Source organism: Sulfuricaulis sp., assembly GCF_041499725.1.
Classification (GTDB): domain Bacteria; phylum Pseudomonadota; class Gammaproteobacteria; order Acidiferrobacterales; family Sulfurifustaceae; genus Sulfuricaulis.
This window is the reverse complement of sequence record NZ_JBGQKW010000002.1, coordinates 57,672-110,143: the sequence shown is the minus strand read 5'-3', so window position 1 is coordinate 110,143 and position 52,472 is coordinate 57,672. Positions and strand designations below refer to the sequence as shown.

At 60.2% G+C, this 52,472-nt stretch carries 51 protein-coding genes (1 of these 51 only partly in view); 36 read left to right on the top strand and 15 right to left on the bottom strand.

Annotation, left to right across the window (positions count from 1 at the left end; translation table 11 throughout):
* From ACC569_RS01010 to ACC569_RS00940, 15 genes are all read left to right on the top strand, one after another.
* Nucleotides 1–318 (top strand): geranylgeranylglyceryl/heptaprenylglyceryl phosphate synthase (locus ACC569_RS01010; RefSeq protein ID WP_372521620.1); only part of this gene is annotated, 318 nt, incomplete at its 5' end.
* Complete coding sequence (gene accD / locus ACC569_RS01005; protein WP_372521619.1) at nt 315–1,223, top strand: acetyl-CoA carboxylase, carboxyltransferase subunit beta; 909 nt, start codon at nt 315–317, stop codon at nt 1,221–1,223. The genes ACC569_RS01010 and accD, both read left to right, overlap by 4 nt.
* A complete protein-coding gene (gene folC / locus ACC569_RS01000; protein ID WP_372521624.1) occupies nt 1,220–2,512 on the top strand; it encodes a bifunctional tetrahydrofolate synthase/dihydrofolate synthase in 1,293 nt (430 codons plus the stop codon). Before accD ends, folC begins: the two co-directional genes overlap by 4 nt.
* Nucleotides 2,513–2,517: 5 nt before the next feature.
* Complete coding sequence (locus tag ACC569_RS00995) at nt 2,518–3,096, top strand: SPOR domain-containing protein (RefSeq protein WP_372521618.1); 579 nt, start codon at nt 2,518–2,520, stop codon at nt 3,094–3,096.
* 6 nt (nt 3,097–3,102) lie between these two features.
* Complete coding sequence (locus ACC569_RS00990) at nt 3,103–3,597, top strand: CvpA family protein (RefSeq protein ID WP_372521617.1); 495 nt, start codon at nt 3,103–3,105, stop codon at nt 3,595–3,597.
* A gap of 33 nt (nt 3,598–3,630) precedes the next feature.
* Nucleotides 3,631–5,163 carry an amidophosphoribosyltransferase gene (gene purF / locus ACC569_RS00985; protein ID WP_372521616.1) on the top strand — a complete coding sequence of 511 codons (1,533 nt, stop codon included), beginning with the start codon at nt 3,631–3,633 and terminating at the stop codon, nt 5,161–5,163.
* A 507-nt stretch (nt 5,164–5,670) separates the two neighbouring features.
* Nucleotides 5,671–6,111: a hypothetical protein gene (locus tag ACC569_RS00980; RefSeq protein WP_372521615.1), complete on the top strand. Its 441-nt coding sequence runs from the start codon at nt 5,671–5,673 to the stop codon at nt 6,109–6,111.
* A gap of 272 nt (nt 6,112–6,383) precedes the next feature.
* Nucleotides 6,384–7,565 carry an O-succinylhomoserine sulfhydrylase gene (locus tag ACC569_RS00975; RefSeq protein WP_372521614.1) on the top strand — a complete coding sequence of 394 codons (1,182 nt, stop codon included), beginning with the start codon at nt 6,384–6,386 and terminating at the stop codon, nt 7,563–7,565.
* Between the two features lie 55 nt (nt 7,566–7,620).
* On the top strand, nt 7,621–8,355 hold the full coding sequence (locus tag ACC569_RS00970) for a (Fe-S)-binding protein (protein WP_372521613.1): 735 nt from the start codon (nt 7,621–7,623) through the stop codon (nt 8,353–8,355).
* Entirely contained in the window at nt 8,346–9,752 is a 1,407-nt protein-coding gene (locus tag ACC569_RS00965) for a LutB/LldF family L-lactate oxidation iron-sulfur protein (protein ID WP_372521612.1), read from the top strand. The genes ACC569_RS00970 and ACC569_RS00965 overlap by 10 nt, the downstream gene beginning before the upstream one ends.
* Nucleotides 9,749–10,378 (top strand): lactate utilization protein C, encoded by a 630-nt coding sequence (locus ACC569_RS00960; RefSeq protein ID WP_372521611.1) that lies wholly within the window; start codon nt 9,749–9,751, stop codon nt 10,376–10,378. The genes ACC569_RS00965 and ACC569_RS00960 overlap by 4 nt, the downstream gene beginning before the upstream one ends.
* An 18-nt stretch (nt 10,379–10,396) precedes the next feature.
* Complete coding sequence (locus tag ACC569_RS00955) at nt 10,397–11,899, top strand: CoA-acylating methylmalonate-semialdehyde dehydrogenase (protein WP_372521610.1); 1,503 nt, start codon at nt 10,397–10,399, stop codon at nt 11,897–11,899.
* Nucleotides 11,900–11,907: 8 nt separating this feature from the next.
* Complete coding sequence (locus ACC569_RS00950; protein ID WP_372521609.1) at nt 11,908–12,357, top strand: protein tyrosine phosphatase family protein; 450 nt, start codon at nt 11,908–11,910, stop codon at nt 12,355–12,357.
* Between the two features lie 74 nt (nt 12,358–12,431).
* Entirely contained in the window at nt 12,432–13,676 is a 1,245-nt protein-coding gene (locus tag ACC569_RS00945; RefSeq protein ID WP_372521608.1) for a glycerate kinase, read from the top strand.
* A gap of 6 nt (nt 13,677–13,682) precedes the next feature.
* A complete protein-coding gene (locus ACC569_RS00940; RefSeq protein WP_372521607.1) occupies nt 13,683–14,390 on the top strand; it encodes a hypothetical protein in 708 nt (235 codons plus the stop codon).
* A 36-nt stretch (nt 14,391–14,426) separates the two neighbouring features.
* Here ACC569_RS00940 and ACC569_RS00935 read toward each other — a convergent pair whose 3' ends face one another.
* Together ACC569_RS00935 and ACC569_RS00930 are read right to left on the bottom strand one after the other, a co-directional pair.
* A complete protein-coding gene (locus ACC569_RS00935; protein ID WP_372521606.1) occupies nt 14,427–15,197 on the bottom strand; it encodes a UDP-2,3-diacylglucosamine diphosphatase in 771 nt (256 codons plus the stop codon).
* A gap of 17 nt (nt 15,198–15,214) precedes the next feature.
* Nucleotides 15,215–15,715, bottom strand: a complete 501-nt coding sequence (locus tag ACC569_RS00930; protein WP_372521605.1) for a peptidylprolyl isomerase — start codon at nt 15,713–15,715, stop codon at nt 15,215–15,217.
* Between the two features lie 145 nt (nt 15,716–15,860).
* Between ACC569_RS00930 and gltX the strand changes: the two genes are divergently transcribed.
* The 11 genes from gltX (at nt 15,861) to rimI (ending at nt 28,178) form a co-directional block, all read left to right on the top strand.
* Nucleotides 15,861–17,273, top strand: coding sequence for a glutamate--tRNA ligase (gene gltX, locus ACC569_RS00925; protein WP_372521604.1), 1,413 nt, complete (start codon nt 15,861–15,863; stop codon nt 17,271–17,273).
* A 6-nt stretch (nt 17,274–17,279) separates the two neighbouring features.
* The gene (gene cysS, locus ACC569_RS00920) at nt 17,280–18,707 is read left to right on the top strand and encodes a cysteine--tRNA ligase (protein WP_372521603.1); all 1,428 of its coding nucleotides are present in this window, start codon (nt 17,280–17,282) and stop codon (nt 18,705–18,707) included.
* Between the two features lie 240 nt (nt 18,708–18,947).
* A complete protein-coding gene (locus tag ACC569_RS00915; RefSeq protein WP_372521602.1) occupies nt 18,948–20,681 on the top strand; it encodes an acetolactate synthase 3 large subunit in 1,734 nt (577 codons plus the stop codon).
* Nucleotides 20,678–21,172, top strand: a complete 495-nt coding sequence (gene ilvN, locus ACC569_RS00910; RefSeq protein ID WP_372521601.1) for an acetolactate synthase small subunit — start codon at nt 20,678–20,680, stop codon at nt 21,170–21,172. Before ACC569_RS00915 ends, ilvN begins: the two co-directional genes overlap by 4 nt.
* A 26-nt stretch (nt 21,173–21,198) precedes the next feature.
* The gene (gene ilvC, locus ACC569_RS00905) at nt 21,199–22,215 is read left to right on the top strand and encodes a ketol-acid reductoisomerase (protein WP_372521600.1); all 1,017 of its coding nucleotides are present in this window, start codon (nt 21,199–21,201) and stop codon (nt 22,213–22,215) included.
* 112 nt (nt 22,216–22,327) lie between these two features.
* Nucleotides 22,328–22,975 (top strand): phosphatidylserine decarboxylase, encoded by a 648-nt coding sequence (locus ACC569_RS00900; protein ID WP_372521599.1) that lies wholly within the window; start codon nt 22,328–22,330, stop codon nt 22,973–22,975.
* A 15-nt stretch (nt 22,976–22,990) separates the two neighbouring features.
* Nucleotides 22,991–23,773, top strand: a complete 783-nt coding sequence (pssA, locus tag ACC569_RS00895; protein ID WP_372521598.1) for a CDP-diacylglycerol--serine O-phosphatidyltransferase — start codon at nt 22,991–22,993, stop codon at nt 23,771–23,773.
* 368 nt (nt 23,774–24,141) lie between these two features.
* Entirely contained in the window at nt 24,142–25,689 is a 1,548-nt protein-coding gene (locus ACC569_RS00890) for a 2-isopropylmalate synthase (RefSeq protein WP_372521597.1), read from the top strand.
* Between the two features lie 294 nt (nt 25,690–25,983).
* Nucleotides 25,984–26,847 (top strand): hypothetical protein, encoded by an 864-nt coding sequence (locus ACC569_RS00885; RefSeq protein WP_372521596.1) that lies wholly within the window; start codon nt 25,984–25,986, stop codon nt 26,845–26,847.
* 48 nt (nt 26,848–26,895) lie between these two features.
* Complete coding sequence (locus ACC569_RS00880; protein WP_372521595.1) at nt 26,896–27,702, top strand: uracil-DNA glycosylase family protein; 807 nt, start codon at nt 26,896–26,898, stop codon at nt 27,700–27,702.
* Nucleotides 27,699–28,178 carry a ribosomal protein S18-alanine N-acetyltransferase gene (rimI, locus tag ACC569_RS00875; protein WP_372521594.1) on the top strand — a complete coding sequence of 160 codons (480 nt, stop codon included), beginning with the start codon at nt 27,699–27,701 and terminating at the stop codon, nt 28,176–28,178. Before ACC569_RS00880 ends, rimI begins: the two co-directional genes overlap by 4 nt.
* A 66-nt stretch (nt 28,179–28,244) precedes the next feature.
* Here rimI and ACC569_RS00870 read toward each other — a convergent pair whose 3' ends face one another.
* The 3 genes from ACC569_RS00870 to ACC569_RS00860 form a co-directional block, all read right to left on the bottom strand.
* Nucleotides 28,245–28,469 carry a hypothetical protein gene (locus tag ACC569_RS00870; protein ID WP_372521593.1) on the bottom strand — a complete coding sequence of 75 codons (225 nt, stop codon included), beginning with the start codon at nt 28,467–28,469 and terminating at the stop codon, nt 28,245–28,247.
* 107 nt (nt 28,470–28,576) lie between these two features.
* Nucleotides 28,577–29,086, bottom strand: a complete 510-nt coding sequence (locus ACC569_RS00865; protein WP_372521592.1) for a hypothetical protein — start codon at nt 29,084–29,086, stop codon at nt 28,577–28,579.
* A gap of 188 nt (nt 29,087–29,274) precedes the next feature.
* Entirely contained in the window at nt 29,275–30,048 is a 774-nt protein-coding gene (locus ACC569_RS00860; protein WP_372521591.1) for a M48 family metallopeptidase, read from the bottom strand.
* Between the two features lie 196 nt (nt 30,049–30,244).
* Here ACC569_RS00860 and ACC569_RS00855 point away from each other — a divergent pair, with 196 nt between their 5' ends.
* Nucleotides 30,245–30,769 (top strand): NUDIX hydrolase, encoded by a 525-nt coding sequence (locus ACC569_RS00855; RefSeq protein WP_372521590.1) that lies wholly within the window; start codon nt 30,245–30,247, stop codon nt 30,767–30,769.
* Nucleotides 30,770–30,777: 8 nt separating this feature from the next.
* Here the strand turns inward: ACC569_RS00855 and ACC569_RS00850 are convergent, their stop codons facing one another.
* Nucleotides 30,778–31,746 carry a hypothetical protein gene (locus ACC569_RS00850; protein ID WP_372521589.1) on the bottom strand — a complete coding sequence of 323 codons (969 nt, stop codon included), beginning with the start codon at nt 31,744–31,746 and terminating at the stop codon, nt 30,778–30,780.
* 117 nt (nt 31,747–31,863) lie between these two features.
* On the opposite strand from ACC569_RS00850, the gene ACC569_RS00845 reads away from it, so the two are divergent.
* Nucleotides 31,864–32,460: a malonic semialdehyde reductase gene (locus ACC569_RS00845; RefSeq protein WP_372521588.1), complete on the top strand. Its 597-nt coding sequence runs from the start codon at nt 31,864–31,866 to the stop codon at nt 32,458–32,460.
* 371 nt (nt 32,461–32,831) lie between these two features.
* Nucleotides 32,832–34,028 carry a hypothetical protein gene (locus tag ACC569_RS00840; protein WP_372521587.1) on the top strand — a complete coding sequence of 399 codons (1,197 nt, stop codon included), beginning with the start codon at nt 32,832–32,834 and terminating at the stop codon, nt 34,026–34,028.
* Nucleotides 34,029–34,131: 103 nt separating this feature from the next.
* On the opposite strand, the gene ACC569_RS00835 is transcribed toward ACC569_RS00840, so the two are convergent.
* Both ACC569_RS00835 and ACC569_RS00830 read right to left on the bottom strand, forming a co-directional pair.
* On the bottom strand, nt 34,132–34,632 hold the full coding sequence (locus ACC569_RS00835) for a tetratricopeptide repeat protein (RefSeq protein ID WP_372521586.1): 501 nt from the start codon (nt 34,630–34,632) through the stop codon (nt 34,132–34,134).
* 188 nt (nt 34,633–34,820) lie between these two features.
* Nucleotides 34,821–35,684 (bottom strand): tetratricopeptide repeat protein, encoded by an 864-nt coding sequence (locus tag ACC569_RS00830; protein ID WP_372521623.1) that lies wholly within the window; start codon nt 35,682–35,684, stop codon nt 34,821–34,823.
* A 149-nt stretch (nt 35,685–35,833) separates the two neighbouring features.
* Between ACC569_RS00830 and ACC569_RS00825 the strand changes: the two genes are divergently transcribed.
* The 5 genes from ACC569_RS00825 to ACC569_RS00805 all read left to right on the top strand — a co-directional run bounded on the left by ACC569_RS00825 (nt 35,834) and on the right by ACC569_RS00805 (nt 39,188).
* Nucleotides 35,834–36,091, top strand: a complete 258-nt coding sequence (locus ACC569_RS00825; RefSeq protein ID WP_372521585.1) for a hypothetical protein — start codon at nt 35,834–35,836, stop codon at nt 36,089–36,091.
* 185 nt (nt 36,092–36,276) lie between these two features.
* Nucleotides 36,277–36,483, top strand: a complete 207-nt coding sequence (locus ACC569_RS00820) for a cold-shock protein (RefSeq protein WP_372521584.1) — start codon at nt 36,277–36,279, stop codon at nt 36,481–36,483.
* Between the two features lie 138 nt (nt 36,484–36,621).
* A complete protein-coding gene (locus tag ACC569_RS00815) occupies nt 36,622–38,202 on the top strand; it encodes a peptide chain release factor 3 (protein ID WP_372521583.1) in 1,581 nt (526 codons plus the stop codon).
* Between the two features lie 139 nt (nt 38,203–38,341).
* Nucleotides 38,342–38,752 (top strand): DUF2384 domain-containing protein, encoded by a 411-nt coding sequence (locus ACC569_RS00810; RefSeq protein ID WP_372521581.1) that lies wholly within the window; start codon nt 38,342–38,344, stop codon nt 38,750–38,752.
* A 25-nt stretch (nt 38,753–38,777) separates the two neighbouring features.
* The gene (locus ACC569_RS00805; RefSeq protein WP_372521580.1) at nt 38,778–39,188 is read left to right on the top strand and encodes a hypothetical protein; all 411 of its coding nucleotides are present in this window, start codon (nt 38,778–38,780) and stop codon (nt 39,186–39,188) included.
* A gap of 22 nt (nt 39,189–39,210) precedes the next feature.
* On the opposite strand, the gene ACC569_RS00800 is transcribed toward ACC569_RS00805, so the two are convergent.
* The 5 genes from ACC569_RS00800 to ACC569_RS00780 form a co-directional block, all read right to left on the bottom strand.
* Nucleotides 39,211–39,924: an FKBP-type peptidyl-prolyl cis-trans isomerase gene (locus ACC569_RS00800; protein ID WP_372521579.1), complete on the bottom strand. Its 714-nt coding sequence runs from the start codon at nt 39,922–39,924 to the stop codon at nt 39,211–39,213.
* Between the two features lie 46 nt (nt 39,925–39,970).
* A complete protein-coding gene (locus tag ACC569_RS00795) occupies nt 39,971–42,829 on the bottom strand; it encodes a valine--tRNA ligase (RefSeq protein WP_372521622.1) in 2,859 nt (952 codons plus the stop codon).
* A 113-nt stretch (nt 42,830–42,942) separates the two neighbouring features.
* Nucleotides 42,943–44,523, bottom strand: coding sequence for a hypothetical protein (locus ACC569_RS00790; RefSeq protein ID WP_372521578.1), 1,581 nt, complete (start codon nt 44,521–44,523; stop codon nt 42,943–42,945).
* A gap of 3 nt (nt 44,524–44,526) precedes the next feature.
* Nucleotides 44,527–44,973 carry a DNA polymerase III subunit chi gene (locus tag ACC569_RS00785; protein WP_372521577.1) on the bottom strand — a complete coding sequence of 149 codons (447 nt, stop codon included), beginning with the start codon at nt 44,971–44,973 and terminating at the stop codon, nt 44,527–44,529.
* Nucleotides 44,970–46,481: a leucyl aminopeptidase gene (locus ACC569_RS00780; protein WP_372521576.1), complete on the bottom strand. Its 1,512-nt coding sequence runs from the start codon at nt 46,479–46,481 to the stop codon at nt 44,970–44,972. The genes ACC569_RS00785 and ACC569_RS00780 overlap by 4 nt, the downstream gene beginning before the upstream one ends.
* Nucleotides 46,482–46,696: 215 nt before the next feature.
* On the opposite strand from ACC569_RS00780, the gene lptF reads away from it, so the two are divergent.
* Both lptF and lptG read left to right on the top strand, forming a co-directional pair.
* The gene (gene lptF, locus ACC569_RS00775; protein ID WP_372521575.1) at nt 46,697–47,815 is read left to right on the top strand and encodes an LPS export ABC transporter permease LptF; all 1,119 of its coding nucleotides are present in this window, start codon (nt 46,697–46,699) and stop codon (nt 47,813–47,815) included.
* Nucleotides 47,812–48,891 carry an LPS export ABC transporter permease LptG gene (gene lptG / locus ACC569_RS00770; protein WP_372521574.1) on the top strand — a complete coding sequence of 360 codons (1,080 nt, stop codon included), beginning with the start codon at nt 47,812–47,814 and terminating at the stop codon, nt 48,889–48,891. Before lptF ends, lptG begins: the two co-directional genes overlap by 4 nt.
* 100 nt (nt 48,892–48,991) lie before the next feature.
* On the opposite strand, the gene ACC569_RS00765 is transcribed toward lptG, so the two are convergent.
* Nucleotides 48,992–49,252, bottom strand: a complete 261-nt coding sequence (locus ACC569_RS00765) for a hypothetical protein (protein ID WP_372521573.1) — start codon at nt 49,250–49,252, stop codon at nt 48,992–48,994.
* 26 nt (nt 49,253–49,278) lie between these two features.
* Nucleotides 49,279–52,472, bottom strand: the 3' portion of a protein-coding gene (locus ACC569_RS00760; RefSeq protein ID WP_372521572.1) for an RHS repeat-associated core domain-containing protein. It continues 517 nt past the right edge of the window; only the last 3,194 of its 3,711 coding nucleotides appear in the window; its start codon lies off the right edge, out of view; the stop codon is at nt 49,279–49,281.

Below are 52,472 nucleotides of genomic sequence, written 5' to 3'. Positions count from 1 at the left end.
TATGTCTCGCTGCGCGGCGTGACCGGCGCCGCGAACCTGGATGTGCGCGAGGTGGCGGCCAAACTCAAGGAAATCCGCGCCCACACGAAGCTGCCGCTCGGCGTCGGCTTCGGCATCGGCAGCCCCGAGGCGGCCGCGCAGGTCGCTGAATTCGCCGACGCAGTCATCGTCGGCAGCGCCGTGGTCAAACGCATGGAGGAAATGGCGGCAAATCCGGATAAAATCCTGACCGAGGTCCCGGCCTTCATCGCCCGCCTGCGCGAGGCGATGGACCAGACCACCCAGACGCCGACATCCGCAACCGGAGCAAGACGATGAGCTGGTTCGACAAGCTGGTCCCGCCCAAGATCAAGAGCCAGGGCGTCAAGAAGGCCTCGGTGCCCGAGGGCCTGTGGAAGAAATGCCCCGCCTGCGGCACGGTACTGTACAACGCCGAGATCGAGAGCAACCTCGACGTCTGCCCCAAGTGCGCGCATCACATGCGCATCGGCGCGCGCCGGCGGCTGGATATTTTCCTCGACCCGCAGCCGCGCGACGAGATCGGGGCGACGCTGTTCCCGGTGGACCCGCTCAAGTTCAAGGACACCAAGAAATACCGCGATCGTTTGCTTGAGGCACAGCAGACCACCGGCGAACGCGACGCGCTGGTGGTTATGGAAGGCGCGCTCAAGGGCATGCCGCTGGTCGCCGGGGCCTTCGAGTTCGCCTTCATGGGCGGCTCCATGGGCGCGGTCGTCGGCGAGCGTTTTGTGCGCGGGGTCAATGTCTGCCTCGAGAAGAAAATTCCGCTGGTGTGTTTCTCCGCGAGCGGTGGCGCGCGCATGCAGGAGGCGCTGCTGTCGCTGATGCAAATGGCCAAAACCAGCGCCGCGCTCACGCACCTGACCGACGCCGGTATTCCGTATATCTCCGTGCTGACGGACCCGACCATGGGCGGCGTGTCGGCGAGTTTTGCCATGCTCGGCGACATCAATGTAGCTGAGCCGCGCGCGCTCATCGGCTTTGCCGGCCCGCGCGTGATCGAGCAGACGGTGCGTGAAAAGCTGCCCGAGGGTTTCCAGCGCTCCGAGTTCCTCGTCGAGCACGGCGCGATCGACCTGATCGTCGACCGGCGCGAGATGCGCGACAAACTCGCTAACCTGCTGGCGCTGCTCACGCGTCAGGCCAGCCCCGGCCTCCAGCCGCGCGAGTCGCCGGAAACCGAATCCGGCATCGCTGAATAACCCTGAAACCCATTAACCGCCTGAAGACGCGAACGCTTTCCGACTGGCTCGCGTGGATCGAGACGCTGCATCCGCGCACGATCGATCTCGGGCTCGAGCGGGTGCACGCCGTGCTCGACACCATGGGCCTGCGCCGTCCTACGTTTACCGCGATCACCATCACCGGCACCAACGGCAAGGGTTCGACCACAGTGATGTGCGAGACCATCCTGCGCCGCGCGGGATACAAGGTTGGCGCCTATACCTCGCCGCACCTGATCGCCTATAACGAGCGGATTCGTATCGACGGACGGAACGTTTCCGATGATGATCTTTGCGCCGCCTTCGAGCGTATCGAGGCCGCGCGCGGCACGGTGCCGCTGACCTATTTCGAATTCGGCACCCTCGCCGCCTTCGATCTGTTCCAGGCCGCGAAAATCGACATCGCGGTGCTGGAAGTGGGCATGGGCGGGCGTCTCGACGCGGTGAACGCCATCGACGGCGACGCGGCGATCGTGACTGCGGTGGACATCGACCACACGGCCTGGCTGGGCCATACCCGCGAGGCCATCGGTTACGAGAAGGCCGGGATTTTCCGCGAGGGCCGGCCGGCAATCTGCGGCGACCCGAATCCGCCGGCGATCATTACCGCCGAGGCGGCGCGGATCGGGGCGAAGCTGCTGCAATTCAACCGCGATTTTTTTGTGGAACGTTCCGGCACGGAATGGGCCTGGCGCCACGGCGAGCGTCTGCGCGCCGGCCTGCCGTACCCCTCGTTGCGCGGCGACTACCAGTTGTTCAACGCGGCCTGCGCGCTCACGGCGCTTGAAATGCTCACCGACCGTTTTCCGGTGACCCAGGCCGACGTGCGCGAGGGTCTCATTTCCGGCGTGATCCCGGGCCGGTTTCAGGTGTTGCCCGGCCGGCCGGTGCGCGTGCTCGACGTGGCGCACAACGCGCAGGCGGCGCGCTCGCTGGCGGCGACGCTGAAGCAGCAGCGTATCGAAGGGCGGACGCTGGCCGTCATCGGCATGCTCAAGGACAAGGACATCGTGTCGGTGATCGGTCCCCTCGCCGAGGTGGTGGATCGCTGGTATCCGGCGACGCTGCATACGCCGCGCGGGGCCACCGCGGCGCAGCTGATCGAATCGCTCATCGCCGCCGGTGTGCCGGCACCGGCGCAGGGATACGATGACGTGCATCAGGCCCATGCCGCGGCGCAGCGCGAGGCGACCGAGGCCGACCGCGTCGTCGTCTTTGGTTCCTTTCACACGGTCGGTGATATACTAGCCGGCCTCGGCAAGGTGTGATGACCATGGCGGACAGAAACGAAGCCCGTCCCGATTTCAATCCCAAACACCGCATCGTTGGCGCGATCATTCTCGTCGCGCTGGTGGTGATCTTTGTTCCCATGCTGCTCAATGAAAACGAGCCGCCACCGGAGTTCAAGGGCGGTCGCGAAATGCCACCGCGTGGTACCACCGAGACCAAGGTTATCGTGACGCCGGTCGCGGGTGAAGAAGCCAAACCCAGGCAAAATCCCGAGGCGGTGACGAAGACGGAAACAACGCCCGCGATTACCGAAAGCGCCCCCAAGCCGGAAACGAAAACCGCGCCGGTGGAAAAACCCGCAAAGGTTCCCGCGGCGGACAAGATCACGCAAGCCTGGGTGGTGCAGGTGGGTACGTTCTCCAACACCGACAATGCCAACCATCTGCGCGACAAGCTCAAGAGCCGCGGGCACACGGTGCATACGGAGTCAGTGACGCTGGCGGGCAAGAAGGCGCTGCGGCTCCGCGTCGGGCCGTTCAGCGACAAGGAACAGGCGGTCAAGGCGCAGGCGCAGATCCGCAAGGAATTGCGCGTGCAGGGCGTGGTGCAGTCTTATCCGTGACGACTTATGAATAAATTCGATCTGATCATCCTCGCGATCTTGCTGGTATTCACCGCGATCGGCGCGTGGCGCGGTTTGGTGCGCGAAGTTATCAGCGCACTAACCTGGGTGCTGTCCGGCGTGCTTGCCTGGTTTTTCGCGGACAGGTTTTCGGCTATTTTCAAGGGCATGGTGAACGATCCGGCGCTGCGCCAGTTGCTGGCTTTCGTGCTGATTTTTATCGTGGTCTTTGTGCTTGGCATCGTGGCGTCGTGGTTTATCCATAAACATCTTCCCGGCAAACGCGGTTTCCGCATCGCTAATCGCGCGCTGGGCGGCGTGATCGGCGCGGCGCGCGGCGGCGTGATCGTGATCGCGGTTTACCTCGTCGCCGGATTGACGCCTTTTCCGCAGCGTTCGTGGTGGCGCGAGGCGAGTTTCACGCCGTATTTCGAGCGCGCCGCGGTATATGTGGCCAGCTATATGCCGCGCGATATTGCCCGGCATGTCCGCTACGGGTAGAATTACACTTTAAGCACAGGAGGTTTTCCCTGCATGTGCGGCATTATCGGCATTCTTTCCCAAGCTCCGGTTAACCAGGCCATTTACGATGGCCTGCTGGTTCTGCAGCATCGTGGTCAGGATGCCGCGGGAATCCTCACCTGCGACGACAAGCGCGTCCATCTGCGTAAGGACAATGGCCAGGTGCGTGACGTGTTCCAGGAGCGCCACATGCTCGGCCTCAAGGGCAACATGGGCATCGGCCACGTGCGCTATCCCACCGCGGGCTGCGATTCCCCGGCCGAGGCCCAGCCGTTTTACGTGAACTCCCCGTATGGCCTGGCGCTGGCGCATAACGGCAATCTCACGAATGCCGATCAACTCAAGGACGAGCTGTACCGCGAGGACCTGCGCCACATCAACACCGATTCGGACTCCGAGATCCTGCTCAACGTTTTCGCGCACGAGCTGCAGGCGGTCGCCAAGCTGCGCCTCGCGCCGGATCACCTGTTCCGCGCCGTGTCCGCCGTGCACCGGCGCTGCCGCGGCGCCTACGCCGTCACCATGCTGGTGACGGGCTTCGGCATTCTCGCCTTCCGCGACCCGTACGGCATCCGCCCGCTGGTATTCGGCAAGCGCGAAACCGACCAGGGGACGGAGTACATGTTCGCCTCGGAGTCCGTCGCCCTCGATGTCGTGGGCTTCTCTTACGTGCGCGACGTCGCGCCGGGCGAGTGCATCATGGTGGACCTGAACGGTCAGGTGCACAGCCAGCAATGCGCCGAGAAGCCGATGCACGCGCCGTGCATCTTCGAATTCGTGTATTTCGCGCGTCCCGACTCGATGATGGACGGTATCTACGTGCACAAGACGCGGCTGCGCATGGGCGAGCGCCTGGCCAACAAGATCAAGCGCGCCTGGCCTGACATCGATATCGACGTCGTGATTCCGATCCCGGATACCTCGCGCACCGCGGCCTTGCAGATGGCCTATGAGCTCGACCTGCCGTACCGCGAGGGTTTCATCAAGAACCGCTACATCGGCCGCACCTTCATCATGCCCGGCCAGGCCGAGCGCAAGCGGTCGGTGCGCCAGAAGCTGAACGCCATCGACGTCGAGTTCCGGCGCAAGAACGTGCTGCTGGTGGACGATTCCATCGTGCGCGGCACGACCAGCAAACAGATCATCCAGATGGCGCGCGACGCCGGTGCGCGCAAGGTGTATTTTGCCTCGGCCGCGCCGCCGGTGCGCTTCCCCAACGTGTACGGCATCGACATGCCGTCGCGCGATGAGCTGATCGGCAACGGCCGCACCGAAGACGAGATCGCGGCAGTCATCGGCGCCGACAAGCTCATCTATCAGGACCTCGACGACCTGATCGAAGCCGCGCGCGAGGGTAATCCCAAGATCCAGCGCTTCGATTGTTCCTGCTTCAACGGCGAGTACATCACCGGCGACGTGACCCGCGAATACCTCGACCGCATCGAGCGTCATCGCAACGATTCCGCCAAGACCAGCCGCAGTACCGGTGGGCAGGGGGGCGGTAACGATCTCGTTAGCGCGGAAGTGCTGAGCTTCCCAAGGTAATTTTTCCTTTTTCTTAAATGTAGGGCGGGTTAGGCGATTTTTGCCGTAACCCGCCGATCGACATTTTAGTCGAGCGGCCTACGGCCGCGTGATTTGAATCTGGGATGCTCCGCCCCCGACCCAGGGTGACTTCTCTTTGCTCGTGCAAAGAGAAGTCACCAAGAGAAAGCACGCCCCGGAGCGCGCGACCCCTTCCTCCGTTCCTCGCCCCACCGGGCGCTCGCCAACTCGCCGGGCGCAAACAACGCGCCTCGGGCTCAAACACGGGCTTGCTTAACTACTCCCGGTGGGGCTGCGGTACTCGGCGCGCGCTACGGGAACCCTAAAACACCAACCGCCATAGACCTCTGCTTGACTCAAGGGGCGAGTAGCACAAATATGTACGGCAAAACTGAAATTAGTTGAGGAATTACATTGAAGGTTTATAGCTTAGTTATATTGACCTCACTAGTCCTGATCGGTTGTGTATTTGTTGATCAGTATCCGGTTGAATGGGACTCGATAAAATTGTCTACCGACAAAACATGTCCCGATGTGTCAGGAAAATTTCGCGACCGTGGCGAAAGGGAAAATTCGAGCTTCGAACCGTCACTTAGCTATCTGCTTTTGCAGTTGCATAACCAGAAAACTGCTGACACGGTGGAGATCAAATTCGTCGAGCCAACTCAGTTACTCTTCCGTGTTTTCAGCGAGCAACAGTTGCAAGCGGAATCGCTACTATCCAGTAGTAAAGGTGAATTTCAGTGCTCGGATGGATTTGTGATTATCAAGCGAGGAGAGTTCATTAATCGCGAAGGTGTGTTCGCAGGAGAAAGGTGGACGTTTTCGCTCGCGCCATCGAAAAATGGCTTAGTTATTAAAGAGAAAGACAGCGCGGTAGGAATGATGTTCATTGTCCCGGTTGTCGGCACGAGCACGACTTGGTCACGGTATCCTCGCGCTAATTGATGTCCCTAACATTTTGCTAAACCGGGCATGTACCAGCGATGCTTGCTGGATAAATGATTATTGGCTGGTCGCGAACCAACGTTTTCATATTGACACGGCAGGGTTGATGGTATAATTTTTGTGCTGATTGGCGCCGATTTGAGCTTCAGCTTGCGGGCGCGATACAAATGCCGCTAAAGCGAGAGTATCCCGCTCTAGCCGCATTCGCGGCTTTTTTCATTTAGGCCACCCGCAAGCCTGTGCCATAACCTTGAATTGAAGGAGCAGCAGGCATGTCTGACGATATCGATCAATGGGGCTTCGACACCCGCGCGGTGCGGGCGGGGCAGCACCGCACCAACGAGGGCGAGAATTCCGAGCCGATCTTTCTCACCTCCAGCTACGTCTTCAAAAACGCGGCGGAGGCGGCGGCGCGGTTTTCCGGCGCGGAGCCGGGGAATATCTACTCGCGCTTCACCAATCCCACCGTGCGCGCGTTCGAGGAGCGCCTCGCGGCGCTGGAAGGCGGCGAGAAATGCGTGGCCACGGCCTCCGGCATGGTGGCGATCCTCTCGACCTGCCTGGCGCTGCTCAAGAGCGGCGATCACATCGTTTCCTCGCGCAACATCTTCGGGGCCTCGGTGCTGTTGTTCAACAACTATCTCGCCAAGTTCGGGATCGAGACGAGCTACGTGTCGCTCACGGATTATGGCGCATGGGAAAAGGCGATCAAGCCGAACACGAAGCTGTTGTTCGTGGAGACACCATCCAATCCTCTGACAGAGATCGCCGATATTGCGCGGCTGGCGAAAATTGCACATACCAAAGGCTGCCTGCTGGTGGTGGACAATGTTTTCTGCACACCGGTGTTGCAACAACCTCTGAAGCTCGGCGCTGATATCGTGATTCATTCCGCGACTAAATACATTGATGGGCAGGGCCGTTGCGTCGGCGGCGCGGTGGTGGGTAACCAGGAACTCGTGGGTGAGAAGGTCTATGGCTTTATGCGCACCTGCGGGCCTTCCTTGAGCCCATTCAACGCCTGGGTGTTCCTCAAGGGGCTGGAAACGCTGAGCCTGCGCGTGAAGGCGCATAGCGCGAATGCGTTGGAACTGGCGAAGTGGTTGGAAAAGCAGAAGCGTGTGAAGCGCGTTTACTATCCGGGGCTGGCCTCGCACCCGCAGCACGAACTGGCCAGGAAGCAGCAGTCCGGTTTCGGCGGTATCGTGTCGTTCGAGCTGGACGGCGGCAAGGACGCGGCCTGGAAGCTGATCGACAGCACGCGTGTCATTTCCATCACCGCGAATCTGGGCGATACCAAATCCACGATCACGCACCCAGCCACGACCACGCACGGCCGCCTGACGCCCGAGCAGCGTCTTGATGCCGGCATCAGCGACGGCCTGATCCGGATTTCGGTAGGGCTGGAAGACCTGGAGGATATCAAGAAGGATCTCGCGCACGGCCTTTCATAATGCGAAGCAGAGTGTGCTGAACAAACCGGCGCTACACGATGTAGAATGAGCCAGCATGCGCGTCGGCCTGTTCGTTACCTGCCTCGTGGACCTGATGCGACCGAGCATCGGATTCGCGGCGTTGCGTTTGCTGGAGGCGGCCGGTTGTGAAGTGGTCGTACCGCCGGCCCAGACCTGCTGCGGTCAGCCGGGTTACAACTCGGGTGACCAGAAGGCCGCGAAAGCGCTGGCGCTCAAAGTCATCGAAGAATTCGAAGGCTGCGATTACGTCGTTCTGCCATCCGGTTCCTGCGCCGGCATGATACGGGTGCATTACCCGGCGCTATTCAAGGACAACCCGGCCGTCATCGAATCAATCAAGCGCCTGTCCACCCGCACTTATGAACTGACCGATTTCCTGGTCAATGTCGCCAAGCTCCAGAACATTCCCGGCAACTATTCCGGTTCGCTGACCTACCACGATTCCTGCTCCGGTCTGCGCGAGATGGGCGTGCAGGCGCAGCCGCGCGCGCTGCTGGCGAGAATGCCGGGCGTGAAGCTGACCGAGATGCGCGAATCTACCACCTGCTGCGGTTTCGGCGGTACCTTTTCGGTCAAGTTCGGCGAAATCTCCACGCGCATGGCCGACAACAAATGTGAGCACATCGACCAGACCGGCGCCGGCGCCATCGTCGCCGGCGATCTGGGTTGCCTGATGAACATCGAGGGCCGCCTGCGCCGACGTGGCGATCTTGATACGTGCGTTTTGCATATCGCAGAAGTCTTGGCTGGAGAAGATATATGCAAGTAACCGCGATGCATTTCAAGCGCAAGGCGGGCGAGAACCTGCGCAATGAAAAGCTGCAAAAGGCGCTGGAAAGGCTCCAGACCAAGTTTGTCGACGGCCGCGTGGCGGCGATCGCGGAGTTGCCGAACTTCGAGGAAATCCGCGATGCCGCCACGGACATCCGCGACAAGGTCATCTGCAACCTCGACCGTTACCTGCTGCGCTTCGAGCAGGAAGCGACCGCGCGCGGAGCGGTGGTGCATTGGGCCGAGACCGGCGACGAGGTGAACCGCATCGTGACTGAGATCGCACACCAGCATGGCCTGAACAGAATTGTGAAATCGAAGTCCATGGTTTCGGAGGAGTGCGGTCTCAACGATGCACTCGAAAGCCAGGGTCTGGACGTGCTTGAGACCGATCTCGGCGAATACATTCTGCAACTGGCTCACGAACCGCCGTCGCACATCGTGGCGCCGGTGGTGCACAAGAGCAAGGAAGAGATTGCCGATCTGTTCGAGGAAATGCACCACCGCCCACGCACCACGCAGATCGCCGAGCTGTGCCGCGAGGCGCGCGAGGTGTTGCGTCCGGGATTCCTGTCTGCCGATCTCGGGATTTCCGGCGCGAATTTTATTATCGCCGAGACTGGCTCGGTCCTGATCGTCACCAACGAGGGCAACGGCCGGCTTGCCACCACGCTCCCGCGCGTGCACGTGGCCATCACCGGCATCGAGAAGGTGGTGCCGACGCTCGAGGACGTGGCCACGCTGTTGCGGCTGTTGCCGCGTTCCGCCACCGGCCAGTCCATCACGAATTACGTCTCGGTCCTGACTGGCACCAAGGAAAAGGGTGAATCGGACGGGCCGGAGCACTTTCATATTATTTTGCTCGATAACGGCCGCAGTAAATTGCTCGGCACCGAACTGCAACCGATGCTGCGCTGTATCCGCTGTGGCGCGTGCATGAACCACTGCCCGGTGTATCAGAACATCGGTGGCCATGCCTACGGCTGGGTGTATCCGGGCCCGATGGGCTCGGTGCTGACACCATCCTTCGTGGGCCTCGAGAACGCGCTCGATCTGCCGAATGCCTCGACGTTCTGCGGCGAATGCGCGGTGGTGTGTCCGGTAAAAATTCCGCTCCCCGACCTGCTGCGACACCTGCGCACCCGGCAAGTGGAACAGCGGCTGCGACCATGGCAGGAGCGCGCTGCGCTCCGATTGTGGTCGTGGATGGCGCAACGCCCGGCGGTTTATGCCCTGGGCACCCGGCTGGTCGCACGTTTGTTACGGGTGTTTTCAGGCAGCGCGAAACGGTATCGTTATCTTCCAGGCGTGACCGGCTGGACGAACGGGCGTGACATGCCCGCGCCGGCGGGCCGGACTTTCCGCGATTTGTACAGATCACGGAGGCCAGCATGAGTGCGCGCGAGAATATCCTGGCGCGGATCGGCAAGGTGCGCGGTCCGGCCGCGGCCGTGGATGTCGACCTGGCGATACGCCGTCATCAACGTGGGCCGATACCAACGCTGGATAATGAGTTGGTAAAGCTGTTCAGCGAACGCGCCGTAAAGCTCGCCAGTGACGTTACCCAGGCTGGAACCGTTACGGAAGTTCCAGGCTTGGTCGCGAGCTACCTGCGCGAACGCGATTTGCCGATGAAGGGAGTAAGCTGGCCGGCCCTGGCGTCGCTCGACTGGCGGGATGCCGGTATCGAGATCGAACCACGCGCCGCGCGCGGCGACGATCTGGTCGGCATCACCGGTGCGTTTCTCGGTATCGCCGAGACCGGCACGCTGATGCTGCTTTCCGGCGCGCAGACGCCGGCCACGGTCAGCCTGTTGCCGGAGACGCACATCGCCGTGGTCGAGGCCGGACGCATCGTCGCGACGATGGAGCAGGCGTGGGACCGGCTGCGCGTTGAACGGGGCGCGTTGCCGCGCGCGGTAAATTTCATTTCCGGCCCCTCGCGCACGGCGGACATCGAGCAGACCGTGACGCTCGGTGCGCATGGGCCCTATCGCGTATTGATTATCATCGTTGGCTGATATTCGAAGAGGTGCACCATGACGCAACCGGTCTTATCCCTGTGGATCAATGGCAAGGCGCAGGCGAGCACGAGTTCGCGCACGGCCGACATTTATAACCCGGCGACCGGCCAAGTCATTCGGCGCGCGCCGCTGGCCAGCAAGCAGGATGTGAGTTTGGCGGTGGCGGCGGCTCGCGCGGCGTTTCCCGGCTGGCGCGATACCACGCCGCTGCGGCGCGCGCGTATCCTCATGCGGTTTCGCGAGTTGATGCAGCAGCATCGCGATGAACTCGTTCACCTGACCTGCGAGGAGCACGGCAAGACGCGCGAGGACGCCGCTGGTTCGCTGCAGCGCGGCATCGAGGTGATCGAGTTCGCCATGGGCGTGCCGCATCTGCTCAAGGGCGAAAAGGCCGAAGACGTGGGCCGCGGCGTGGACTGTCATTCGCTGCTGCAGCCGGTGGGCGTATGCGCCGGCATCACGCCGTTCAACTTTCCGGTGATGGTGCCGCTGTGGATGTTCCCGGTTTCCATCGCTTGCGGTAACACATTTATTTTGAAGCCTTCCGAGAAGGTGCCTTCGGCGAGCTTGCGCATGGCCGAGCTGTTTCACGAGGCCGGCCTGCCGGCGGGCGTGTTCAACGTGATTCCCGGCGACAAGGAGGCGGTGGATGCGCTGCTCACGCATCCCGACGTGCGCGCGGTGTCCTTCGTCGGTTCGACACCCGTGGCCAAATATATCTACGAAACCGCGGCGCGCCACGGCAAACGCGTGCAGGCCCTGGGCGGGGCGAAGAATCACGCGGTGGTGATGCCGGATGCCGATCTCGACTTCGCCGCGGACGCGCTGACCGGCGCGGCCTACGGTTCGGCGGGCGAGCGTTGCATGGCCATCTCGACGGTCGTGGCCGTGGGTGCGGTCGGCGACGCGCTGGTCGGCAAGCTGCGCGACAGGGCCGCGAAGATCAAGGTCGGGCCGGGCGAACAGGAAGGCATCGACATGGGTCCGGTGATCACGGCCGCGCATCGCGACCGCGTGCGGAAGTTGATCGATAGCGGCGTCACCGAGGGCGCGAAGCTGGTGCTCGATGGACGCGGGCTCAAGGTTTCCGGCCGGGAACAGGGTTTTTATCTCGGACCGACGCTGTTCGATCACGTCACCGCTGACATGGCCATTTACGAAGAGGAAATCTTCGGGCCGGTGCTGATCGTACTGCGCACCCATACGCTCGATGAAGCCATCCATCTGGTCAACGGCAATCCCTACGGCAACGGCACCGCGATCTTCACCCGTTCCGGCGCGCACGCACGCCGCTTCGAACGCGACATCGAAGTGGGCATGGTCGGCATCAACGTGCCGATCCCGGTGCCGATGGCGTTTTTCTCCTTCGGCGGCTGGAAGGCCTCGCTGTTCGGCGACCTGCACGTGCACGGCATGGAAGGTGTGTATTTCTACACCCGCAGCAAGGTCGTCACAAGCCGCTGGCCGGCGGTCGAGGACCAGCCCCCCTCCAGCCTGTCGATGCCGACGCTCGGTTAGCCCGCGCCGTGGACGAATCTGCGCTACAGGGAATCTACAACTACCGCCGCCTGACGGATCTCATTGCCACGGCCGGCCAGCCGTCCGAAGAAGAACTGGCCGCCGTGGCGCACGCGGGATTCGAAGCCGTGGTGAATCTCGCCCTGCACGACGCGGAATACTCCTTGCCCGACGAGCGCAGAACCGTCGAATCCACCGGCATGCGATACATACACATTCCCGTCGTGTGGGAGCGACCGTTACGCGCCGACCTCGAACGCTTTTTCGAAGTCATGGATGAAATGACAGGCAAGCGTATCTTCGTGCATTGCGCCGCCAACAAGCGCGTGTCGGCGTTCATGGCGCTGTATCGTCAATTACGGCAGGGATGGTCGGCGGAGGCCGTCATGCCCGATGTGCTAGCTATCTGGGAGCCTGATGATGTCTGGCGCCGGTTTTTTCAGGAAATGATCGGATAGCCACATGGCGGGATGCAGGCTCCACAGGCGCACGGGTTTGTCCTTCGACGGTTAACCGGATAATCTGCGCATCCATGTCAGCGTCATCCGGCCATCGGGAAAATCTTCTGCGCATCTTCCAGTCCGCGCTGGCCGTGGTCAATGGCCGCAGCTGCGTGCGCGCACGCTTGGAGGAAAGACCGCTTCCCGGAAACATATATATGGTGGCGGTGGGCAAGGCCGCCGGCGCCATGGCCCAAGGCGCGCAGGATGCGTTGGGCAAGCGCATTGCCGATGCGCTGATCATCACCAAAAAAGGGCATGCCGAACCGCTTCCCTGGCCGGTGCTGGAAGCGGGGCATCCGCTGGTGGATGAATCCAGCCTCGAGGCTGGCCGGAAGTTGCTGGCGTTCGTAGGCCGGATTCCGCAGGACGCCGCGGTACTCGTATTGATCTCCGGTGGCGCTTCGGCTTTGGTCGAAGCATTGCCGCCGCAGATCAGCCTCGATCAGTTTCAGAAAATCAACCGCTGGGTGCTCAGCTCGGGCCTGGATATCAATGACTACAATCGCATCCGCCGGCGCTTGTCCCGTCTGAAGGGCGGTCGGCTTGCCAAGCTGCTTTCTCCCCGGCGGGTTCTGTGCCTGGTGGTATCGGACGTGCCCGGCAACGACCTGCGCGCGATCGGTTCCGGTCCGCTGGTGGCGGACGAGGATCTGCGCCGGCCGCTGACGCTTCGGGATCTGCCGGATTTTATTACCGAGGCCCTGAAGCACATGCCGCCCGCGCCGGCGCCCGACGACGCCTGTTTCCAGAATGTAAAACGCGAAATCGTCGCTACCCTCGATAATGCCAAGAGTGCCGCGGTGGAAACCGCCAAGGAGTTGGGTTACCAGATCATGCTGGAGACCTCATTTGTTTCCGGCGATGCCCTGGAAGCAGGCGCCAGACTGGCGAAAAAATTGTTACGAGCGGAACCCGGCACGGTTCATGTCTGGGGCGGCGAGACCACCGTCCGGCTTCCGGAATCGCCGGGCCGCGGCGGGCGCAACCAGAGCCTCGCGCTGGCCGCGGCGATGATGCTTCAAGGGAACGATGATACGTGGTTCCTCGCCGCCGGCACCGATGGCACGGACGGCCCCACGGAAGACGCCGGTGCGCTGGTGGATGGCGGCACCATCGCGCGCGGTGCGCAGGCCGGTCTGGATGCGCGGCAATCTCTGGCGCGCGCCGACGCCGGGAGTTTTCTGGAAGCGAGCGGCGATCTGATACAGACCGGACCGACCGGGACCAATGTCATGGATATCATGCTGGGATTGAGATCAATACCCGGAAACTGACGGTCGATGACCCGGCGTTTATTTCTGTGTGGATGTTTTTTTCTGACGGCGCTGATTTCCTGCTCCGAACTGACCACGCCCGCGGCCGTGCTTTATTTTGTCGAGCACGAGCCGGGGGGAGAGCCGTATCGCACGCGCATGATTGTCACGGCGGGGTTCCTGCGCATGGACGGGGGACAGGACAGCCAGGATTTTCTGCTGTTCGACCGCGCCGACGGCAGCATCTACAGCGTCAGCAGCGCCGACAAGCAGGTGCTGGTGATCCGCCCGCGGCCGGTGGAACTGAAGCCACCGGCGAAATTCGCGCACCGGGTGGTGACCGATACGGCCGCGTATCCTGCTGTCGCCGGACGCCAAGTCACGCATTACGAACTGCTGACGAATGAAAAGCGCTGTTATGACCTGTATGCCGCGGAAGGCCTGTTGCCCGAGGCGGTCGTGGCCTTGCGCGAATATCGCCTGATTCTGGCCGGGCAGCAGGCGCTGACGGCGGCGGCGACGCCGCCCGAGATGCAGTCGCCCTGCGATCTGGCCAACAATGTTTTTCTGCCCGTGCGCCATCTGGAACACGGCTTTCCGGTGCGGCTGACGGACATGACGGGCCGGACGATGGAACTGGTGGATTACAAGACCGATTTCCGCGCCACGGCCGACATGCTCAAGTTGCCGGCGGAGTACAAGCGGCTGACGCTGGAGGAGTTGAGAGCAAAGTGAAGAATATAGAGTGTAAAGGTGTCTGCATGAGTGGATTCAGCTTTTCACTTTCATCTTTTCACTTTTCACTGATTTTCCAAGCGGCAAGCCCTCAAGCATCCAACCGCGCGCGTCCACGCTCAGCACGCTGCCCTGCTCGTACCAGTCGCCGAGCACCATGCGCCGCGCGGGCGGGCCGTCCAGATTGAATACATGTTCCTTCGGCCGGTGCGTGTGTCCGTGAATCAGGCGCTGCACGCGGTGCTCGCGCATGACGGATTCCACCGCCTTCTGGTTCACGTCCATGATTTCCGGTTTCTTGGTGGCGGTGGAATTTTTGCTGATTTCCCGGAAGTCGCGCACGATCCGGTTGCGCTCCGCGACGGATTTGCCGAGGAATTCCTTCTGCCACGCGGGATTCCGTACCTTGGCGCGGAAAGTCATGTATTCGGTATCATCGGTGCACAGCGAATCGCCATGCGTCAGCAATGTCGGTGTGCCGTAGAGATCGATGCGCGCGGGGTCCTTGAGCAGGCGGCCACCGGTGGCTTTTTCAAAGCCATCGCCCATCAAAAAGTCGCGGTTGCCGTGCATCACGAATACCGGCGTTCCGCTTGCCGTCAGTTCGCGCAGTCCGTGGATGACGGAACGGAACTCCTCCTGTTCGACGGCATCGTCACCGATCCAGTATTCGAACAGATCGCCGAGGATGTAGAGCGCGTCGGACGCGCGCGCGCGGCGGTGGAGAAAATCGAGGAACAGCCCGGTAATGGCGGGGCGCGCGCCGCAGAGATGCAGGTCGGAAATGAACAGCGTGGTTCCCGGCATCTCTGTCCCTGGGTCTCCTAGTTGTCGTCGTGGATCTGCATATGCTCGATGAGCACGTCGGACAGCGGCACGTCCTTGTGACCGAGCTTGGTGCCGGTGGCGATGCCCTTGATCTGGTCGATGATGTGCATGCCGTCCACGACCTTGCCGAACACACAGTAGCCCCAGCCGGAGGGCGTGGGCGCGGTGTAGTTGAGGAAGTCGTTGTCCCCGATGTTGATGAAAAACTGGCTGGTGGCGGAATGCGGGTCGGTGGCGCGCGCCATGGCCAGGGTGCCGCGGGCATTGCGCAGGCCGTTATTGGCCTCGTTTTCGATCGGCGGCCGGGTCATCTTCTGCGTCATGCCCGGGCCGAAACCGCCGCCCTGGATGACGAACTTGTCGATGACGCGGTGAAACAGGGTGCCGTCGTAGAAGCCGTCCTTCATGTAGGCGAGGAAATTGTCCACGGTCTTCGGCGCCTTGTCCTGATTGAGTTCCAGAACGATGGTGCCGTAGTTGGTTTTCATGTGAATCATGGAATGGGACTCTTGGGCGCTTGTGAGTGAAACCGACCCCGCCGCCGGCGGGTTTCCTGCGGAGAGTTTACACTGGATTGGCCCACCCGGCACAACGCCGGGGGTTCGCCGGAGCCGCGGTTTCCGTTACCATGGCGTCCTTCCCATGGCTTTGCGACCCTTCAAGACCCGATTTGCTCCCAGCCCCACGGGCCTGCTGCACCTCGGCAATATCCGCACGGCGTTGTTCAATTATCTGCTGGCGCGACAGGCCGGCGGGACGTTTCTGCTGCGCCTCGAAGACACCGATGCCATGCGTGGGCATGAAAAATTCGCCCGGGCGCTGGAGGAGGACCTGCGCTGGCTGGGTCTGGACTGGAACGAAGGACCGGAGACTGGCGGCAATCACGGTCCTTACGCCCAGTCGGAGCGCGGTCATGTCTATAAGGAATACTTTTCCGCCCTTGAATCCCGGGGGCTGGCCTATCCCTGTTTTTGCAGCGAGCACGAACTCGCTATCGCGCGCAAGACGGCGATCGCGGCTGCCCGCCCGCCGCGCTACTCCGGCAAATGCCGCGCGCTCTCACGCGCCGAAGCCGAGGCCCGGTTCGGTCGCGGCGAGCCCGCGACGCTGCGGTTTCGCGTCGAGGAAGGCCGAACGGTCGAGTTCGACGACAAGGTGCGCGAACGGCAGGTATTCAATACCGATGACATCGGCGATTTCATCATCCGTCGTTCCGACGGGACGCCGGCGTTTTTCTTCTGCAATGCCATCGACGATGCCGTGATGGGCGTCAGCTTGGTGGTGCGCGGCGAAGATCATTTGACTAACACACCGCGCCAGATCCTGCTGTTGCAGGCGCTCGGCCTGCCGCTGCCGGACTATGCCCACATCGCGCTCGTGGTCGGCGCCGACGGCGCGCCACTGTCTAAACGCACCGGCAGCCGTAGCGTGCAGGAACTGCGCGAAGCCGGATTTCTGCCGACCGCGATCCACAATTACCTCGCGCGTCTCGGACACACATATGAAGACAACCGTTTCATGGCGCTTGATAAACTCGTTTCCAGTTTTTCCCTGACACGATTGCACCGCGCGCCGGCGCACTACGACGAAGCGCATCTGGTTCACTGGCAGCGCGAAGCGCTTTTGCATCTGTCGGCCGGCGAGGTGGGCGACTGGATGGGTGACAAGGTCAGCGCCCTGGTGCCGGCGGACCAGCGCGAGGCGTTCGTGGTCGCGGTGCGCGCCAACGTCGTTTTCCCGGCGGATGCATTACGCTGGGCACAGATTGTTTTTTCCGACACGCTGACGATCAGTCATCCGGCGCGCGCGGCGATCACGGCGGCCGGCGAGGAATTTTTCGATGTGGCGCGCCGGGCGGTGGAAAAGCACGGAGCCGACTTCAAGGCCGTGAGCGAGATGCTGCGGCAAACACTTTCGGTCAGTGGTAAATCGCTGTTCCAGCCGTTGCGTGCGGCGCTCACGGGCGAGCTCGACGGGCCGGAGATGGCGAAACTGCTGCCGTTGATCGGCGTGGAGCGCGCCCGCGAGCGCCTCTCCAAGTTTGCGGTGCCCTAGATGACGATGCTCCATATCCATAACAGTCTTACCCGGAAGAAGGATCCTTTCACGCCCATCACGCCCGGCAAGGTCCGGCTGTATGTTTGCGGCATGACGGTGTACGATTTCTGTCACCTCGGACATGCGCGCGTGATGGTGGTGTTCGACATGGTGGCGCGCTACCTGCGCGCGCGCGGCTTCGACGTGACCTATATCCGCAACATCACCGACATCGACGACAAGATCATCAAGCGCGCCCAGGAGAACGGCGAGGACATCGGCACGCTGACTGCGCGCTTCATCCAGGCGATGAACCAGGACGCCGCCGCCCTCGGCGTGCTGCCGCCGGATGCCGAACCGCGCGCCACGGTGCATATACCGCAGATCTTGAGCATGATCGGGAAGCTCGTCGAGCGTGGCTTCGCCTACCAGGCCAGGAATGACGATGTGTACTACCACGTGCGCAAGTTTTCCCACTACGGGGCGCTGTCGGGCAAGACGCTGGATGAGCTCAAGATCGGTGCGCGCGTGGAAGTCGGCGAGGAGAAGGACGACCCCCTCGATTTCGTCCTGTGGAAGGCGGCCAAGCCCGGCGAGCCGCAGTGGGATTCGCCCTGGGGCGCGGGCCGACCCGGCTGGCATATCGAATGCTCGGCCATGTCCACCGCCTGTCTCGGCGACCACTTCGACATCCACGGCGGCGGCATGGACCTCAAGTTTCCGCATCATGAAAACGAGATCGCCCAGAGCGAGGCGGCCAGCGGCGGGAAATTCGTGAATACCTGGATGCACGTCGGTTTCGTGCGCCTCAACGAGGAAAAGATGTCGAAATCGCTCGGCAACTTCTTCACGGTGCGCGAGGTGCTGAAGAAGTTCGATCCGGAGGTGGTGCGCTATTTTATCCTGGGCAGCCACTACCGCAGCCCGCTCGACTATTCCGACGAAAACCTGCAAGGCGCCAAAGCGGCGCTGACCCGCCTGTATCTCGCGCGCAAGGACTTGCCGGCGATGCACGGGGATGTGCAAGTGTCGCGAGAGGCAGGAAGCCGAGAGCGATCGGCGGAGGGGACCGCCGCGCATGATGAAAGATTTCACGCCGCCATGGACGATGACTTCAACACGCCCGGTGCCTTGGCGGTGCTGTTTGATCTGGCGCGCGACATCAACAAGCTGCGGGAGGAGGGTAAATTGGCCGCCGCCACGCCACTCGGCGCCGCCCTGCGCCGTCTGGGTGGTATCCTGGGTCTGTTGCAGCGCGAACCCCAGGCGTTTTTGCGCGGTGGCACGGCCGACGGCCTGACCGACGAGCAGATCGAGTCCCTGATCGCCCGGCGTACGGCGGCGCGCCAGAACCGGAACTGGGCTGAGTCGGACCGTATCCGCGACGAATTGAAGGCCCAGGGGATCATCCTGGAGGACACCGCCGGTCAAACCACGTGGCGCCGGCAGTAAATCTATTCTAAGGTGCGCTTTGGCCGCTCGCGGCATCCCTGTGCTGTCCAAGGATGGACGAATGCCGCGGGCGCAGGGATGCGCAGGAGCGGCTCTCTCGCGGCATTGGTGCGTCCATGCACGGCACTATTGACCCTGTGGGTACTTATAAGTAAGTTCTTATTTTTAAAACCGGCAACCGCTAACGCCCGCGCGCCCGGTTTGGGGCTGGCGCGGGCTTTTTTATTCCCTGAGGATATTGTGGAATTAACCGGCGCAGATATTTTTGTCCGCTGCCTCGCAGACGAAGGCGTGGAGCATGTCTTCGGCTACCCTGGCGGTGCGGCGCTGCACATCTACGACGCGCTCTACCGGCAGGACAAGGTGAAGCACATCCTGGTGCGGCACGAGCAGGGCGCGGCACACGCGGCCGACGGCTACGCGCGCGCCACCGGCCGTCCCGGCGTGGTGCTCGTGACCTCTGGCCCGGGTGTGACCAACACCGTGACCGGCATCGCCACCGCGTACATGGATTCGATCCCGCTCGTGGTGTTCAGCGGCCAGGTGGCGACGAGCCTGATCGGCGACGATGCGTTTCAGGAAGTGGATGCGGTCGGCATCACGCGCCCGTGCGTGAAGCACAACTTTCTGGTGAAGGACGTCAAGGACCTCGCCACGACCATCAAGAAGGCGTTCTACATCGCCACCACCGGCCGGCCCGGCCCGGTGCTCGTGGACATCCCGAAGGATATCACCGCGCACAAGTGCGAGTACGAATACCCGAAGAGCGTCACCATGCGCTCGTACAACCCGGTGTTGAAAGGACATCCGGGCCAGATCAAGAAAGCGGTCGACCTGATGCTCGCCGCGCACCGGCCGATGTTCTACACCGGTGGCGGCGTGATACTCGGCGAGGCCTCCGAGGCGCTCACCGATCTCGTGCGCCTGCTGGCTTATCCGTGCACCAACACGCTCATGGGGCTGGGCGCGTTTCCCGCGAGCGACCCGCTGTTCATGGGCATGCTCGGCATGCACGGTACTTATGAGGCCAACATGGCGATGCACGAATGCGACGTGCTCATCGCCATCGGCGCGCGTTTCGATGACCGCGTGACCGGCGATCTCAACAAGTTCTGTCCGCACGCGCGCATCATCCACGTGGACATCGACCCGGCCTCGATCTCGAAGAACGTGCCGGTGGAAATTCCCATCGTCGGCGGCGCCGAGGCGGTGATGCGCGACATGATCAAGCTCATCAAGGCTTCCAAGAAGAAACCGGACAAGGAGGCGCTCGCCGCCTGGTGGAAGCAGATCGACCAGTGGCGTGCCATGAACTGCCTCGACTACGACCACGACAGCAAGCTCATCAAGCCGCAGTACGTGCTCGAGAAGCTCTTCGAGATTACCAAGGGCGACGCCTTCATTACTTCCGATGTCGGCCAGCATCAGATGTGGGCCGCGCAGTTCTATCGCTTCGACAAGCCGCGCCGATGGATCAACTCCGGCGGCCTGGGCACGATGGGTTTCGGACTTCCGGCGGCCATGGGTGTGAAGATGGCGTTTCCCAAGGAGACGGTGTGCTGCGTGACCGGCGAGGCTTCCATCCAGATGTGCATTCAGGAGCTTTCGACCTGCAAGCAGTACGACCTGCCCATCAAGATCATCAATCTGAACAACCGCTACATGGGCATGGTGCGCCAGTGGCAGGAATTCTTCTATGACCGCCGTTACTCGCATTCCTATATGGATGCGTTGCCGGATTTCGTGAAGCTCGCGGAATCCTACGGCCATGTCGGCATGAAGATCGAGAAGCCGGGCGACGTGGAGGGCGCGCTCAAGGAGGCGCTCAAGATGAAGGACCGGCTGGTGTTCCTGGATTTCATCACCGACCAGAACGAAAACGTCTACCCGATGATCGCCGCGGGCAAGGGCCAGCACGAAATGCATCTCAAGCCTTGCAAGGCGGTGGTGCCGACCGACCGGGAACTCGCGTGACACGCCATATCATCTCAATGCTGCTGGAAAACGAATCGGGCGCGCTGTCGCGCGTGGCCGGGCTGTTTTCCGCGCGCGGCTACAATATCGAGTCGCTCACCGTGGCGCCCACCGAGGACGCGACACTCTCGCGCCTCACGCTCGTCACCAGCGGTTCGGAAGACGTGATCGAGCAGATTACCAAGCAGCTCAACAAACTCGTGGACGTGGTCAAGCTCGTGGATCTCACGGAAGGCCCGCATATCGAGCGTGAATTGCTGATCATCAAGGTCCATGCCAACGGTACCATGCGCGACGAGGTCAAGCGGTTGGTGGATATTTTCCGTGGGCGTATCATTGACGTGACCGAAACGACTTACACCATCGAACTTACCGGCACCAGCGACAAGCTCGATGCCTTCGTGCAGGCAGTGCACGCAGCGGGCATCGTCGAGGTGGTGCGTTCCGGGGTTTCCGGCATTGCCCGCGGCGAGAAGAACCTGCGGGTGTAACTTCAGACAACGACAGACGAGGATGTATGAAAATTTTCTACGACAAAGACGCTGACCTTTCCCATATCCGCGGCAAGAAAGTCACCATCGTGGGCTACGGCTCGCAGGGCCACGCGCACGCGCAGAATCTGAGAGACAGCGGGGTGCAGGTGACGGTCGGGCTGCGCGAGGGCTCGGCTTCGGTCCAGAAAGCGAAGAACGCCGGGCTGACGGTCAAGAACGTTGCCGAGGCGGTCAAGGATGCGGACGTGGTCATGATCGTCGCGCCGGACGAACAGCACAAGAAGATCTACCAGGAAAGCATCGAACCGAACCTGAAAAAGGGCGCGACCCTGGCCGTGGCGCACGGTTTCTCGATCCACTTCGGTTTCATCCAGCCGCGCGCCGATCTCGACGTCATCATGATCGCACCGAAGGGTCCGGGCCACCTGGTGCGCTCGACCTTCACCCAGGGCGGTGGCGTGCCATGCCTGATCGCGGTCAAGCAGAATGCGAGCGGCAAGGCGCGTGACGTGGCGTTGTCCTATGCCTCGGCCATCGGCGGCGGCCGCGCCGGCGTCATCGAAACCACCTTCAAGGACGAGTGCGAGACCGATCTCTTCGGCGAACAGGCGGTGCTGTGCGGAGGCGCCACGCATTTGGTCCAGGCCGGGTTCGAGACGCTGGTCGAGGCCGGCTATCCGCCGGAGATGGCCTACTTCGAATGCCTGCACGAGTTGAAGCTTATCGTGGACCTCATGTACGAAGGCGGCATCGCCAACATGCGTTACTCGATCTCGAACACCGCCGAGTACGGCGACTACACGCGCGGTCCGCGCATCGTGAACGAGCAGACCAAGGCCGAGATGAAAAAGATTCTCAAGGAAATCCAGTCCGGACAGTTCGCCAAGGAGTGGATGGCCGAGAACGAGACCGGCGGCAAGCGCTTCCCCGAGATGCGCGCGCAAGCCGCGAAACACCCGATCGAGGAAGTCGGCGGCAAGCTGCGCGAGATGATGCCCTGGATCAAGGCCCACCGCATCGTCGATAAAACAAAAAACTGAAAGTTCATTACCGCCAAGACGCCAAGAAAGAAGAACTTGAGCATCCATTGGAAAACTTGGCGTTCTTGGCGTCTTGGCGGTTCAAAATCAATTAATCGTACTTTCTTTATTTATGGTTGACGGGAGCTATCCCATCCTGGCCCGCGAGGGCCGGTGGCATATCGCGCTTGCCGCGGGTGCGGCGCTGGCCGTGCATTATTTCGCCGGGCCCGCATGGGCGGCGCCTTTTTGGATCGTTCTCGTCTTTATCCTCCAGTTCTTCCGCGATCCTTCCCGGCAGGTTCCGGACGCGCCCGACGCGATCATCTGCCCCGCGGACGGGAAAGTGATCGCGCTGGGCGAGGTCGAGGACCCTTACCTCAAGCGCCCGTCCAAGCGCGTGAGCGTCTTCATGAACGTGTTCAACGTGCACTCCAACCGCAGCCCGGTGGCGGGAAAAATCATGGAGCGCTGGTACCGTCAGGGCAAATTCGTCAACGCCGCGCTCGACAAGGCCTCGCTCGACAATGAGCGAAACGCCCTGTGGATACGCACCGATCAGGGGCAGGACGTGGTGGTCGTGCAGGTTGCCGGGCTGATTGCACGGCGTATACTGTGCTATGTGCAGCCGGGCGAACGGATCGCCCGCGGTGAGCGTTACGGCTTCATCCGCTTCGGTTCGCGCGTGGATGTTTATCTTCCGCGGGAGGCCCGGCTCGAAGTGTCCCTGGGCGACAGCGTGAAGGGCGCCGCCGACGTGATCGCCCGACTCGCGCCGTAAGACGCAGGAGAGATGATGGAAAATCTTGACGATACACCCGAGCACGAGGAGAAACGCCGCCGCCGGGGTATATACATACTTCCGAGCCTGTTCACCACGGCGAATCTTTTCGCCGGGTTCTATGCCATCGTGCAGGCGATGAACGGGAGTTTCGAATACGCCCCGCTTGCCATTTTCATCGCCATGATCCTGGACATGCTCGACGGACGCATCGCGCGTCTCACTCACACGGAAAGCGATTTCGGCGCACAATACGACAGCCTGGTGGATATGGTGTCTTTCGGGCTCGCCCCCGCGCTCGTCATGTACGAATGGGCGCTGTCCGGCATGGGCAAGCTCGGCTGGCTCGCGGCCTTCATCTACACCGCTGGCGCCGGTTTGCGACTGGCGCGTTTCAACACCCAGGTCGGACTGCACGACAAGCGCTATTTTCGCGGCCTGCCCAGTCCGGCGGCCGCGGCCTTGGTCGTCGGCTTCGTCTGGGTGTTGTACACCAACGGCGTGCCAGGAAGGGATATCAGCATCGCCGCGCTGATCATCACCGTAATGGCCGGCGTGCTGATGGTCAGTAATATCCGCTACCGCAGCTTCAAGGACGTGGACCTGCGTGGGCGGGTGTCGTTCATGACCATCCTCGCGGTGCCGCTGGTTTTCGTGCTCCTGTTTCAGGACCCGCCGCAGGTACTGTTCCTGACCTTCTTCGGTTACGCCCTGTCCGGGCCAGTGGCCATCCTGTTCCGCTGGCTGCGCCGGGAGGGAAAGGATCCTACCGAGAAACATCACCCCCACGGCATGTAGATTCCCCGGCCCCCGGGTTTCATTTTATTCCGGTTTGATTTATGCTTTAAACATGCAGGCACAATTCGCCATTTCATCCGGTGTCGTATCGCCCCGTCAGACGGCGGTATCAAGCTGCACGCCTTTCTCTCTTGCCGCACGACTGCTGCTGCGCCGCTAGGCGCAATCTAACCCCCCTTCCTGGCGAGGAATATAATACGCAACCAAGAACCTGTTTTTAATCCGCATGATTTTAAAAAATCATGTTCACGATTATGAATGACAGGACACGCCCTCACCCCTTGCCCTCTCCCGCTATCGCGGGAGAGGGGGAGTTGGAGGGAAACCATTTGGCCGAAGCAGGGCTATATTTACGCAGAGACAAGACCATGAACGATCCATTGATCATTTTTGACACGACGTTGCGCGACGGCGAGCAGAGCCCCGGCGCGTCCATGACACGCGAGGAAAAGGTGCGCATCGCCAAGGTGCTGGAACGCATGCGCGTCGACATCATCGAGGCCGGATTTCCCGTGGCCAGCCTTGGCGACTTCGAGGCGGTGAAGGCGGTGGCCGAGGAAGTGAAGGACAGCACCGTATGCGCCCTGGCGCGCGCCGTGGAAAAGGACATCGACCGCGCGGCCGAGGCGATCAAGCCCGCGAAACGCGGGCGTATCCACACCTTTCTCGCCACGAGCCCCATCCATATGCAGCACAAGCTGCGCATGACGCCGGAGCAGGTTCTGGAGCGGGCGGTATCGATGGTCAAGCGCGCGCGCCAGTACACGGACGATGTCGAGTTTTCGCCGGAGGACGCCGGCCGTTCGGAGACCGACTTCCTTTGCCGGGTGCTCGAGGCCGTGATCGATGCCGGTGCGCGTACGGTGAATATTCCCGACACGGTGGGCTACAACCTGCCGCATCAGTTCGGCGCGCTCATCAAGACGCTGCGCGAGCGGGTGCCGAATTCGGACAAGGCGATATTTTCGGTGCATTGCCACAACGACCTGGGGCTCGCCGTCGCCAACTCGCTTTCGGCGGTGCTCAATGGCGCGCGCCAGGTGGAATGCACCATCAACGGCCTCGGCGAGCGCGCCGGCAACGCCTCTCTCGAGGAAGTGGTCATGGCGGTGCGAACGCGTCGTGACCTCTTCCCGTGCGACACACGGCTTGACACCACCCAGATCGTGCCGGCTTCGCGCCTGGTCTCGAATATCACGGGTTTTGCGGTGCAGCCGAACAAGGCCATCGTCGGAGCGAATGCGTTTGCACACGAATCGGGCATCCACCAGGACGGCGTCATCAAAAAGCGCGAGACTTACGAAATCATGCGCGCCGAAGACGTCGGCTGGTCGGCGAACCGCATGGTGCTCGGCAAGCATTCCGGGCGCAACGCTTTCAAGAGCCGTCTTAAGGAACTGCGTATAGAGTTCAAGACCGAACAGGAATTGAACGCCGCGTTCGAACGCTTCAAGGACCTCGCCGACAAGAAGCACGAAATTTTCGACGAGGATTTGCAGGCCCTGGTGACCGAGGCCGATCTCGAACAGGAAAACGAGCATTACCGTCTGGTGTCGCTCAAAGTCTGCTCGCAGACAGGCGAAACGCCGTTCGCCAACGTGACGCTGGCCGTGAACGGATCGGAGCACAAGGCCAGCGCCCCGGGTGGCGGACCGGTTGACGCGTCATTCAAGGCGATCGACAGCATCGTCGGTAGCCACGGCCAGCTGTTGCTGTACTCGGTTAATAACATCACCAGCGGCACCGATTCCCAGGGTGAGGTGACCGTGCGGTTGGAGAAGGCCGGACGTATCGTGAATGGTCACGGCGCGGATACCGATATCGTTATCGCATCGGCCAAGGCGTATCTGAACGCACTGAACAAGCTGGTCGTACCGGCGGAGCGCACGCATCCGCAGGTGGATCGGCCGTTATAAAATTTGTTGGGCGCATCCGGAAGTTGCCGGCCATCGCGAGCGTTGATCACACGGAAATGTTGACAGATGTGCCCATGCTGTATCGTCTGGAAACGGCGACTTGGCACCCGTCTCCGAAGGGGCTGCCAGCTCCCGAGACGAAGGATTTCGGAGATGGCAGCCGGCGACTCAAAGAGCCAAGCTCTGGAATGGCAGCCCGGCGTACTCCCTTCGAAATAGCTTCGCCTCGGAAGGGAGTCGCCCTTCGCCTCGGGAGCCGGGTGCCCGCCCCGTTTTTTTCAGGGAGGTTGATTGATGCCTGGCAAGCGTGACCTGTGCATGCGGTTTTTTTGCGGATTGGCCGCTGTCGTTATGGTTGTCGCGGCTGCCGCGGGCGAACCCTCCGCACCGGATCAGGTCGTCGCCGAAGCGGGCTGGAAATACCGCGTGGTGACGCGGAATCTGCCCGGCATCGACAATCTGGTCATGGCCCTCGACGGATCGTTGTACGCCACGCAGGAACTTCCGAACGGCGCGGGCAAGGTAATAAGGCTGCGACGGGGCGGAGTCACCGTTGTGGCAACCGGGTTCAGCCGGCCGGATGGTCTTTTGCTTCGCGGGAAATTTCTGTACATCACGGAAGAGGTCCCCGAAGGGCGCGTGCTGGAATTCGACCTGCAGTCGAAAAAACAACGCGTACTTGCCACGCTGCATAATCCTGAAGGCATTGACACGCTTCCCGACGGCGATCTCGTGGTGTCGGAAGACAGCATCAATGGCCGACTGTTGCGTGTGCGTCGGAATGGGGCGAAGGCGGTGGAAGTTATTCTGGGAGGATTGAACCGACCGGAGGGATTGGTTGCAAAACCGGACGGCGCGGTGATTTTCGCCGAGACCGCCACCGGTCGCGTGTTGTCCTACAAGAGCGGTGAGGTGAATGTCGTGGTGGATGATCTCGACGAACCGGATCAGGTGGAAATCGCCCCGGACGGCTCGCTGTGGATCACCGAGGATACGCGCGACGGCCGCCTGTTGCGGCTCAAGGATGGCGCGCTGGAGACGGTGCTTTCCGGGCTGCGCTCGCCGCAGGGCATGGCTTTCGGCAGCGATGGGTCGGTGTGGCTGGCCGAGCGCGGCCGGCAACGGCTACTGGTGATCCATGGCGAAGACAGTCGCTGACACCGCCGTCGTCTTGTATTTACCTGTCTCTGCCGTATGCTTACCGTCATGAACAATGCGTTGGAGAAGTGCGGCAGGGATGCCGCGTCTACGGACCTGAGGATGGAAATGCGGCGCCGGCAATATCTTGACGCGCTCGGCATCACCCGTTGGGAGCCGCGCCAAGCGGTCGACGCTTCACCGAGGGAAGTCACCGGAACGCCGACCGGTTATATCGCCCCAGCCATCGTCCCCGCCGGGCCGGTTGGCCTCGAACACCCATCGAACGTCGAATTGGATTCCAGGGACTGGACGGAACTCGAAGCAGCCGTACGTGCCTGCACAAAATGTTCGCTTCACGCCACGCGCACCCAGACGGTTTTCGGTGTCGGTCATCGCCGCGCCCAATGGATGTTCATCGGCGAGGCTCCGGGGGGAGACGAGGACCGCCAGGGCGAGCCGTTCGTGGGCCGCGCCGGCCAGTTGCTGAATGCGATACTGTTCGCTATTGGCTTGAAGCGCGAGGAAGTTTATATAGCCAATGTGCTCAAATGCCGGCCGCCGGGCAACCGCGACCCTCAGCCGGATGAAGTGATCCAGTGCGAGCCGTATCTTCTCCGCCAGATCGAACTGATCAAGCCGCGTCTCATCGTGGCGCTCGGCCGCCACGCCGCCCACAGCCTGCTCAAGACCGAAGTCCCACTCGGCAAACTTCGAGGGCAGCGTCTGTCTTACCACGGCACGCCATTGATCGTGACGTACCACCCGGCCTATCTGCTGCGCAACCCGGCCGACAAGCGCAAGGTCTGGGATGATTTGTGTCTCGCCAAAACCGTGATGGCCGCAATGCCGGACCCGGAGCGGGGAAAATCATGAGCGCCGTTGTCGCCGCGCCGCAGCCGCTTCTGCGGACCATGACCGGACACGATCTGACCGCGGTGCTCAAGGTCGAGAACGCCGCCTACGATTTCCCCTGGACATTGCCCATATTCCGCGACTGTCTGCGCGTGGGTTGCCATTGCTATGTGTATGAATCACCGCAGGGCATTATCGGTCACGGCATCATGTCGGTCGCCGTGGGTGAATGCCATATCCTCAACATCTGCGTGCATCCGGATCACCAGCGGCGCGGTCTCGGTGAGGGAATGGTGCTGTTCCTGCTCGACCTTGCCCGGCAAAAGAAGGCGCGCATCGCGCTGCTCGAGGTGCGCGTGTCCAATGTCGCCGCTTACCACCTTTACACCAAGCTGAGTTTCGATGAGGTTGGAACGCGGAAAAGCTACTATCCCTCCCGCCAGGGGCGCGAGGATGCGATCATCCTGGCGCGCGATCTGACGGTCGGCAACCATTAGCCCGGCTCGCCTTCATGGCAAACTGTACTGACGCGAACATTCACTGAACGTTCGCGATATCCCCGCCTAACCCTCGGCAATCATGTCATCGGTAGGATTGTCGAGATTCACGGAGATCTCGCTGGTGGGATGCTCCACCGGCACCTCCAGATAAGTGCGCCGGTTGTTTTCCGACTCGAAATAAATCGTGAGGCTGGATTCATCGCTTTTGTGCATCACGTAGGGCCGTACGGCGGCGTCGAAAAGATCCTTGCCGCTGATGGGATCGGTTTTGCAGACGATGTTTAACATGATGGTCTCCTCCTGAGACGAAACGCATTGCTTACAGCTATACGCTTGCACAGCGAGAGACTCAACGTTATTTTTTGTGCGGCTTTCCGTGCAGATATAAGCTTGACTTATATGTGCAGGGCTTCGATGGTCCACCCGGTACCGCCTGGAGTGGCTTCGGGGTGACGCCGACGAACCAGCTCTTCGATTTCAGCAACACGCTGCCTCGGTACGTCAACCATCAACAGTATTTCACTGTGCGACAGCGCGCCGCGGAATTCGTCGAGATGGGTATCGGGAACGCGCAGAGCGAACAAGGCTCCGGCAACCAGGGTCAGCGCCATCAAAACGAAGGACAGCAGCGACCCGGCCGGCGAAGCCCATACCAGCGAGGCGATGAGGCCGACCAGCCCCAGGAAAAACAGCGTCAGATCGCCAGTCCATGCGATGCGTTCCAGGCGCCAGCCGGCATCCCGGCGCTGGCGCTCGGTCGCCGGCGGAAGCCGGGTGAGTGCGGTGCCTTTGCCGGCAATGGCGTGCATGTGTTGATGGTTTACTCCCTTGGCCTCGATATCGTTTACCACCTGCATGGCCTGAGCTTCATCGGGAATCACGAAATAAAGTCTGCGGTTGAACATAGCGCCTCCTTGATTACCACCGCCAACCGGGAATCGGCGCTTTGACAAGAACGCGAACCCGCGCCGGTCGGAGTCTGGCAATGCCTTGGAGAAATTATGGGGAGTCAGTATGGCAAATCAACGTGACGAAAAATGTGGAAATAACGGTAAGGGTATTCAGGACCCGGAACACCGGTGACAAGGCTTGACTAGGGCTTGCGGAATTCCATCTCGGCTTGCGGGATCAGGCCTTCGATCTGGCGAATGCGCTGATCGTCGAGCGGGTGCGTGCTCAGGAACTCGATCTGTTTCCCGCCGCCATGTTTGTTATTGTATTCAGCGAAACGTTTCCAGAACGCCAGCGCCTCACGCGGCTCATATCCGGCGCGCGCCATGTACAGTACGCCGAGGTGATCGGCCTCCAATTCCTGTCCGCGCGAATGCGGGAGGGCGTAGAAGACACCGTAGGCTCCCTGTACAGCCGCTCGACTTGTTTGTGATGAGCTTCCTAGCGCGAGCTCTTGGAGTATCTGAAATGCTTCGGCTTGTGACATCCGCTCTGCTCCATGGCGCGCGACCGCATGCGCCACTTCGTGACCGATGACGGTGGCGAGCCCGGCGTCGTCCCTGGTGATGGGCAGGATGCCGCTGTAGACACCCACTTTTCCGCCGGGCAGGCAGAAAGCGTTCGGTACGTCGGGCTTGTCAAAGAGAACGAATTCCCAACGCGCGTTAGGTAATGGGGCTACGGCGGCAATGCGCTGACCCACGCGCTGCAGTTGGGCGTTCGCCGCCGGGTCCTTGGAGACCGGCACCGACTTTTTGAGTTTTTCGAACTCCGTGAAGCCGAGCTGCGATTCCTCGGCGGGACTCACCAGGAGTAGTTGCGAGCGTCCGGTTTCGGGCACGGTGGCGCAGCCGGTAAGCAGGCCGCCCGTGAGCAGGGAGGTGAGGAAGAGCGCTATAGTTCTGCGGTATGTCATATCTTTCTTCTGTAGCTCGCTTTGATGTTAAATTCCGTGAAAAATTCCAGATGATTCTTTCCAAGAAGATATGAATTTTCTCCTATTTTACCCGCTACTTTCCAGGTTTCCTAACGCTTGCCCGGCGGCGAACCCACGCCGCGATTACGCTAGAATGCCATGACGACAGGCTATATCGATTCCGGGGAGATGAACCATGACGGACAATAAAACGACTGTTTACCGCGGAAAAATCATCGACCTTTACCTGGAGAGGGTCACGCTTCCAAACGGTGCGGTGGCCGAGCTCGAGATCATCCGCCACCCCGGCGGCGCCGCCGTGGTGGCGCTCGACAACGAGAATCGTGTCTGCCTGCTGCGGCAGTACCGGCACGCGGCCGGCGGCTGGTTGTGGGAACTGCCCGCCGGCAAGCTGGATGCGGGCGAGTCGCCCTTAGCCACCGCGCAGCGTGAACTGGAAGAGGAGGCGGGCCTGCGCGCCGGCCATTGGGAGCCCATGGGGAAAATCGTCAGCTCACCCGGCGTATTCACTGAAATAGTGCATCTGTTTCTGGCGCGGAATCTCATGCATGTGCCGGCCAATACGGAGACGCATGAGATTATCGAAGTCCACTGGATTCCGTTCACGGAGGCGCTCGCCTGGGCGCAGGCCAATGAGATTACGGACGCCAAAACGCTGGTTGGCCTGTTCCGCGCCGGGAAAATCGCCGGACCTTCCTGAAATTCGGGTCAGGCGTCCGCTTCCACCGGCTGGCTGTTGAGCGTGCCCAGCCAGAAGGACAGGTCTTTTTCCAGAAATTCTCCGGCCGACATGTAATGCGAGCCATCGCAGGAGAAAGTGAGCCCCACCAGACCGTTCATGAGATTGATGGAACTGGAGCGCAGGTAGATCGTTTCATCGGCAAAGCGCAGCGACTTGAACTCGTCCAGCACCTGGCGGATCTGTTCCGGCGAGACCTTGGCGTTCGCCGGATAAGGGCAGACGGGGTAGGCAAGACAGATATCCGGGTTGATGATTTCGTCGATATTGTGCAGGCGGTAGTTGTAGGGATCGTCGAACAGCCACAGCGAGCAACGTCCGCTCGAGAAATGGATTTTGCTGTGAAACACGCCGTGGTGTGACATGAGACGGTGAATGAGTTCGAGCACCTGGTCGATGTGCTTGTCCAGCAGGCTGGGCGCGCGCTCCTGCATGAATACCGTCCCGCGTACCGCCGGATCGCCGCGGAACTGCTGCCAGCGCATCGGCGGCGGGCTCAGGCGCTTGTCCTGAATGAGATCGGCGAGCGCGAAATCGGCGGCGATGAACCCGAGAAGCCGGTTGTCCTTGCTGACGGCCTGCAGCGCGGTGATGCATTGTTTTGGAACGTACTGGCTCATGTACACGGACGAGAGCATCACGCCCTTGAACGGCAAGTGATTTTTCAGATAAGGCCGCTGCGACAGATTCCGTCCGCGCCAGGAAGGATCGATGCTGCTCGCTTGCACCATGGACGAAACCTCGATGCCGTTGATATCCCAGGCATAGAGTAGATGGCAATGGGGAATAGTCCCTATTGCTTCGTGCAGGAGACGGTCGAGCGCATTGGCGTCAGGCCAGATCTCGACGCAGTGTTCGCCGAGCTTCGCCATGGGTTCACTGACGATTTCGGCCAGTGCGGCCTTTTTGGCCAGGATGGCCTGCTGGATGGATGACATGGGGTTCCTTTTCGATTCTGACGCTGTCAATACGGCCTCGTCGCCATATTGCAATGGTTTTGAGCGGCGCCTGTTTATCTGATAAATAAGGATGGCATTTCGCCACGGGAGACGATGATGAGCAACAAACCTCTTGACTCTGATGCACTGGATACCCTGTTCCGCTCCGCTCGCAGCCACAGCTACTGGTTGGACAAACCGGTCACGGACGAGCAACTTCACAAGCTCTACGAGCTGATGAAATGGGGCCCGACCAGCGGCAATTGTACACCGGCGCGCCTGGTATTCGTACGCAGCCAGCGGGCCAAAGAACGCCTCAAGCCCTCTCTTGATGCCGGCAACGTGAATAAATCCATGACCGCGCCGGTTGTCGCCATCATAGGCATGGACATGGAATTCTACGAAAAACTTCCACGGCTGTTCCCGCGCAATCCGGCCGCGCGTACGTGGTTCGAGGGCAAGCCGGAGAAAATCCGCATCACGGCCTTGCGCAATAGTTCGCTGCAGGGAGCTTACTTCATTCTGGCGGCGCGCAGCCTCGGGCTCGATTGTGGGCCGATGTCCGGTTTTGACAATGAAAAACTGGACGTTGAATTCTTCCCGGACGGAAAAGTGAAATCCAATTTCATCTGTGCCCTCGGTTACAGCGATGCGTCCCGGCTTCATCCACGCGGACCACGGCTTGAGTTCAATGAAGTGGTTCAGATCGTTTAGCCGCGCCGAAAATCTTTTTGACTTTGATGTGAACCGGTTTTTTCGCCGGGTGACCGGCGGTGTTGCCTTACATGGCCGCCGTGACCAGGTCCATCGGCATTTTTGTGGATAGCCCCCGGTCTGTGGACGTATTTATTAAGGCAGGGGTCCTCTGTGGACCGGTCCGGCGCGCCAATGGCAGCTAGTGGCTACTTGGGCTTGAGACAGCTGCTGACCTGCTGAAATTCTCTTGTTTGTCAGAGTGTTCCGCGTTGCGGCAGGTCAATAACAGGCGGCGACATGACTGTTTCTGGCATGTTCCCTGCATTCATCTATCTTTAGGTAACACACAGAGGTCGTTGAAAATACATAGATTTGGCAAGCAGCGAGCAATGAGCACCATTGAAACATTTCCAGGCCTGGTCGGGTTCTATACGTTGACACCTGAAGGTCAGCTTGGTTTCTACGGACAGGATAAAAAATTTGTCCTCGACGCCAAACTCACCAAAACCTTCATCGACTACAACGGCCATTATCTCATGGCCTACTTGCAGAATCCGGCGCAGGGAAATTTCCGTCTGGCCATCATCCATCGGACACAGGAGAAACGTCCCTGGGGTTTCGATACCTTGATGCTCGAGAAACATATCGTGCGCCGGCTTTATCCGGTTACCGGAATGACGACCGACAAGGATCTAACTGTTTTCCAGAAAAAAAATCAGGAACAGAGTATTTTCCGCGGTATGGAGCTATTCCTCGATTACAAGGATGGCTCGAATCCTGGAATGCCGGTTTTCTGTCCGGTGCTGTACGACCGCAGTGCCACCCTGGACGATTACGCGTCCATTCTGGATAGACCGATCGCGTCGGCCGACCGGGAGACACCCGTCGTGGAAGTCCTTAACCTGCTGGCCGCCATTCCGATGGGCAGACGCGATACGGCTGAAATCACGATATTGAAGGACAAGATTTATCAGGGTGCCGTCAAGAAAGGCATGCGCAAGCCCTCCGGTTTCACACTAATCGACGACATTCGGGGGAATACCCAGACTGTCGGAGAGACCGCCGGTAACGACCACTATGACGGCGTCGACAAACGGGCGGAACGAAAGGTGACGCTGGATTCAGGAGGCGCCGGTGGCAAGGGTACGGCAAACAGTCTCGACGTCAACGTGCTGATCAAGAACATCGCTACGTCGCTGGTCGGTCATCCCGAGCCGGTGGACCCGATGGCGCTGAAAATATTTTCCAAATTTCGCGATCTGGATCATGACAAACTCGAAGCGATTGCGGTGCAATCCCTCATTTACAAGGTGCCGCCCGGGACCCAACTGCTTGAGCGCGGTACCAGCGATTCCTTGAATCTCTATCTGCTCGATGGCACGGTGAAGCTGGTGGCTGCCGATGGGATGGAAAAATTCGTCGAGGGCGGGACTGCCACCGCGAGCAATCCTATCTCGTGCCTGAAACCCCGCATGTATACCGTATCCGCTTTTACGCGCGCGGCATTTCTGTGGATTGACGACAAGCTGGTCGATGAAATCGTGCGGGGCAAGGCAGCGCTCTTGCATCGTGACGCGGCGAGCTAATCTTGTTGTTTCCCGCATCACGAAAAACTTATCGTGAGCCGGGCCCTCGAGAATTCCTGAGTCGCTTAAAGTTCAGTTATATTCTGTCGATGTAACCGAACGGCTATTCGAACGGTTCACCGACGGGATGGCGAATACGCTCCAGTATCATGGCGCGCACGGCGGCCCGGCGCTTCTCCCTTTCCACTGCCTTGATCTTTTCCGCCCCATCGGTGGCGTCGCCTGCCTTGGCCATCATATCCGATGTCGTCGTGGCGCTGCCATTTTTGCCGGTATTTTCAGGCGTTTTCTGCTTTCCCGGCGCTGGAGCGGTTTTCAGATTCTCAACTGCCTGTTCCTTTTTCGCGCCCGCCTCGATTTCCGCCCGATGCACCAGTTTTCGTTTGGCCCAAGCATCGCCCTTCTCCGCGGCTTTTTCATACCATTTAAATGCCTCGCCAAGATTCTGTCGGGTTCCCAGTCCCTGTTCGTGCATTTCCCCGAGATAATACTGGGCGCGTACATCGCCTTTCTCTGCCATGGCCAGTTGCACATGGAACAGGCGCTCGTCGGCATCGTCGAGGCCGGCCGCCTTCACAGGAACACCTGTTATTAACAGGATCATGAATAGCCAATGACGTAAATCTCTGACTGACATGGAACACCCCCCGGTATTTCCCTTTACTACCCGTCTTTTCTATTTATAGACGATGCCGCATGTTGGGGCATGCCGTTCGGCCGACGAACGGACGGTTTCGTCCGCCAGGATAGATTAATCCTCGACAGGAGGAGGGGGAACCGGGCCTTGGCCGTTTAATGTGCGATCTTGTTCAGCAGGGCGCGGCAACGGTGCACGCGTTCGTCGTCTTCGCCCAGTAGGGCGAAAATGGCGAGCAGACCGTCGCGGCCCGCCTGATGGTGGAAAGCGCTGTCACGGCGGATGATTTCCAGCAATTGCATCATGGCCGTTTCGTATTCATCTTGGGTGAGCATGATGGCACTCAGGCGATATCTCGCTTCGAGATCGTCAGGGTCGGCGGCGATGGCTTTCATCAGCGTTTCGGGCGGCGGGGCGTCTTGGGCGCTGCGGATGAGATTCACGTGCGCGGACAAATGGCGGACTTCCGGGAGTCCGCGGGTTTCAGCCGACAGCGATTTCAGGAGACCATCTGCCTGCGCGTAACGCCGCTGCAACACCAGCAATTTCACCAGATCGAGCGCCAGGCGCGGATTGTCCGGTTCGGCCAACGCGGCTTCCGCCGCCTGAGCCACGGCCTGGTCGAGATCGCCGCGCTGGTAAGCCAGGATCGCGGCGGTGTACTTGGCCTCGGCCTCGCGCGCGACGTGTCGGGTGATGAATTCCCGCAATACCGTCTCCGACTCGGCCCCGTGCAATGTGTCCACCGCCTGACCGCGACGGAATATTTTTAACGTGGGGAGGCTGACCACGCCGTGTTCGCGCGCCAGTTGTCCGAGTTCGTCGGTATTGAGCATGACCAGCAGAAACCGTCCGCTGAATTCGGTGGCGAGCCGGATCAGTCGCGGCATCAGCATCAGGCAGGGTCCCGCGCGCGGCGACCAGTAGTTCACCAGCACCGGCCCTTTGTCGGAATTTTCCAGAACCAGTGTGCGGAAATTTTCTGCGCTGGCGTCGAAAACATAAGGGGACACATCCATATTCAAGGCACAACCTGTTTATTGGGGTCTGTACTTCAAACTATGGATTTATGCCGCCGCAATAACAAGACCCGGCTGTGATACAAGGGGAAACATTTGCTGCCGCGAGGGTCTATATTTGTATAGAGGACACCTGACGTGAGGCGAGCATGCGTCACCGCTATCCGACACCGCGCGATATCGGCCTGAAGATCCCCAGCGACATACGGGCGGGCCGCTTCGAGGAGGGTTTCAAGCACGCCCTCAAGGGCGGTCATCTGACCGAGATTGAATACTTCCGGCGCTCGTTCCGGCTGGGGTTCCGGGCCGCCAAACTTTACCTGCGCGAGGTACGCCGCCATCGCGGTATATTGGATTTTCCGATGCGCGGGCGCATCCGGCTGCGTACCCTCTGGCCCGGCGACTGAAGGCCGCCGCTTGCCCGGCCGGCTCGGGAGGCCCTGATCTCTAGTATTCCGGTCCGCTATCGGCTATATTGGTCTTGTTGCAGCTCATGTCAGACATTTCGGTAGTTCCTCTACGGGTATCTTCCGCAAATTCCTTGCACGCTCTGCATCGCAAACTTTCTTAGTCAATTTTCGAGGTTATTTTAATGCGTACTGGTACAGTAAAGTGGTTCAACGATTCCAAGGGTTTTGGCTTTATCAAACCTCAGGACGGCGGTGAGGATGTCTTCGTGCATCATTCCGTCATCCAGGGTAGTGGCTTCAAGTCCTTGGCTGAAGGGCAGAGCGTGAGCTTCGAGTCCCAGAAGGGACCGAAAGGCATGCAGGCGACCAAGGTCGTCGTCGAAGGCTGAAGCTGCTTTCAAGCCGTCCTTAAGAAGGAACCCCGCCCCAAGCGGGGTTTCTTTTTTTGCGGGGCAGATTGTACTGCTCCGTGTTTTTTAGTTTTTGTATAATCGCGCGTTTTATTTTTTCACTTTTCCACATCCGACATGTCTGAGTTGAATCAGGAGATCGTGCGGCGGCGCACCTTCGGGATCATTTCCCACCCCGACGCGGGGAAGACCACGCTCACCGAAAAACTGCTGCTGTTCGGCGGTGCCATCCAGCTCGCGGGCTCGGTCAAGGGTCGCAAGGCGACCCGGCACGCCACCTCCGACTGGATGGAGCTCGAGAAGCAGCGCGGTATTTCCGTGACCTCTTCGGTCATGCAGTTCCCGTACAAAAATTGCATCGTCAATCTGCTCGACACGCCCGGCCACGAGGATTTTTCCGAGGATACCTATCGCACGCTGACCGCGGTGGACTCGGCGCTGATGGTGATAGACGGCGCCAAGGGCGTGGAGGAGCGCACCATCAAACTCATGGAAGTCTGCCGCCTGCGGCATACGCCGATCATGACGTTCATCAACAAGCTCGACCGCGAGTCCCGGGAGCCCATCGAACTCATGGACGAGGTGGAGACCGTGCTCAAGATACGCTGCGCGCCGGTGACCTGGCCCATCGGCAGCGGCAAGCGTTTCAAGGGCGTCTACCATCTGGCCGACGACAGCGTGCATTTCTTCAGTCCGCAGCACGGCGGGAAGATTCAGGAAGGCGTGGTGATCCGCGGCTTGCACAATCCGGAGCTGGATGCCGTGCTCGGAGAACAGGCCGTCGAACTGCGCGCGGAGATCGAACTCGTAAAAGGCGCCAGTCACGAATTCGATGCCGAGCAGTACCGGCGGGGCGTGCAAACGCCGGTGTTTTTCGGTTCGGCCATCAACAATTTCGGAGTGCGTGAACTGCTCGACAACTTCATCCAGTACGCGCCGCCGCCATGTCCGCGCGAAACCACGACGCGCGTCGTCGATCCGGAGGAGACGTCATTCACCGGATTTGTCTTCAAGATTCAGGCGAACATGGACCCCAAGCACCGTGACCGCATCGCTTTTTTCCGCATCACCTCCGGCAAATACTCCAAGGGCATGAAAATGCACCAGGTGCGGCTGGATCGTGACGTGCAGATCGCCAATGCCATTACCTTCATGGCGCGCGAACGCGAACAGGTGGATTCCGCCTACTCCGGCGACATCATCGGTCTTTACAACCATGGCACGATCCAGATCGGCGACACTTTCACCGAGGGCGAAGACCTCAAATTCACCGGTATTCCGTATTTCGCCCCAGAACTCTTCCGGCGCGTGGTATTGCGCGATCCCCTGCGCATGAAGGCCTTGCAAAAGGGGCTGGACCAGCTGAGCGAGGAGGGTGCGACGCAGATTTTCCGGCCGCTTGTCAGCAACGACCTCATCCTCGGGGCGGTCGGCGCGCTGCAATTCGACGTCGTGGCCTATCGCTTGAAGCATGAGTATGGCGTGGAGTGCACCTACGACTCGATCGACGTGGCGACCGCGCGCTGGGTGGAATGCGACGATCCGAAGAAGCTCGAGGAGTTCCGCAAAAACAGCGAGCTGAGGCTGGCCCTCGACCGTGCCGGAAATCTCACCTATCTGGCGCCGACCCTGGTCAACCTCCAGCTCACGACGGAGCGCTGGCCGCAGATTCGTTTTCTCGCGACCCGCGAGCATTAGCCGGCGATCTTGTCAGGCGGATATCATTACGAATCATGTGCTTTACAGCGGTAATAGGCGCGTTTTACCATCATTATTGATTAAACGAAGGCAGTTACAATTTTCCGCTGTTCAGCATGCCGGAACGAGGAGTTTTTTGGTGGAAAAAATGAATCTCGAGGATCGCGTCGTGTTCACGCGCGCGATCGTTCATCTGCTCGACAGCTGGGGCGTGAATGCGGCCGATCAGGTGGCTTTGCTCGCGCTGCCGGCGGGCACCCGTCCCGGCGCGATCCGGCAGTTCAGGCAGAGCAAGCCGTTTCCGGAAGATGCCGGCGTGATGGAACGCATCGAGCATCTGGCCGGCATCGCCGACGCCCTGCGCACGTCATACCCGCATAACGCCTACATGGGCTCGATCTGGATGAACAAGATCAATCACCGTTTCGACAACCGCACGCCGCTGGCCGCCATGCTCGAAGACGGTCTGGGCGGCATCATGGCGGTGCGCACGCACCTCGACTGTGCCTACGACTGGCACATCAGTGGTTCCGCCAGCCAGGCGAAATAGAAAACAGGCGGGGCAGGAAATACGTATGGAAGAGTACAAGTGCGCCTTCAGCAATACGCTGGTGACCGGCCAATTCGGTTGCGAGAAAGCAGAGCAGGTGACCCGCCGCGGCGGGCCGGATGTCGTGTGCTCCTCGGACCAAGCCCATCAAGAGTGCGAAAAGCTGTTCCAGCGGATGAAGCAAGCCGCATTGCCGGCATTTGGTGTGGAGGACGACCTCCTCAGCATGCCTCACAGCGTGCTGGTGAAGATCCAATTCGGCGGCCTGCTCGGTTTGCATCGCCTGCAGGGCAATGGCACGGACGAATCAGCTGTTGTAAAGAATATCCATGGTCTCGTTGGCCAAGCCATCGGGAAACACGGCGGTCTCGACGCCATCCCCTGCCAGGCGTTTGTGGAGGATATGACCTCCTACAAGCTCAAACGCCGGCGATGACGGAATTGACGGTACCCTTATTTTATTTGCTTTCCTTGTCTTCCTTGCCTTCCACTTCACTTTTTACTGAAAGCAGTTCGATATCAAAGATCAGCACTTCGTTCGGTCCGATGACGGCGCCGGCTCCGTGGGACCCGTAGCCGAGTTCCGCCGGAATATATACCTGCCATTTGGCGCCTTCTTTCATTAGCGGCAGCACCTCCTGCCAACCTTTGATCACGCCTGCGACCGGAAAGGTGGCCGGCTCATTGCGCTTGTAGGAACTGTCGAACTCGGTGCCGTTGATCAATGTGCCGCGGTAATGGGCGACCACCGAATCGGTGGATTTAGGTTGCTTGCCTTGGCCTTCGGTAATGACCTTGTATTGCAAGCCACTGGGCAGTGCTATCACGCCCTCCTTTTTCTTGTTGGCCTCAAGGAAGGCCTGACCGGCTTCCAGGTTCTTTTTCACTAGTGCCTCCTGTTTTTCCATTTCTTTTTTTTGCTGGGATTTAATCGCCGCCTGCATTTCTTCGGGTTTGAGACGGGGTTTAGAATTGGATATCGCGTCTTGCGCGCCCTGGGTAAAGGCCTTGGAATCCAGATCGAGGTTCTGGAGCTTAAGTTTCTGGCCGAGCTGAAAGCCCACGGTGTAGCTGAATTTTTGCTTGTCGGATTTCGGTCCCGCCGGCTCTTTTCCAAAAGCGCTCAAGGACAGAGAAAGGGTGATAAGGCCAATCAGTAAACCGGTTTTCATTGTGACTCCTTTTGTAAATAGCGGGGGAAACGATACATTGCCGGCTTCAGCCCGGCAATACCTCAACCTTGGAGCGCTGGCGGCGCAGGTTGGCCAGCGCGGTTTCGAATTGCTGCACGCGCTGGTTTTCCTGCTCGACCACGTTTTTCGGGGCGCGCGCGACAAAATCCGGATTGGCCAGTTTGGTTTTCGCCTTCGACAAATCCTTCTCGATTTTTTCCATTTCTTTGCTGAGCCGTTCCAGTTCCGCTTGCTTGTCGATCAACGAGCCGAGCGGGATTAACACCTTCATGTGGCCGATGAGCGCCGTGGCCGATTCGGGCGCGTCGTGTCCCTTGTCGAGCCAGGTAATGGATTCGGCCCTGGCAAGCGCCACGAGATAATGGCGCTGGGCATCCAGGTATTTTTTATCCATGGCCGATCCATCCTGCATCAGCAGCGGCAGGGGTTTGCCGGGCGAGATGTCCATTTCGCCGCGGATATTGCGTACGCCCGTGATCACAGCCATGACCCAGCGCATTTCCTCGGTGGCGGCGGTATCCATTTTGTCTTTCCGCGGCAGGGGATAGGGCTCGCGCATGATGGCGCCGCCGGCTTGGCCTGCGAGTTTCGCCACGCGCTGCCAGATTTCCTCGGTGATGAAGGGCATGATGGGATGCAGCATCCGCAGCAGGGTTTCGAGTACCCGCACCAGGGTCTGGCGCGTGCCGCGCAGCTGTTCCGGCCGGCTCCGGGCGTCAGTCAGCACGACCTTGGAAAGCTCCAGATACCAGTCGCAGTACTCATGCCACACGAAGCTGTAGATCGCCTGCGCCGCGAGGTCGAAGCGGTAATTTCTGAATGCGATTTCCACCTCGACCGCGACCTCCTGCAGGCGCGAAACAATCCAGCGGTCGGCGACATTCAGTTCGACGGAATAGAGATTCTCACCGACTTCCCCTCTCCCTTTGGGAGAGGGCAAAGGGAGAGGGAGGTGAGCCGAGGGCGCTTGCGCGCCATCCTCGTAAGATTGTCCGCAGTCATGTCCCTCGGTATTCATCAGCACGTAACGCGCCGCGTTCCACAGCTTGTTGCAGAAATTGCGATAGCCGTCGATGCGGCCGAGATCGAACTTGATGTCGCGCCCCTGGGTGGCGAGCGAGGCGAAGGTGAAACGCAGGGCGTCGGTGCCGTAGGCCGGAATGCCATTGGCGAATTCCTTGCGCGTGGCCTGTTCGATTTTCTTCGCCATCTGCGGCTGCATCAGGCCGCGCGTGCGTTTGGCGACCAGCGATTCGAGATCGATGCCGTCGATGAGGTCGATGGGGTCGAGGATGTTGCCCTTGGACTTCGACATCTTCTGGCCGTGGGCGTCGCGCACCAGGCCGTGGATATAAACCTCGCGGAATGGCACTTCGCCGGTGAACTTGAGACCCATCATGATCATGCGCGCGACCCAGAAGAAGATGATGTCGAAGCCGGTGACCAGCACGCTCGTGGGATAGAATGTTTTCAGCTCTTTCGTCTGCTCCGGCCAGCCGAGCGTGGAGAACGGCCACAGCGCCGAGGAGAACCAGGTGTCGAGCACATCCTCGTCCTGTTCGAGCGGCATGTCCTGCCCGTGTTTGCGCTTTGCCTGCGCGTGTGCGGCGGCGGTGTTGCGCGCGACGTAGACGTTGCCGTCGGCGTCGTACCACGCGGGGATGCGATGGCCCCACCAGATCTGGCGCGAGATACACCAGTCCTGGATGTTGCGCATCCATTCGTAATAGGTTTTGGTCCAGTTTTCCGGGACGAATTTGATCCGTCCGTCTTCGACGGCCTTGATGGCCTCGGCCGCGAGTGGGCCGACCCTCACGTACCACTGATCGGTCAGAAACGGTTCGACCACGGCGCCGGTGCGGTCGCCACGCGGGACCATGAGTTTGTGGTCCTGCACCTTTTCAAGCAGATTCTGGGCTTCGAGGTCGGAGACAATCTGCTTGCGTGCCTTGAATCGGTCGAGGCTGTCGTATGCCGAGCCAGGAAGATTGATGCTGGCATCGGAATGGAAAATGTTGATCAGCGGCAGGTTGTGGCGCTTGCCGACTTCGTAGTCGTTGAAGTCGTGCGCCGGGGTGATCTTTACGCAACCGGAACCGAATTCTTTGTCCACATACTCGTCGGCGATGACCGGAATCCTTCTGCCCGTGAGCGGCAGTTCCACCATTTTCCCGATCAGACGCTGGTAGCGTTCATCTTCCGGATGCACCGCCACAGCGGTGTCGCCGAGCATGGTTTCCGGACGGGTGGTGGCGACCACGAGATGTTCTTTCGTACCCGCGATGGGGTAACGGATATGCCAGAGATGGCCGGCTTCTTCTTCCGAGACGACTTCGAGATCGGACACGGCGGTGTGCAGCACCGGGTCCCAGTTCACCAGGCGCTTGCCGCGATAGATCAGGCCTTCATCATGAAGCCGCACGAACACTTCGGTGACGGCCTGCGACAGGCCATCGTCCATGGTGAAGCGCTCGCGCGACCAGTCGAGCGAGGCGCCCATGCGCCGCAGCTGGCGCGTGATGGTGCCGCCGGACTCGGACTTCCACTTCCACACGCGTTTTACGAATTCCTCGCGCCCGAGATCGTGGCGCGTTTTGCCTTCGGCCTCGAGCTGGCGCTCGACCACCATCTGGGTGGCGATACCGGCGTGGTCGGTGCCCGCCTGCCACAGGGTGTTGTCGCCCTGCATGCGGTGGTAGCGGATGAGCGTGTCCATGAGCGTGTCCTGGAACGCATGCCCCATGTGCAGACTACCCGTGACGTTGGGCGGCGGGATCATGATGCAGTAGGACTTGCCCTGGCCGCTGGGCGCGAAATCGCCCGCACGTTCCCACGTATCATAAATCCGCTGCTCGATGGCGTGCGGATCGTAGGATTTGCTCAGGGTGCTATCGGCCGACGGCGATCCGTCTGCCGGGTTTTGGGGTTTCTGGCTCATTGCCACAGTGAGTGTTAAAACGGGCGAGATTCTAATGGCTTATGCGCCATATTTCACTTTTAACTTTTTTCTCCGTCTTTTTCCAACTCCCGGCGTATCAACTGCTGCAACCGGAGGATGGTCTTGGTATCTAGACCGGTCCCGCCCGACTTGCGCATCTCGACATTGAGCTTGGCCACGGCACGGACCACGATATCGCGGGCGCGGTCCGGCGCGGGTAACGGCGGTTCCGTGCTCGGTGATACCGGTCCGCCGGCCAGTGCGCTGCCGGCGGGCGGTGCGACCACCTCGCGCAGCACCGGAATATCGTCGAGATCGATGGATTCCGTTGTCTCCGGTGTGGCGGGTTCCGTGACCGTTGCCGTTGCATGCGTTTCACCCGTGGCGGGAGGCGTTGTAGCGGTGTCCGGGATTTTTTCCACTTTGGGCGTGGCACCAGGCTTTATTTCCTCAGACGGCGACAGTATTTCCAAGGGTCCGGGATCAAGCGTTATTTCCTGTGCCAAAGTTTCATCGGTCGTAATCGGCGATGATTCATCGGCCGGCGCGGGTGCCTCGATCGTCAGGGAAGGCGGTGGCGGTGGTTCTTCACGCGGCAACTCAAATTCGACGACATCGAAGTCCACTGAAGGAATATTCAGTAAATTTTCCGTGGCCGGTTCATCGGCGATTTCCAGTTTGATTTCAGGTTTGCCGGAAGCCGATTCCGATGTGGGAGCGGTATTTTCCGCGGGTACCTGTGCTTCGCTGTTCGCGGGCAGTGCAGTTTCCGGCTCCAGAGATGCGTCGAGCGCAGATAAAATGATCTCCTGAGTTTCCTGTGTATCGGTCGAGGAAGCTTCTGTCTGCTTTGCCGCGGCCTCAAAATAGGCGTTCTCGTCAAAGGTTTCTTCCACGTCGATGGTAGGCAGCGCATCGCCGGAGTCATCCGGAAAGTCCTGCACCGCGGTTTCCTGCGTCATTTCCGGCGCGATGCCATCCGTCTCCGGCTCAAGTTCCAGGTTTGGCGCGAGATCCGGTGTCGACGGTTCAGGTTCGGTCGCCGCTGGCGGCGTTTCCTCGAGCAGAAGCTGATGTTGCGTGCCCGGAGCGATATTTGCTTCGGCTTCCGGTACCGGCGCTGGAGGTGAGGGTGCGGCTTCCGCTTCAGGTTCACTGAGCATCTCGGCGGAAATTTCCCCGGGAATCTCCGGCATGGTCGGTGCGGTGCGTGGAGGCGGAACGATTTCCATCGACTCCTCGAAGGTCAGCTCCTCGTCCAGCGGCACAAATTCATCCGCTGGGTTTTCACTCGTCTCATGGTCTTCGGTTCGCGCAGGCGGCGATTCTTCAGCCGCCGCGGGTTCGCCGCCGACATTGAGTTCGTTGCTGACGAGGTCTTTCAGGGAACGCATGACCGCATCGAGATTGACCGGACCTGCGGCGGGATTTACCGGCGCAAAATCTTCGCGCACGGGGGGAGTGTGTTCACGCGGCGGTTTTTCTTCGCTGGGGATCGGTGCCGAGCCGGATTTTTCCACGGCCGCCCGGTTGTTATCCAGCAGGTCGTTGCGGATCAGGTCCTGAAGGGATTTCAGCACTTCTTCGAGCGTGTGTTTCTCCGAAGGCTTGTGCTTGTATTTCGGATCCTGGGTGGTCATGGGTCAGGCTCCGGCCGATTCCAGTTCAAGCTTGTGTGTCTGCAGCGCGTAACCGCGGTCGCGGTAGAAACGGAAGCGCTCGCGCGCGAGCGTCTTTTCGTCATCGCTGCCATCCACCACTTCCGCCACGCGTTGAAACCGGCTGAAAAACTCCGGCACCTGCGGCAAGAGCTGGATCAGCACGTCTTCATGCGCCGCCGGCGGCTCATCCCGGCCGATGAGAACCGGCAGGTCGACGTCGGCCTGCCGCGCGCCGAGCCCGTGCGGAATGAAGCTGCCGGCGCTGAAGGTCCAGAGCAGCCGGTCGAGACGTTGCGCGCCTTCATGGTCGTGGGTCAGGATATAGATGCGGTGGCCGAGACGGAAGGCCTTGTGGGCAAGCTTGCAGACAGCGGCGTCTTTGCCGCCTTCGGTGGCGCGGTCGAGCAGGTAGAAGTCAACGCGCGTCATGCCGCCGCTTCCGCCCCGTCGTGACGGGCGCGGTTGATGAGAAATTGCACCAGCAGCGGCACCGGCCGGCCGGTCGCGCCCTTTTCCTTGCCGGTTTTCCAGGCCGTGCCGGCGATGTCGAGGTGCGCCCATTTGAAGTTTTTCGCGTAGCGCGCGAGAAAGCACGCGGCGGTGATGGTGCCGGCCTCGCGCCCGCCGATATTGGCCATGTCGGCGAAATTACTGTCGAGCTGCTTCTGGTAATCGTCCCACAGCGGCAGTTGCCAGGCGCGGTCGTGGGTGTATTTTCCGGCGCCGAGAATCTCGCGCGCCAGCTGGTCGTTGTTGGCGAGCAGTCCGCTGGCATGGGCGCCCAGCGCGATCACGCAAGCGCCCGTGAGGGTGGCGATGTCGATCACCACGGCCGGCTTGTAGCGTTCGGCGTAGGTGAGCGCGTCGGACAGGATCAACCGGCCCTCGGCGTCGGTGTTCAGCACTTCCACCGTCTGGCCGGACATGCTGGTGACGATGTCGCCGGGCTTGTTGGCGTCGCCATCCGGAAGATTTTCCGAACTGGGAATGATGCCGACGATATTGAGCGGCAGTTTCAGTTCGGCCGCGGCTTTCAACGCGCCGAGCACGGAGGCGCCACCGCACATGTCGTACTTCATTTCATCCATGTTGGCCGCGGGCTTGATCGAAATGCCGCCGGCGTCGAAGGTCAGTCCCTTGCCGACCAGCGCCACGGGCGGTTCGCCTTCCTTGCCGCCGAGGTATTCGAGCACGATCAGCTTCGGCGGCTGTCGGCTGCCGCGCGCGACCGACAGCAGCGCGCCCATGCCGAGCTTTTGCATGTCGTCCTTTTCCAGCACGGTGATCTTGAGTCCGTATTGCTTGCCGATCTCGGTCGCCTGTTCGGCGAGGTAAGCGGGCGTGCAGAGGTTGCCGGGGAGGTTGCCGAGATCGCGCGCGAGTTTCATGCCTTCCGCGATCGCCCGGCCTTCCCGGATCGCCTGTTCGCCGGGACCGAGATCACTGCGTTTCGGCACCGCCAGCACCACGCGGCGCAACGCGCGCCGGCTGTTGTTCGGTTTGCTTTTGAGTTGATCGAATCGGTATAAAGCCGCTTCCATGACTTCAACCGCCTGGCGGACTTTCCAGGAAATGTCGCGGCCTTTGACATCGAGTTCGGTGAGATAGGAAGTCGCCTCGCTGGCGCCGGTGTCCTTGAGAACCGACACGGCCTTGGCGGTGGTATCGCGATAACGATTCTCGTTGAATTCCTTTTCCTTGCCGCAGCCCACGAGCAGCACGCGCTCGCTGGGGAGGTTCGGGATATTGTGCAGCAGCAGGGTTTGCCCCGGCTTGCCTTCGAGATCGCCGCGACGCAGGATACTGCTGATGGCGCCGCCGGAGACTTCGTCGATCTGGTGAGCCACGGTGGATAGTTTGCGCGATTCGAACACGCCGGCCACGATGCAACCACTGCGCTGTTTTTCGGGTGTGCCGCTTTTGACGATGAATTCCATGCCGATTCCCTGAATTTATTTCCCGCTCCAGCGGCGGAAGATGTGGTATATTTTTGTCGACTTCGGGTTACGGTTCCGTTTTGCAATCAAGTCCTTAGGGATGACTGTACGGAAAAAAATGGCGTTTTCGATTGCTTGCCCTCCAGTCCGGTTGCTGAGCGGCATTTTCCAATGTTTGCGCGTCCCTTGTCAAAGCATCTCATGGCGGTCCCGCCTTGATCATTAATCGCGCGTTTTACCGGGAAGCCGCCATGACCTCCCTGGCGATTGGCTTGGTGTTGCTGGTGGTCATGGTGCTGATGAGCATGACATTGCTGCTCGGGCGCGCGGTGCGCGGAGATCAGTCCGAGGCAGTGGTATTCATTCTGCTCGGTTTTCAGACGCTCGCGAAACTAGATGTATTGCTGCCGCTGGCGTTTTACCTGGGCATCCTCCTGACGCTCTCGCGCTGGTACCGCGACAGCGAGATGACGGTGCTGGCCGCCTGCGGGGTGGGGCTGATGCATTTCATGCGCCCGGTGATGATGCTGGGACTGATCTTCGGCGCCTTGACGCTGGTGGGAGCGTTTTATTTCACGCCGCTCGCAACCCGGCAGATCGAGAATGTCAAAAGTGAGAGTAGCCACCGCTCCGAGCTGGGGGCGATCTCCCCCGGCGTGTTTACCGAGGCGCAGGGGACGGGGCGAATCGTTTACGCCGAAAAGATTGAAGAGAACGGAAACCTGCAGGGAATTTTCGTCAGCAGCCTGGAGGAGGGCAAGCAGGGCGTGCTGGTGGCCAAATCGGGACATCCCTATACCGACTCGAAGACCGGCGACAAATTTATCGCCCTGCATGACGGGACGCTCTACGAAGGCGAGCCCGGCGAGGCCGGGTACCGTATTCTGGAATACAACGTTTATAACCTGCGCATCGAGCCGAAGAAGTTCGGCGAGGCACCGGTGCCGACGGCGGGGCTGCCCACGCACGAGCTGTTGCGACAGTATGTATCGGCAAGGTTTCGTGACGAGGGCCGGTTATTTAACGCCGAACTTCATTGGCGACTCGGCAAAACGATCGCGTTGTTCGTGCTGGCCCTATACGCGGTGGTGCTGGCCTATACCGACGTGCGCCGCGGCCGGATGTCCAATCTGTTTGTCGCCATCGTGGTCTATTTTGTCTACTCAAACCTGCTCGGCATCGCCGAGACCATGTTGCAGAACGAACGCGTGCCGCGGGCGGCGGGATTGTGGTGGGTGCACGGCGGCATGGCGCTGGTGGCTCTCTATTTCCTGCGGCAGCGCGCGCACGACCGGCCGCTGATCTCCCTGCCCGCCAGGGTCGGACGCCGATGATGCTGACACTCCTCGACCGGCTGATCGCGCGCCACGTGCTTTACAGCACCTTGCTGGTGCTCAACGTGCTGGTGGCGATGGCGGTTTTCTTCATTCTGATTGAAGGCCTGAAGGATTACGGCAAGGCCAGTTTTGGGGCGCTGGCACTGGTCAAGTACGTGATTCTGAAACAGCCGCAACAGGTCTATCAGCTCTCACCCATCGCCGCCCTGATCGGCACGATGATGGGTCTGTCCACGCTGGCGCTCAATTCCGAACTGACCGCCATGCGCGCGGCCGGGGTGTCGGTGGCGCGCATCGTCGGCGCCACCATGAAGGTTGGATTTCTATTCGCGGTGGTCATCCTGCTCGTCGGCGAATACGTCGTGCCGGCTTCCGAGAATCTCGCGCAGACCGGGCGTGCCAAGGCGTTGGCGAAGGCGCTACAGCAGAAGAGTTCCGGCATCTGGCTGCGCAGCGGCGCGTTGTTCGTGAATATCGGCGAGGTGCTGCCCGATCTTAGCCTCCTGCGGATGAATATTTACGATTTCGACACGCATGCCCACCTGCGCCGGCAAACCTCGGCGCGCCGCGCTACGCATGACGGCGACAAGTGGCGGCTCGAGGACGTGAGCGAGAGCATTATCGTCGGCAAGGAGGCGGTGCAGACGCGCCGCGCGGCGAAGGAGGAGTGGCGCTCGGAACTCACCCCCGAGGTGGTGTCGGTATTCGCGGTGCAGCCCGACAGCCTCTCGATCCAGCAGTTGCACTACTACATCGAACATTTGCAGCAGAACAACCAGGACACGCGCAACTTCCGGCTGGTCTTCTGGCAGAAAATCTTCATGCCGTTCGCCACCCTGGTCATGATGCTGCTGGCCACGCCTTTTGTCTTCCGCCAGATCCGCAGCGGCGGCATGAGCAGTCGCGTGTTCATCGGCATCATGCTGGGGCTGGTGTTCATCATCGTCGACCAGAGCCTCGGCTATTTTGGCGTGCTGTACGCGCTCACGCCGGTGGCCGGGGCGCTGTTGCCCATCGGGATGTTTTTTACGCTGGCGCTGGTCCTGCTGTACCGCGCGTCGCGGGGGTTGTGACAGATTTTATCTGTACCTCAGTCTGAACTACCCCGGATGGGGTGTCCGTGGAAACGGGGATGCCTCAGCCTGGCCCCTTTTAATACTTTAATACCCCTTTCTATTTTCTTCCCCAACCGTCATCGGACTTAGGGCCCTCACCACTACGCGTTGACCGAACGAAACTGATGGTCCCACCAACAGCAGCAACGATCAGCAAAAGCAGACCTGTCCAAAAAATCGGCCCTAATATCAGGGCCCAGCCACCGAGTAGATTACTTTCAGGATATACCTGTTCAACGATCAAAAGTCCTAAGTAACCTGAGACAGTTGCGATCGCGCCAACAGTGGTGACCCACCAAAGCCAAGATTTACGTTTCATCAAAACGTGCCCCTTGATCGATATGTCTATTGCTTCGTGCAGCTGCACCCGTTGTCGGACGTATCAGCGGTAATTATGCACCACATCACTTTCATATTGCAGATATCGCATGAACTATAGAGTCTACCTCTCCATGAGGATGCATTGCACCCATACTTTTTGTAGCAATCATCATGTTCATCACAACACTTCCTAATGCAAGGTTTTCTGTTCATCCAAGAGCCGACAGAACCATCAACATCACACCCCGGCTTTTGGAGGCTAAATCCTGGTCTAACGTTACCGTTAGGCGAGTTCCAACCGAACGGAACCGCCCAGATTGCTGTCCCCTCTGGATCCGTCCACCTTAACGGATTATTCACCACATACGCGTAGGTGTTGAGTCCGCCTGCTAAGCCGATGGGATCGGAAGTGATCCACCGACCGGTCTTAGGATCGTAGTAGCGATTCCAGACATAGTACAACCCAGTCTCCTGATCCGCATACATCCCCGCATACCGCAGATTCACCGTCACACTCCCCGTCGGTGAGGTATCCCCAAATGCATTTCCCTCCCAGCGCCACACCACGGCCTTCGTGGCGCTCGTCGCCAGCCGCGGCGTGCCTTCATGATCGGCATGCAAGTACGACAGCGTATCGGTACCGCCACTCTTCGTGATCTGCGCCAACGGTTGGGTATCCGCCCACATGTAGGCAACCTGCGAGGTGCCGGTCGAGCTTGTCTCCAGGATCAGATTACCGCGGATGTCGTAGTGGTAGACCGTGGTACCCGAGGCGGTGGTCTTGCGAGTACGCTGGCGCAGGTGGTTGTAAACATAACTCCCCAGGGCGGCGCCTTGGCTCACAGACTGTAACTCTCCGGCATTGTTGTAGGCGTAGGTGTACGTCCCGTCGCTCACGGTGTTGCCCGCGGCGTCCAGGGTGATCGTCTGGCCATGATATTGCGACAGGCGGTTCGAGGCGCTGAGGTAGATATAGCTCCCACTGCTATCGCTCGTCCGATTCCCATTTGGGTCGTAGCCGAGGTTTACCGTACTCGCCGGAATCGAGGTGATGCTGTCTTGGATTAACCGATCGAGCGCGTCGTAGCCGTAACTCCCCGTCTGGAAGAGGCCCTGCCGGCTGGTGACGTTGCCGTTGGCGTCATAACCGTACACCCGCGTATCAGCGGTTCCCAGGGACTGATTCGTAAGCCGGCCTTGCAGGTCGTAGGTGCGGGTCTCGTTGAGCCCGTTGCCGTAGCTTTGGGTAAGCAGTAACCCATCCGCGCGGTAGGTCCGCGCGCTGGCGAGCGTTTTGGCCACGCCGCTCACCGTGGCGCTGACAGACGTGATTTGCCCTAAGCCGTTTCGTGCATAGGTCACGAGGCGGTTGTCGGGGTAAGTGATCGTCTTGATCCGGTCTGAGGCATCGTAGGTGTAGCTGGTGGTATAGACGATGCCCAACTCCGTCTTGCTCTGGGTGAGGACGTTGCCAAAGGCATCGTAGCTGTACTGCGTGGTGCCACTGGCATCCGCGACCTGGCACAGCCGGCCGATGCCGGCGGTGCAGTTGTCGTAGGTGTAGGTAACATCTTCCGTGGTCCCGGGGTAGTCGATGCTCGTGACCCGGTTGAGCGCATCGTAGGTGTAGGATATCGGGATGCTTCTCGCGTCGGAGACGGTCGTAACGTTGCCGGCGTTATCGTACGTATAAACCGTGGTGCCGCGGTCCGCGGAGATTTCCTGGAGGAGATTGCCGAGATCGTCGTATTGGTACTGGGTCGTGGCGTTGTTTGGCGCGACGACTTGTTGCAGCCGGTCGTTCGGGTCGTAGGCGTAACTGGTGGTACCGCCCAGGCTGTTGAGCGTCTGTATGAGTCGATTTAGCGCATCGAAGCTGTTTGTCGACGGGGGATTGTTGTTCGGATCGGTTTGTTGAGTAAGGTTGCCCACGGCATCGTTTATCTGCTGCGTGAGCGAGCCCGCCGCGTTAATCGATGAGAGGTGGTTTCTGATGTCGTACGCGAGATCGATCTGGCGCGTCAGGACGTTCGAGGAGTTGTAAGTGTATTCGCTGATGCGGTTGCCCTTAATATCATAGCTGTAGGCAACGTAATTGTTGAAGTTATCGGTCACTCGCGTGAGCTGGCGGGCGGCATTGTATGTGTAGCTGAGCGTGCGGCCGTCGGGGAAGTATACCGTTAACAGATCACCGCCTGCCTGGTGATATCGATATTGGGTGGTTCGCGTGCTGCCTGTCGGCGGTGTTTGGGTAATCTGAGTTACCCGGGCCAGATAGTCGTATGCAAGACTGTAAACGTAGCTGGTACGTAACCCGTTGGCGTCGGTCATCTGCAATAGCTTGCCGTACGCATCGTAACTGTCGAAGGTAGTCACCTGTCCCAAAGCGTTGGTGATGCTGCGCAACTGCCCGCAGGCTCCCGCCGTGGCGCAGTCGTAGTAGGCCAGGGTCGTGACATCATTGACATCCGTGCGTGGCCCATCGATCGATGTGATTTGACCAGTGCTGTTATAGGTAAGCCCCACGCTGCGTGAGACCGGTGTGGCGCTGGGTGTAAAGCCGCTCTGCATAATCATTGTCGGAAGCGTGGGATGCGCGGCATCGCCGTAAGTTATCGTGGTGGTCTTGTTTTGTCCGCTGTAGACGCTCGGGCTCTGGATTACCGTGGGCAGATCGAGGGTAGGGGACAAATAACTATACGTTGTGGTGCGGGTCGCGCTCGTCGTCGTGGGCGCATCACACGTTCCCGCCAATCCTTCGGTCATCGAGAGCTTTTGGTTTGTACTGCTATACGTATACGTCGTGACCTTGCCTTCTTCGTCCTTTTTGCAAGTTAAGTTGTTATTGGCGTCGAAGGTCTGCACCGCGCTCTTGCCGTCACTCTGATTCACCTTTGAGACGAGTGCCTTTGCCCCAAGATTGGAGGCAAAAGTCATGACTTCTTGCGTATTGGCAGCGTCGGTGACTGTAGTTTGGCTCGGCGAGTCATAGCTGAAGGCGGTCCGCTCCGCGCCAGAGGCATGTTCCGTCGAAACCGCCTTGCCCAATGCGTCGTAGGCGTAGGTGGCATAGCGGAAGGTGATCGATGCGTAGAAGTACGAAATGCCGGTGAGATTCTGGGGAAAGGAAGTATTCTCGTAGTGATAGATCGTTCCCATGCCGGGGTAGTAAGTGACGCGCGTTAGATTGTTGTTGGCATCGTACGTATAGCGGGGGA

Excerpts from the sequence above, each read along its gene's own strand:
- accD (WP_372521619.1), top strand. The coding sequence starts at position 315 with ATGAGCTGGTTCGACAAGCTGGTCCCGCCCAAGATCAAGAGCCAGGGC.
- ACC569_RS00995 (WP_372521618.1), top strand. The coding sequence starts at position 2,518 with ATGGCGGACAGAAACGAAGCCCGTCCCGATTTCAATCCCAAACACCGC.
- ACC569_RS00990 (WP_372521617.1), top strand. The coding sequence starts at position 3,103 with ATGAATAAATTCGATCTGATCATCCTCGCGATCTTGCTGGTATTCACC.
- purF (WP_372521616.1), top strand. The coding sequence starts at position 3,631 with ATGTGCGGCATTATCGGCATTCTTTCCCAAGCTCCGGTTAACCAGGCC.
- ACC569_RS00975 (WP_372521614.1), top strand. The coding sequence starts at position 6,384 with ATGTCTGACGATATCGATCAATGGGGCTTCGACACCCGCGCGGTGCGG.
- ACC569_RS00970 (WP_372521613.1), top strand. The coding sequence starts at position 7,621 with ATGCGCGTCGGCCTGTTCGTTACCTGCCTCGTGGACCTGATGCGACCG.
- ACC569_RS00965 (WP_372521612.1), top strand. The coding sequence starts at position 8,346 with ATGCAAGTAACCGCGATGCATTTCAAGCGCAAGGCGGGCGAGAACCTG.
- ACC569_RS00960 (WP_372521611.1), top strand. The coding sequence starts at position 9,749 with ATGAGTGCGCGCGAGAATATCCTGGCGCGGATCGGCAAGGTGCGCGGT.
- ACC569_RS00955 (WP_372521610.1), top strand. The coding sequence starts at position 10,397 with ATGACGCAACCGGTCTTATCCCTGTGGATCAATGGCAAGGCGCAGGCG.
- ACC569_RS00945 (WP_372521608.1), top strand. The coding sequence starts at position 12,432 with ATGTCAGCGTCATCCGGCCATCGGGAAAATCTTCTGCGCATCTTCCAG.
- ACC569_RS00940 (WP_372521607.1), top strand. The coding sequence starts at position 13,683 with ATGACCCGGCGTTTATTTCTGTGTGGATGTTTTTTTCTGACGGCGCTG.
- ACC569_RS00935 (WP_372521606.1), bottom strand. The coding sequence starts at position 15,197 with ATGCCGGGAACCACGCTGTTCATTTCCGACCTGCATCTCTGCGGCGCG.
- ACC569_RS00930 (WP_372521605.1), bottom strand. The coding sequence starts at position 15,715 with ATGATTCACATGAAAACCAACTACGGCACCATCGTTCTGGAACTCAAT.
- gltX (WP_372521604.1), top strand. The coding sequence starts at position 15,861 with ATGGCTTTGCGACCCTTCAAGACCCGATTTGCTCCCAGCCCCACGGGC.
- cysS (WP_372521603.1), top strand. The coding sequence starts at position 17,280 with ATGCTCCATATCCATAACAGTCTTACCCGGAAGAAGGATCCTTTCACG.
- ilvC (WP_372521600.1), top strand. The coding sequence starts at position 21,199 with ATGAAAATTTTCTACGACAAAGACGCTGACCTTTCCCATATCCGCGGC.
- ACC569_RS00900 (WP_372521599.1), top strand. The coding sequence starts at position 22,328 with ATGGTTGACGGGAGCTATCCCATCCTGGCCCGCGAGGGCCGGTGGCAT.
- pssA (WP_372521598.1), top strand. The coding sequence starts at position 22,991 with ATGGAAAATCTTGACGATACACCCGAGCACGAGGAGAAACGCCGCCGC.
- ACC569_RS00890 (WP_372521597.1), top strand. The coding sequence starts at position 24,142 with ATGAACGATCCATTGATCATTTTTGACACGACGTTGCGCGACGGCGAG.
- ACC569_RS00885 (WP_372521596.1), top strand. The coding sequence starts at position 25,984 with ATGCCTGGCAAGCGTGACCTGTGCATGCGGTTTTTTTGCGGATTGGCC.
- ACC569_RS00880 (WP_372521595.1), top strand. The coding sequence starts at position 26,896 with ATGAACAATGCGTTGGAGAAGTGCGGCAGGGATGCCGCGTCTACGGAC.
- rimI (WP_372521594.1), top strand. The coding sequence starts at position 27,699 with ATGAGCGCCGTTGTCGCCGCGCCGCAGCCGCTTCTGCGGACCATGACC.
- ACC569_RS00870 (WP_372521593.1), bottom strand. The coding sequence starts at position 28,469 with ATGTTAAACATCGTCTGCAAAACCGATCCCATCAGCGGCAAGGATCTT.
- ACC569_RS00865 (WP_372521592.1), bottom strand. The coding sequence starts at position 29,086 with ATGTTCAACCGCAGACTTTATTTCGTGATTCCCGATGAAGCTCAGGCC.
- ACC569_RS00860 (WP_372521591.1), bottom strand. The coding sequence starts at position 30,048 with ATGACATACCGCAGAACTATAGCGCTCTTCCTCACCTCCCTGCTCACG.
- ACC569_RS00855 (WP_372521590.1), top strand. The coding sequence starts at position 30,245 with ATGACGGACAATAAAACGACTGTTTACCGCGGAAAAATCATCGACCTT.
- ACC569_RS00850 (WP_372521589.1), bottom strand. The coding sequence starts at position 31,746 with ATGTCATCCATCCAGCAGGCCATCCTGGCCAAAAAGGCCGCACTGGCC.
- ACC569_RS00845 (WP_372521588.1), top strand. The coding sequence starts at position 31,864 with ATGAGCAACAAACCTCTTGACTCTGATGCACTGGATACCCTGTTCCGC.
- ACC569_RS00840 (WP_372521587.1), top strand. The coding sequence starts at position 32,832 with ATGAGCACCATTGAAACATTTCCAGGCCTGGTCGGGTTCTATACGTTG.
- ACC569_RS00835 (WP_372521586.1), bottom strand. The coding sequence starts at position 34,632 with ATGATCCTGTTAATAACAGGTGTTCCTGTGAAGGCGGCCGGCCTCGAC.
- ACC569_RS00830 (WP_372521623.1), bottom strand. The coding sequence starts at position 35,684 with ATGGATGTGTCCCCTTATGTTTTCGACGCCAGCGCAGAAAATTTCCGC.
- ACC569_RS00825 (WP_372521585.1), top strand. The coding sequence starts at position 35,834 with ATGCGTCACCGCTATCCGACACCGCGCGATATCGGCCTGAAGATCCCC.
- ACC569_RS00820 (WP_372521584.1), top strand. The coding sequence starts at position 36,277 with ATGCGTACTGGTACAGTAAAGTGGTTCAACGATTCCAAGGGTTTTGGC.
- ACC569_RS00815 (WP_372521583.1), top strand. The coding sequence starts at position 36,622 with ATGTCTGAGTTGAATCAGGAGATCGTGCGGCGGCGCACCTTCGGGATC.
- ACC569_RS00805 (WP_372521580.1), top strand. The coding sequence starts at position 38,778 with ATGGAAGAGTACAAGTGCGCCTTCAGCAATACGCTGGTGACCGGCCAA.
- ACC569_RS00800 (WP_372521579.1), bottom strand. The coding sequence starts at position 39,924 with ATGAAAACCGGTTTACTGATTGGCCTTATCACCCTTTCTCTGTCCTTG.
- ACC569_RS00790 (WP_372521578.1), bottom strand. The coding sequence starts at position 44,523 with ATGACCACCCAGGATCCGAAATACAAGCACAAGCCTTCGGAGAAACAC.
- ACC569_RS00785 (WP_372521577.1), bottom strand. The coding sequence starts at position 44,973 with ATGACGCGCGTTGACTTCTACCTGCTCGACCGCGCCACCGAAGGCGGC.
- ACC569_RS00780 (WP_372521576.1), bottom strand. The coding sequence starts at position 46,481 with ATGGAATTCATCGTCAAAAGCGGCACACCCGAAAAACAGCGCAGTGGT.
- lptG (WP_372521574.1), top strand. The coding sequence starts at position 47,812 with ATGATGCTGACACTCCTCGACCGGCTGATCGCGCGCCACGTGCTTTAC.
- ACC569_RS00765 (WP_372521573.1), bottom strand. The coding sequence starts at position 49,252 with ATGAAACGTAAATCTTGGCTTTGGTGGGTCACCACTGTTGGCGCGATC.